Below are 55,848 nucleotides of genomic sequence, written 5' to 3' on the forward strand. Positions count from 1 at the left end.
CAGGTACCCCCAAAACGAGCACGGAGCGCCTTGAAGCCTAATGCCACAGGGCTTCCACATTTAAGGAATGAAATTCCACTTTTTAGGGGCTCCTTACATGCAGATTCCACAATTTTGATGCTTAAAAGTTGTAAAAACAGACATGCCTAGCATTTCCGATTATAACAATAATCGGAAATGCTAGGCATGTCTTTGCGCTCTGCTCCAGCAAATTGGGCGGACACGCACTGTCTCTTGGGGAAACTCCATTTATTTGAGCGGCGTTCCGCCACCCCCTAAATGTAGCCCTGCTTCTTAGCACCGTAAGACCGATGTCTTCTAAGCGTTCGGCCTGAGTATCACTTAGCACCGCACAAGTCGACAGAGTTCCGCGAGAGCGAGTTGTTTTGTGTAGCCGGCGCCTACCAGGCTGTGTGGTACATTGCCGCGCGGTCGGTGGTGCGCGTTCTCCTGGTGTACGTACCAAAGTTGGCCGGACCACCACCAGCACAGGCTGGGTTCAGCACAGGTATTAACATCTTCAACACAGTCCATCTTATTTCCTCACCTTTGCGAGGCATAGGCTCTTAGTGTCCTTATCTCTGATGCTGTAGCAGGACGAAGCATTACCTCTAACCTCGGCCAAACATAACTTCTCAGTTTCTTTGTTCTTGATGCTGTAACACTTCGAAGTGTTACCACTGGTTACCGCCAGGCAATAGCTTTCCGAGTCTTTATCCTTGATTCGGTAGCAATCGTTTGATCCCGCTAAAACCAATCCAGGGCTCATGCACATCAATAAAGCCAGAAGCTTCATACTGCTTGTTCTCTTGTGAGCGGATGGAAAATCATACACCTATCACCCTTGAATTTACTGGCCTGCTAGTTTCGAGTGTTGTTCGCTGACGCTCTTGGCTTGCTGGAAAGCTCTCGCTCCATAACCACCAAAGCACACTCCTTAACGCCTTGCGGGCAGTTGAGGGATATGACCTCCACCGCCTTCAGGCTCCATCCATCACCGGAGTGTTTGGTCAAGGTGGCTGCAAGGTCGTGGAACCGCTCTGAGAAGACCTGGTATTCCAACCCACCATTGCCTTGAGCCCCGCCAACCAGCAACGGGACGATAGCGCTGGCCTGCACCAGTATTCGAATGCCTGCCTTCATCCTGAATCACCTCTAAGACAATGCAATTGGGGAGCCCACTATTGGCTAGTTTTCGGGGATGGAGTCGTTACACTCTTCTCAAAATCTAGTTCAAGTACGTCCCGGGTGATCTACGCGCTGGGTGCTGTGTGCTTAAGGTGCCCAAGGTATGCCACGAACACGTTTGTTCCTCCCTCTCTCCCGTCCTCAGGCAAATGCTTTGGAAGATCGCGACTGCGCCCCCGTAGTGCTGCTTTCGCAGTGGTCTATTCCGTCCTTGGCGGCAGTGATCGCGATCCAGTCACTACCGACGCTGGCTCAGACAATAGATCCCAGTGCTCGACTGGAGCGCGCATTAGCGGGCCTTATTGATGCCGGCTTTGACCTGGAATCCGCTGGCCAGGGAGCTTCTTTCTCCTCGCTGGTGATCAGCCGCTTCAACCCTCAGTTGTTCAGCGCCGGGCTAAATCAGCTGCGGCCACTGTCAATCCGTCTTCTCGAACCCGAAGATCTGGATGCAGAGGATTACCTCACTGAAGACCGAAAATGGGACTTCGAATTCACCCCACGCCATGCAGAGGCCTTGAACCCATTTACCGAGGGTTTTGTTGACGCAGCTGGAAACTCCTTCAACCTCGCCCCCAACAGGCCCGGGCATTCCGTGTCTTTAAGTCAGAACTGGATGAGGACTTTCACCTCCAGGCTCTCGCCGGAACGGGAAAGACGTTCATGATCGAACGTCTCATCGACTGCCTCACCTCTTACCGCCCTCTCGTCCTGGCCATGACCAAGGTGCAACTTGATGCCCTGCAGCAGAGGATCGGTACAGGGCGGGTAACGGGTATGACTTTTTCGGAGCTTGCAGTCCGCTCGCTTCAACTGGATGTCGGGCGGCATGGTTCCAGATCTTTCCGCTTATCGATGAGACGAGCGCGTGTAGAGATGAGCCAGATTGCCAACCACCTAGAATTCAAGCCCGTTGGTAACCTCACTCCCAGTCAAGTCGCCTCAGTGGCCAACAGGACTGTCTTCCGGTACTGCACAAGCCGTGACGCCGAGATTGGAGTTCATCATCTTCCATCATTGGGCGGGTCGTACTCGGTGCCCCAGAAAGAGCTTCTGGTCCAATGCGCAAATCGACTCTGGCAAGAGACCATTTTCCCGTCGTCTTCATCACTGGAGCTACCTGTCCGTGGCTACCACCGGATCAAAGAGGTTTCGCTCAGCAGTACAGCGGCCGTCGAGCCAGGCTTCACTCACGTGATCGTCGATGAGGCCCATGACCTCCCTGCCCCAATGGCTCAATTCCTGGATCGGTGCTCTATCCCGGTGATCACCTTGGGGGATTCCTGCCAGCGCCTGGACGGGGCCGCTGTGGAGCGTGCGCCACACGTTCGCCGGCGTGAAATATTCCACTCTCTCCGTTCTGGCCGAGAGATGGAAGCTGCGGTGAACACCCTGATCGAGCAGAACCCTGTGGTCGACGTGCACCCGCTCGAGGGGAACCGCGATCAGGACACAAGGGTCGTGTTCTATAGCCGTCCCTTCATTCCCGAGCAACCCACTACTATCTTGGTGTGGTCTGAATGGGGAATGTTTGAGTGGTTCCAGCGCTTGGCCAACGCGAAGGCACAGTTCAGCCTTCTGCCAGGGTGCGAGGGAGGTTTTAGGTGGTTTGTCCTCGACTGCATAGGGCTCTACCGCGAAGGAATCAGACCGACACACGGCGCCCTGTTCAAGTACACCTCCTGGGACGCGCTGCGAAGGGATGTCTCGAAGCGGGAGAGCGCCTTTGATCGTATCGACCGGATGCTTGAAAAGGGATATTCCACAATGGACTTCGAGCGCAGCCTCATGAAGTTGGAACAGTCTGGCAAGACGCCATACAAACTGGGAACGGTCGTTGCGGCCAAGAACTCGGAGGTCAATTCTGTGATGCTGACCCCTGAGCTACTGGATAGCACCGGTTCCGATCGTCTGGATGCTGCCCGGGCTTTTGCTGCGGTCTACACAGGAGGTACCCGCGCCCGCCATCAGCTTTTTGTACCTGGGCATTTACAGGAATGGGCTTCCGATACTGCGGCCAGGGCGAAGTGCACCTAGCCCAGGAGATGGCATCCCCTCCTCCGCTTGCTGGCGGCCTGTCCGCGGGCATAGCCGGCGGCAGCGAGTACCGCTTGTGGTTAGTTTGCTCAACCGGGGGAAGGCTTGGATCTTGGGGGCGTCGAGCCTTAATCGCCGCGGCAGCTTGAAAGATGCGCATATTGTGCGAGAATTGTGCATAGTAAGTGCATTCTTAAAGGAGGCCCCCTATGGCCAGCAAAGCCGTATTAGAGCTTCGCCCCACCAACTTCGCGGGCTTGATGGACGCTCTCAAAGAGGTGAACCGTGTGATGTTCTCTCCTGAGCGCTTCCTCAAGGTTTTTTCGATGGACCAGCAGACCTTGGCGCTCCGGGCCCATGTCCATCGCAACACCGTGCGCAACGCGCCTGAATCGGAAAAGGTCCAAGCCTACATTCGTGATTCAGTGAAGGTTCTGCGTGCAGTGACCGACATGGGCACGGACGTGACGAATGCCATCTTCTGGTTTAAGAACGAGCCTCTTTCCACGTTCAACTACAAGACCGCGGAGGAAGTGGTCAGCGAAGGAAAAACCGAGCAGCTGATCGCTTTCCTTCAATCCTGGGAAGCTGGTGCGCAAGGATGAAAATCATCGGAGTGCAGGACCTCCCCTGCTACCGAATGCACACTCCCAAGTGGTCCGTTGCGCCTACATCTGGAGCTGGAGCTGCAACCCAGGGTGGCCGGGTTAACCGAAAGGGGCTAGAGGCTCTATACCTCTCGCTTGAGTCGGCAACGGCCATTGCTGAGTTTCAGCAAGGAAGCGCATTCCTTCCACCAGGTCTGCTGGTCAGCTATTCCCTCAGTCTGGACCGAGTGATCGACTTCACCGGCGGCTATGACGATACCTGGGCCCCGATCTGGCAAGACTTTTTCTGCGACTGGAGAAAGATTCGCTTCAACGACGGCGTTGAACCGCCGAGCTGGATTGTCGGGGATCTGGCTATCGAGGCTGACTGTGCTGGGATTCTGTTCGAGTCCGTTGCGAACCCTGGAGGTCGGAACCTGGTGCTTTTCACCGATCAGTTGCCGGTGCATGGGAATATTGTGGTAAACGATCCTCGCGGGGATCTCCCTACCGACCAGTCATCTTGGACGCGCCCGTAGTGCAAGCCCGGTGCCAGGCTCACGCCTGGCTACCGGGGTAGCTCCTTACACGTACTGTTTGCTTCCTTTCCGCTCGAGCGGACGCCCTTTGAACACGTGCGGGCCGTCCATCGTCAGTTCGACCTTGTCTCCCTTGCGGATCAGCCAGGGCGTGGCTTCAGAACCGGTTTTGGAGGTCACTCCGCTGGGGCTTATCCGAATTTCATCGCCGTCGATTTCGATCGTCCCCAGGACGTAGGTGTAAATCAGACTGCTGAAGAACCCGCTTTTAAATTCGAAGGCACACTCTACTACCTGGTCCCCATACTCCATCCGCATTCTCGGCTTGAGGGAGGCAACCGACACGGCGCCATTGTCGACCGCGGAATAGACACTGCAGACCAGCGCAACTTTGCCACCCATGCGATGGGAGATGGCCGGGTTGATCTCGACGGTTTCGATCCCAGGAGCGGAGGCGCTGGCACTCACCACGTCACCGGTATGGAACACAAAGGGATCAGCATCGAAGGAGCCTCGCTTGTCAGGCGCCTGGATTATGGACATTCGACCGTCTGGGCGAAGGATGCCGATGCGAAGGTCTAGGTCGTCATTGTCCCGACCGTCGCCGTTGTCCACCCAGGTGGCGCTGACCTTGATCGCCTTCGGCGCGGCCGCACCTTTCTCCAGTGAGACTTTGTGTGAGGTTCCTGGCTTGTCCAAGGTGACAACTGACTTGGTGATGTTCACCGGCTTTGCAGGGGGCGCGGCCGGGGTTGGAGCAGCTGCCGGCGCTTCGTCGACCTCTACACCGTACATGCCACAGAGCCCGGCCAAGCCAGAGGCGAAACCCTGCCAGACTGATCGCGCCTTTGCCTGGCCATTTCGAATGTAGAGTTCGAGCACGATGATCCCCGTCTCCCGGTCGAAGGCCCCGGGGGCAAGATCCAGTACCTGTTCGCCGGCGATGACTCGAGCAGTGAGGTTGGGCACTTCGGCGAAGCCTCCACCGCTGCCGTCCTGGGTCAAGGTGATGGCGATCTTCGAAATTGTGGGTGGAAGACGGCTCAAGTCAAAGCTGATGCTGTGGCTGACCGTTCCGGCCTGGTTGATGGGAGGAGAGAAAGCGGCTGCGCCGGAGGCATGCTCTGGTGCATTGAAGAAGACCATTCCGCTGTCATCGATCACTTTGCCTGTGTCAGTGACGAGGAAGGCCGTCAGGTTCACGTCGAGATTTGCGCCGGCGGAATGCGCTACCAGGACCTGGCCTTTGGGCTGGTTGATCGTTGTGTTCTCGCCGGGTTTCAGGGATTGACTCAATTTGCGTCGCCTATTCCTTGGTTGATGTGCAGGCGATCTCGCCTGGATTGCATTACTTGAGATCAGCACTCACCCGCTCAGGGCCAAATCTCATTGGTGAAGTGTAACGGGCCCAGCCAAAGGTAGGAGTCCATAAGCCACTGACTGCCGTAGCGATTTGGCTTCCTTCGTGTGCGTCGGTACACATCGATACACCTCAGTACACCTCGCAACAGTACACATCGTGGTCAGAGTATCCGCTGCCGTAGCCGTTATAGTTCATGCCTGTGGCTACCATGTTTGCAGGACAAATCTTTGTCGCAAACGGTGCACCAGTGATCCATCGGCAGTTCCTCATGCCATTGATGCCGCCAGGCTTTGTCCAGCGGTAATTGTCACAAGAAAGAGTGGCACCAGTCGAATTCCGCGCCTGCTGGCCGAGGATTCCACACGCGGTATTTTCGCCAACGATGTTGGCGGTGACCGCCCCCTGTTTCAGCACCACATTCCCATCGAATTGCGAGGCCCCACCAAACCAGGTTTCACCATACACAGCGGCGGTGCCGTAGGTTACCTGGCTACCGATAGTCGCTGTTCCGTTGATAGTTGCATAGTTGGTTACAGCGGAGTTTGAATTGACCTGCCCTGAAATCGAAGCAGATTGGGCAGTTAAAGTATTCGTGCTCACATTCCCACTGATTGATGCCGATACCGCCGAGATATTATTAACCTCGCTTATATTATTTCCGCCAAGCAAGAGATTAGTCTGCATCCTATTCAGGTCAGCATTAGCTGTTACAATCCGCGATAGTTTGGAATCAAGTGCTGGCTCTGAGCCCGGCACTCCAATTGTGGTTCTTATTCGGTTCGCAGCTGTGTCTACGATGCTTGTCCCGGGGAGCATGTTAGAAAGCACACCGTCCCAGTCTTGGGCAACCTCCTGGTCAACGCTAAATGTAAAAGCGGTGCATGAGGTGGACACCGCCTTATTGAATTTGTTGACCGAAAGGTTACCCGGAATGAGAGGGGGAACGTTGTCTTGTAGTGCTTGGATAGCCTGCAAACACGTAGCGCCACCAGGCCAGGAGCCGTTTCGCGCTCGATATGTTCTGGCCGCATCGATCACAGTCTGAGTTTCAGAGGCTGCGAGTTTTACTCTATTGTCGTTTATCTCCTCCAAGTATCTTGGAACAGACATAACAGCCAACATAGACATTATTGCAATTACAACCGAGAGTTCAAGCAATGTGAATCCAGCTTCACGGGTACGCATCGAGGAATATCCCAAAACGTGTTTTTGATTTCGGTGGGCTAAGGCCGTGCAGAGCGCGCTAGCTCATATTCAGTTTCCGAAATTCGATGTAGGGATACACGCCAAATGATGGCTCTGAAATTCCATTAAAACTAACACGATACGTGATTTATAATTCAACGCAGACTGCGGAACAGCTAGCATTTATCCTAACGCTCAGCTTTTCCTGTGATCACAGTTTGATTACATTGCAATAAAATCAAGCCATGTTGGCTTGGTATCGAGCATTGAAAAAGAAGCTCTGGGGGGGTATGACCAATTCAGCCCATCCGAGGCTTCTGGCACAGTCCAACGGTTGTTACGGTGGATGCTCAAATCCTGAAGGAGGATCAGCCTGATGTCTGTCGCACTTTCTATTCCAACCCCCCGTAAGCAGCGAATCATCGAGATAGCCTCGGAGATCGTGGATACGAAGGTTGAGCGCGGAGAACTCGACCCCAATGATGAGGGTGCAATGGACGCCGCATGCAGGGAGGCCGTCCTAGATGCAAAGACGCTCTACGATGCTGCCGTTGAATACGTCAGCTGAGGCCTCCTCGGAGACAGAGCATGTCGTTCGAGCAGCCCCTTCGCCTGTCTATAAAGGAGACCTCTTTCCCATGAGAGAACCAATCATTACCCCTGAAGACAACGCCCAATACAGGCTGCTCATGGCCGACTGTGTTCAGCTGATGCGTACGTCCAGAGGCGAGCCGGTGCCCACGTGCCACTTCACGGCGATGGAGTTCCATGAGTGCGACTCTGACCCCAGCGGCCGCACTGATGGGTATCAGTGTCGGCATTGCGGCCACACTGAGTCGAGCGCCGAAGCCTGGGCGAAAGTCGAGGCGCGCAACCAAGGGCAGACTGCCTAGGGGCCAGGCCCTATTTAGGCCTTGCCCCTCCGTCCCGCTACCATCCCACTTCGCGGTTTCCACACCAGAATTGGGTCCTGGGGCTGAGGGGTTCCCTCAGGCCCCCCCTACTCTGGCTACCTTCCACAGTTGCACCACGTCCGCAGCTCTATGACGAAGCAGCATCGCTGCGTCAGCGCACGCGGACTCCAGATTCATTGGGCCAGAAGTGATTGAGAAGGCTGCAACGATTCCAATGTTGCGCAGACGCTGATACCCAGCTCCCAACGTGCCGGCGATCGCTACAGTCGGTACCCCTGCTGCAGCTGCGATAGCAGCTACCCCAGCAGGGGTTTTCCCATATAGCGTTTGCTCGTCCAGCTTACCTTCGCCGGTGATCACCAAGTCGGCTCCTTGAACTGCCAGGCTCAGCCCAGACAGATCTGCGATCAGCTGAACGCCGGGCCTGAATTCTGCCTGGAGAAATGCCTTTGCAGCGAAGCCTATACCTCCAGCAGCGCCAGCCCCGGGGAAATCACGAACGTCTTCCTGGAGCTGCTCTGCCACGATGTCGGCATACGCGGCCAATGATTCATCCAGAGCCAGGACCTGATCAGGTGATGCACCTTTCTGTGGGCCGAAAACGTGGGAGGCCCCTTTTGGCCCGGTGAGTGGGTTGTCGACATCACAGGCAACATCAATCCGGACTTTATGTAGCCTTTCATCCAAACTACTGAGGTCGATCCGCCGAAGGGCATTGAGCGCCAGTCCACCCTCCTCGAGCTCATCGCCGGCAGAGTCCAGAAACTTGGCTCCAAGCGCTCGCAACATTCCGGTACCGCCATCATTGGTCGCGCTCCCACCGAATCCCATGATGATTCGTTGCGCGCCGGCGTTTAGAGCCTGCAGAACCAGTTGACCAGTTCCGAAGGTGGATGCGCGCGTCACGTCGCGGGCGGCGGGCGCTACCAGGTGGATGCCACTGGCAGCCGCCATTTCGATCACCGCCGTGCGGGATTCGCTCAACCACCCCCAGGTTGCCTGGACCTCTGCCCCAAGTGGTCCACGGACGCGGCTGAACCGGCGTTCCCCCCTGGTGGCAGCCAGGACCGCGTCGACGGTACCCTCCCCTCCGTCTGCCATTGGCACGCATACGATTTCAGCGTCAGGAGCCGAATCTCGTACTCCCAGGGCAATGGCTTCCGCCACGAGCTCTGCTGACAGGCTTTCTTTGAACGAATCCGGTGCGATCACAACTTTCATGCAGTACCCCTCGGGCCAAGCTGTTGTTTGAGGGGATTGTTCCTGCTTCAGGTGCGCGGCGGGTAGGTGGGAATCACAGACTTTATGACGGTCTTTTGTGCAATTTTACAAGGCCCACGAATCCCTACTCCGCAGCCAGGATCATAGCCAGATAGAGTTCAGTGATGCCCTTGGGGGACGCGAGGTCGAAACCGGTGATATCGGCGATTCTCTCCAGTCTGTAACGAAGGCTGTTCCGATGGATATTCAGTGCCTCTGCACAGGCTTGGCCATCACTTCCGTGCTCCACCCAGCACTTCAATGTCTTACGTAGCTGGCCATTACCATCCTCTTGCTGCAGGGCGAGGTAAGGCTCAGCCAGTTGCTGAAATCCATTCTCGGAACGATACCGCCACACTGCGACCGGAATTCTGTGAGCGGCCAGATCAAGCCACTGGTTATCTGGGATCTTAGCTTGGGCGTAGGCCATCAAGTCAGATAGCTGCTCAACCTCAGAGCGCAGAGATCCGGTTTCGATGTTTGGGGTGCCGATCGCCACTCTGCTGAATGAAATGCCGGCGCGAGTTACCCGCTCACGAAAATCCGGTAGAACGGTGCGAGGTGGGCACCAGACCAGGCCTGATGCATGCAACGGAACGCACCAGGCGTCGGCTACCTGGTGCTGAATCCATCTGGTGACCTGCTCAATGTCGGATGGGTTGGCCAGCTCGAGGAGGATTGCCGTCCGACGAAGATCAGGTTTCAGACCCAATCGCTGGGCCTCAACGATGGCTCGGTGAGCAGACTGGCCGGAAAGGAGGATGGCAGACAGTACATCTTCAGTCCGCTTCTGGAGCCAAATCTGGTGCTGCTGGTCGTTCCGCTGGGCCACCAACATTTCAGCGGTCATTCGTACCATCTCAGCGAACGTGCGGACCTCCTCGGGATCGCCAGATACGCCGATGACGCCGATCAGCTGGCCATCCAGGCACAGTGGAAGGTTCACCCCTTCCTGAACGCCTCTGAGAGCGCCAGCAGCAGCGCTGTCGATTTCCACAGCCCTATTATTGGCGAGGACCAGTTGAGCCCCTTCGTGGCGGGTATAGAGGCGCTCAGCCTCCCCTGTCCCAATGATCAAGCCCTGGCTGTCCATCACATTCACGTTGCGCGGAAGGATGGCCATCGCTCGGTCGGCGATTTCCTGGGCGAGGGAGTGGTCAAGATCGAACATTGCCGGAGGCCTGTGTTTTATTTCAGGCCAGTGTACCGAGGCCGGCGGTTGCCACCAGCTTTTCGGAAAATCATTGCTCGGGGCCCAGAAACCCTGAGGAAGTCGCAATAGTTCCACCGCGGCTGATGGGAGCGCACATGAAATTCCGGTCCACTCTCTTGAACCGTCTGCCCCCTCGGCCGCTCCTCTGCCCTGTTTCCCAGGATGCTTAATAAAACCGCGTCGGCCGGAGATCACCAACAGTCATCCAATGCGTTGGGGCGTAGCCTTGGGATATCGCCATTTGCCGGGCCTCGCGCGGGGTCACAGCGTTATCGAGGTCGACATGCTCGATCCCTGCTTCCACCTTGATCCTGAGGTAGAAGGCTTTACCGGGATGCCTTTTCGCTAAGTCCTTGTCCATCATGATGACCTGTTCCGGGAAGTCATCCGGAGGTGTAGCGTCTATTGCGTGCATACGGTGGCCTGATTAGAGGTGGTTGGTCAGCGCGCCAGCACCCAATGCAAACGCGGAAAGCGCTAAAGCTGCCCAGAGGAGCTTCATGAGGGCCGGGGCCAAGCTGATTGTCAGAGTTCTTTGCATCTGGGTGGCAGATTCGGCCCGGGCCTCCAACGTATCCCCGGCGGAGGGCTGGGCAGGGTTCAGGGCTGTAACCCGATCTTCGATCTGGCCATGCATACTCTGGATATCTTCAATCTGCCTACGCAAGCCTTGAGTTTCTTCTGCCTGCTTCTCCAGTAACTCGCGAATTAACGCTGCGTGTTGTTCTTCCTGCGAACTCACCGTTCCTTCCAGTTGCTCAATCTTGGATTCGAGAGATGCGACCTCTTCAGCATGCGCGGTTTGAAGTTGGGAGGCATGCAGGTGGGCGCCTTCAACAATGCGCTGTGCGGCCTCGACGGCTTTTTCCGACTGGTTTTTCTCTCGTTGCCACCTCGCCGCCAACTCCACGAAACTGGGGAAGGAGAGGAAACTGACTTTCTGTTGGTTCCACCAAGGGCGGAGGTCTTGGGCACGCCGCACCCCAATCACCTTCTGTCCAGCAGCTGGTGAGACGTAGAACCCAACCCGAGTCAGGAATGTCTCGATCCGCGCGTCGTTAGCCCGGGCATCCTCTGGCTTGACCTTGGTCTGAGCCGCGATAGGAAGATGTACCGCCTGGACCTGGTAGTTGCCACGCATCTCCGACTGCTGGATTAGTCGGATGAGTTGCGCCATGAGGTACGAGCCAATGCCGAGCCCCGGCTGTCTGATCTCAATGCCATCGGTGGGGCCAAATACGATCTGGCAGTCTTTGTGGTCGATGACACACCACACGGTGTTCTGATCGAGGTGGTACTGGCAGTCCGGATCTGAATCATCCCCTACGAATCGAAACGAAACGCGGAAGAACTCTGCCCCTCTGTGCAATGATCCTTGCTGCTTGGAGGTTACAAGCTGGATCAATGCTAAGCGCTCTGTCCCATCGCTCAGGCGAACAAGACAGGCGCGGTCCTGTCCGGTTTGAGGGGAGGCATGAAGCTGCTTGCCTACCGAGATTAGAGTGGTCCTGCTCCGAGTTTCCGTCGTCATGGCATCGATCATTTGATGAATAACAGGGACACAGCATAACAGCACCTTGACATATCCCCGCTTCAGGCAAGCTGCAGGGAATGACAGGGCTGTGCTTTGCCAGTGGCAGTTCGGTGATGATGCCGGCGGGGCGATTGTGCCGTAAGCACGTCGAGAGAAGAGAGCGCAGCCCGGTACCCCGGGCTGCTTGCAGGAGGATCAGTTGGCTTCGAATTCGTAGGACCGGCCCACGAAAAGAGAGGCGTAGAGGGGCTTTCCTTCGCTGAACTTGTAGTGCTCTTCGAACTTACCTTCTTCGACTAGCTTGCGTGCGATCGCGCATTCGCTGTCGCTGTGTTCTCTCGCCTTGGCCCCGAAGTCACTTTGCCAAGTCGATAGGCCAGCTGCTTGGCAGAACGCATCGAACTGCGATTTGCCGGCGTTTGCCTGGTAGGAATCAAAGGCGTCCTTGATCGAAGAGAAGCCCCTAAAGGTCACCGAGTAGTCTTCGACCTTGGTTTGGAGCGCAAACTTGCTGACTGCGTCCAACAGGACGGACTGACCGGTGAAAGAGCTGTAGGCCCCAATGATGAAGCTGCTCAGGGTATTCCTGAGCAAAGTCTGCACCTCATCGAGCTCAGGAAGGGAAGCAAACTCCGCCTCGCGAACGATCTGCCCTACCTCGCTGCCGTCATTGCGGTGGGTCACCACGAACCTCATGGAGCCCGCCCCATCGTCGCTACGCTGGATGTAGAAGTCGAGGTCGACCTTGGTGCCAAAGTCTCCGGTTGCACCAACGATGAAGGCACCTGTGACCGGGCTACGCACTGCCATGTTGGTGCCCCAGGAATAAGGCAACTTGACTTCGCTGCTGGCAGTCTCTGCAGGTGCCCATTCGTTGTCGGCAGCCAGGTCGCTCACCAGAACGACTTCGGCCCCTCTGCGGGAGATGAAGGGGTTTGCCATTTCCATTCCCAGCAATTGGACGTGAATCTCACCGTCCTTGCTGTCGCCGGAGTGGTTGATCTTCAGCGCATCCGCCTTTAAGTAGACGCCCGCGGCGTTGCGGCCGGTAGTGGACAGCATCTGGTACTTGGTCCACCCCATCAGGCCTTCTTCGCTCGACCGGCCAATCGCCGTTTCAAAAAGGCCGCGCAAGCCCTGAAGGAACTGCTCAGCACCGTTGGTTTGAACCGCTGCGAGGCGGATTTCTGGATTTTTAACGGTCAAGTCGCCGGAGAAGACGGAGTATGAAATCTCGCCTTCGGAAAGGACGTCCTGCAGGTAGAAGCGCTCTTTGAAGCTGTCGTAGTAGCTAAGTGCCGACTTTTTCCCTGAACTGGAGAGCATGGCAGTAACACCACCGATAGCCACCACTGCAGCTGCGATGGAAGCCATGAGAAGGTGCTTCTTCTTGATCGATTTCGTCATGGTGATCCCTTATTGGAGCTGGGCAGAAGCGTTTTTCCAGGTGTTTACGTACTGCTGTGACACGTCTGGAGTCCAGTTGAAGTCGATCCCTGAGTCAGGACCAAATTCACGTGCCAGGACTGCGCCGAACGAGACCTTGTCGGCGCAATGGTCCTGCTTACAGGCTTCAGGTGCGGCTGGCAGGTTGCCACGGAACGTGGGAAGAGCCCGTCCGTCAACCAGCGGCATGAAAGGAGTGAGGTTTGCCACTGGCACCACATACCACTCCTTCTCGAAGGTCTGGTTCGATAGCAGCCGCCCTTTGGCTGGGAAGTCGATGTCATAGCTGCCGTCTGTCTTTCCAGCGATGTGGATCATCATCAAGCCCACATTCTTGGAGGAATTCGGGTCCTGCAGCGCCAGCGGTGATCCGAAGCGGACCTGGATGCCTGCCATTTGAGCAAGCGCCTCGACCTCTCTGCCTTCGTAGTCCTTCATGCCCGCCTTCAGCTGCTCATAGCGCTCAAGCACCCGAGAGTGGAGTTCTGCCATCTGCTGCTGCACTCGCCGCTCTTCGCGCAAGCGTTGCTGTTCGCGCTGAAGGGCCCAGTTGGAGCCTTCCTGTACGTCAAAGTAGAACTGGCCGCGGCTCTCCCCGATGCGGTTGCGTATGATTTTCTGCGTGTCATCTCCCCAACCTGTTTCCGGGTAAAGAGCGGCGAGACTTTTCGCCACATAGAAGTTCTGTACAGAGACGGTTGAAGAGGAGGTGGTCCTGATCAGCTTAAATACCTCTTCGCCCGCCCTCTTGTAGTCGACCGGGTCAAGCGCGAACGACTCATCGGGTGTGATCGCAACGTAATAGGGATCGCTATTGAACGGTCCCAGTACCCGGTAGTTGCCTCGCTGGAAGGCCAGATAGACCTTCATTTGCCGGCTAGGAATCTCGCCCAGGATGAATAGCGCTTGATCGGCATCCGGGCTCAGATAGGAGAGCTCTTTGCCCTTAACGACACTCTCCAGGTCCTTGTTGAACATCAAACCGCTGGCGTGGACAAACACTCGGTTCCAGTTGTCTCCACGATAGGTGTTCGGAACCTTCCATGACAGCTTCTCGAATGAGCCCTCAGCAAATCCTGTGGAGGGACATGGCATCGCAGGCGTCGAACCGAAAGCAAGACTGCCATCGCCATCGTTGAGGACAGATTTGCTCATCACCCAATTACAACCCCCTGCGTCGGTGATTTGGGTGAGTTTGCTATGTTCAAGCACCCGTGCCCTGCCAAAGTCAGACGCCGGCGTGACTGTAATAGCCTCAGGTGCGGAGGAGCCTTGAGGGTCGGAATGAATCTGCTCGATTTGGGCTGAGGGGGCCGCGGCGATAGTGGTTTGGGGAGGCAGCTGCTGGACGGTTTGATCCTGCTGCGCAGGCGGCTGATCATGCGTCTGCTCTGTGATTGTCACGGGAGCCACAACGTTTGTTGGTGAAGCCGTCTGGTCGACCAATGCAGATGCTTCGACAGACGAGGTGCTGGGGAGAACCGCTGGCGAAGATATCTGCTTGGCGGAAGCCAGCGTGACAATGCCTAAATTGGCCGCTGTACCAGATCCGCTGGCGTATAGGTTGCCGCTTGCATCGACAGCCCTCCAGGTCACCCTCGCGGCAGGGCAATCATTGGCGAGTACAGTTGGTAGTTTGCCGACCAGGCCAGTCAGGAGCGCTTGGTTGTCCCAAACTGGCCGTCGAATGGTCAGCTCAATTTCGGGTTTGCACCAGTTTGAGGCTTCGCCTGGGACATCTACCTTGATGTGATCTTTTTTCGAGACGGCCAGCTCGTGAGCGAATGCTTGCGGCACTAGGCCACAAGCTCCAACCACTGCCAGCGCGAGCGCGCGCTTCTTCATGGTCATCCTCAGATCAGTTCCCAGGTACCGTTGGCCTGTTTGCAGAAGGTGTTTTGCTGCTGTTCCGCCTGCCCACTGGCCGATTTGAGACTCACAGTCACCGGCCGGCAGGCAGTTTCGGCCACGACTTGCTCGGTGGGCAGGGACGGGATGGAATCGAGATCGAACGCCTGGGTTTCTTTGCTGGCAGAGACATTCATTTCATCGAGGTTCACGGCAGGTGCAGCAGTCTTGGCAACCGCCTGTGCCTTCGACTCGACGTAGTCCTTGTGAACATAGCCTACCGTCACACCCTTGCGGCCCACCAAGATCCAGTCACCGGTGGAGCCTACGGCGGTAAATTCAGTGTTGGTTGGCAGTCCACCGACTTTGTCTGCCTTCAGGTTCGGAGCTGCTCGGACATTCAGGCTGGACTTGGTCACATAAGCTTCGTTGATCAGCTTCATCGAAGGGACTCCCTGGATTTTGGGCGCGCGTTTGACCTCAACTGTCTTGGTCTTGCTGTACTCCTGCCCCTGTGTGATTTGGGCAGTTGCACCGGAGTGATCTGAGGTCCAGGTGACCGGCTGGGTAGCAACGGTCGGCTGACTCAGGACCTCTTGAGTTCGCAGGGCCAGCGCCTGTTGGTCCTTCTCGTCGAGCATGTGTCCGATTCGGTTGCCAAGGTACCCGCCAATGCCTATCGCGATGATCGTTGCGGCAATTTTGCCGTTCCCTTTGCCCATGGTCGCCCCGATTGCTGCACCAGCGAGGCCGCCGAGGACGGTACCGGCCTGTTCTTTACTGATGCCCATTTCTGCACAGCCGGAGGTTGCTGAAATCGCTACTGCTAGGATCGACGCGACGAACTTCTTACGCACGGTGTTTCTCTCCCTTTCGTTAATACTCACTCTGCTTTCAGCAGAGGTTTGGTGAGGTCGTAGAGCATCGCTTCTGCCGACATTGCCCAGTGGAAAACGCCGGCCATGATGGTTGGCCCCTTCTCGATGCTCCGAAATGCGGTTCGGTACCCAGCTGACTGGATGATGGAGTTCCCATAGATCAGCGGGACGATGATGATCACGGCGACAGCCCCGAGCCGAACCAATCGTCCCCGGCCCTGAATAAAACCGCGCTGCTCCACGGCCGAGAGCACCAGTCCGACTAGATTGAGGGCGCCCATGAAGAGGCCACTGATCAATGTCCAAGGGACGAACCACATATTTTTCAGGACGTTCAAGCCCTGTTCACCGTGGATGTCGGTGTGAGCCACATCGAACGCCATATTCTTGGCTATCCCTGGCAGGTACCTGTCGAACTGCTGTCGGCTGGCCAGAACATCCATGCCATTGACGTAGAGCGGGCCCATTGCTTCCCTGGCGAAATAACGGACCTCGGCGCTGTTCAAGATGGACTGGCGAGATCGCAGGCCAGGTTTGATGGACCGGGCAAAGTCATCAAGGGTCGGGTCGTAACCGAGTTCTTCCCCTGCCTTTGGCCAGGCAATGGGTTTCCACTCATTGCCTGGAAGCCTCGCCGCGCGGAATGCCTCGAGCTTGGCGTATGTCCTGACGATATCCTCTATCTGAGGAACGACCTCATCTTGGATGCGTCCATATAGCCAATCGCCGTTTCGCCTTGTGTAGCCGGTGAAAACTGCTGCTGCGAACCCGAAGAAGTTTTGGTCGATCTTTTCTACGTAGGAGCCCTGCACGCTCATCAACACCCCAAGATTCGCAATGAATGCCTTGCCATCGCCGGTATCGCGATGCTCTTGGTAAGGGACACCTGGGATCTGGAGTGAGTCGTAGAGCAACCCTTTCTTCGTCACGTAGGCATAGAGGCTGTATACGCGCAGGCTGGCCGGAAACTTCTCGGCGATCAGGTCCGGGGCTTCACCCTGAATCCACCAGGTTGCTGGAGCTGCGACTATGGTACTGAGCGCAATGCTGAGACCGATGTATTGAGCTCCTCCCCATCGGCGGTGAGCCCAAATGCACATCCGCCAGGCGAACAGGCACACGCTGGCCGATGCCAAAATTTGACTGTAGATCTCGAGGGTTTGGAGCTGCTTGAGGGGAATGTCTGCCCCTGCCATGTTCAGCAACTCGGCGTTGAAGAGCAGGCCGCTGATCAAGCAGACGGCATTCAGCACAACGAGTGCGATGAGAAGCATCCAACGGGTCCTTGTCAGAGAACGGAACCAGCGGCCACAGAGCCTGCTATCTGAGAGGCAGCCGTTGGGATGGATGGCATTCTGCCATCCGCTTCGGAGGCAGGCTACCAATTTGACGCCAGAAAAGCGTCCCGCCAGGGTCGCTCCACCTGGATTTGAATCTAACGGGGTTGCTGCCCGGTTCAAGCCAAAGCGTGCCGCTACGAGCACGGTTGAGGGAACGCCGGAGAGCTAGGGGCTAGGTTGTTCAATCTTCGGCGTTATGGTCTTACAGGTGCAAAAGCATACGGCTGCACATTCAAGCCACTCGCGTTCCGGGGCGCGGCTCTATCCCATCCAGCCCCTGGTGTACGTTAGATTTTTCAAGGAAGCACTCAATGCAGATCAGCCAAGGGCAACGTATCCCGTTGTCTAACCTCATTCAGGGACGGACCCTTTCCGTCGCGATCCAGATCAAATCATCCCCTACTGTCGACCTTGCCTGTTTCGCACTGGATGCTTTCGGGAAGCTCTCAGACGCTCGCAACTTGATCTTCTACAACCAACGCATCTCTCCTTGCGGCAGCTTGAGACAAGTTGGTGCACAGTTCAGCCTGAAACTTTCAGGATTACCGTCATCCATAGAACGGTTGGTATTCACCGCTTCAATCGACGGTGAAGGCGCCATGGGCAATATTCGTCCCTCCACCTTTGTAATCAAGGACCGGACGGGTGAAATCGTTGCCACATGCCCCTTTGCTGGCAATATCTTCGGGGCGGAGAAATCTATCATGGTCGCGGATCTTTACCGCGACGATGGCCATTGGCATTTGGCATCGAATCTTCAAGGTTTTGACGAAGACCTCACCGCCTTGGTGAGGCATTACCGTGGGCGGTGTTGAAGAGCATCACCGGCAATTCCCCAGTGCCAGTCCAGTTCAACCACCCTTTTAACGCTGGCCAGCTAGGGGCTTGGTTGTTCAATAACCGGCGTTATCGTTCGGCATGTGCAGTAGCTCAAGGCTGCACATTTGAGCCACTCGCGCTCCCTGGGCGCGGTACTATCCCTCCCGCACCTGGTGCACGTTAGAACTCTCAAGGAAGCACTAAATGCAGATCAGCCAAGGGCAACGTATCCCGCTATCGAACCTCATTCAGGGCCAGTCTCTGTCCCTCGCGATCCTGATCAACTCCCCCCATACAGTCGACCTCGCCTGTTTCGGCCTGGATGCTGCCGGGAAGCTTTCGGACGATCGCTACATGATCTTCTTCAACCAGCCGATCTCCCCTTGCGGCAGCTTGAAGCAAGCTGGAGCAGAGTTCAGCCTGAGCCTGGCTGGACTTCCCTCCTCCATCGATCGCTTGGTGTTTACCGCGGCAATCGACGGGGCCGGTGCCATGCGCGATATCCAGTCCTCATCTTTTGTAATCAAGGACCCGGCCGGTCAAGTTGTTGCCACCTGCCCCTTCGCTGGCAACACCTTCGCCGCGGAGAAGGCCATCATGGTAGCGGACGTCTACCGCAAGGATGGCCAGTGGCGTTTGGCGTCGAATCTCCAAGGCTTCAACGAAGGGCTCAGCGCCCTGGTGAAGCATTTCGGGGGCGAGGTTGCTGATGATGCACCTCCCGCAAGTTCCCCATCGCCAGCCCCCGTTCAAGCCGCCATCTCGCTGGAAAAAAAGGTGGCGGCCGCGGCTCCGCAACTGATCAGCCTGGCCAAAAAGGCCCAGGTAAGCCTCGAGAAAGCGAAGCTGACTCATGTGAAGGCGCGTGTTGCGCTGGTTCTCGATGCGTCGGGCTCCATGAACTCCCAATATTCCAAGGGTCGTGTCCAAGAGGTGGTCAACAGACTGCTGCCCCTGGCCGTCCACTTTGATGATGATGGCTCGATTGACTGCTGGGCCTTTGCAGCAAAGCCGCAAAAGCTCTCCGAGATCACCCTGAGCAACTACCAAGACTTCATCAACACCGACAATTACGGTTGGCGTGACTGGAACGTTGGTAGCCGGATCAACGACGAGCCCAGGGTGATGGAGCAGGTGATCAGCTATTACCTCAACGACGGTGACCGGTCGCCCGTTTATGTTCTCTTCATCAGCGACGGTGGGGTACACGAGAACAGGAAGATCACCAAGCTCATGACCGAGGCTGCGAAGCTGCCCCTCTACTGGCAGTTCGTTGGCCTTGGAGGTCACGGCTATGGCATCCTGGAAAAGCTCGATGACATGAAAGGCCGAGTGGTCGACAACTGCGGATTCTTCGCGCTGGATGACCTGCATCAGGTAAGCGAGGAGCAACTCTACGACCAGCTCATGGAGGAATTCCCGAGCTGGATCAAGGAAGCCTCGGCCAAGGGAATCATTGGCTAGCTGCGCGGTTTATCTATAGGAATTCGATAGTTATCTAAAAGCACAAAACCCACTTCATTAAGTGGGTTTTGTGCTTTGTCAGCTAACAATCTGAGAAATATTACATTATGTACTGGTCGGAATTAACTAATGTTCGCTTGCTTCTTCTATTATATGCGGGTTAAATGCAGGCGGTACGACGAAGCCTGAGTTAATCGAATATGAAGAACAACCCGACAAAATTTGAACTGACATTATCTTTTCTGATATTCACGCCGCTTGTAGGGTTTGTGCTGTTTGTAGTTATTTCGCTGTTTTTCCCGGACATCCTCATGAACTTGAGATTGTTAGGTGTGATTAACTGAATTCCAGTCAATAGGCGTAATCTCTCGGAATCGTGAAGCTCTGTCGAGGTTCACTACTGCACCAAAGGCGTTCAACGTCGCGCCTGGATCTATTGCATCCAGCCGGTCAAAGTCTAACGTATCCCATTGATCACGAGAGATCAGCGCTGAAATTACGTACTGATCCTCGACACGCCCCGTTGCCGAATTTGTACGCTGAATGTACCCGGAAGCTAGGCATTGCTGGATGCCTGGGAGCAAGGCAAAAACCTCCCCAACCACACGGAAAACGGTGCCGTAACAGAGGGTGACGAAGTCCTTTCGTGTCTGAGCTTCAGACCTGGTTTTGAAGCTGAGCTTGCCATTGCCTTTGGCTTCAGCGGTTCGGTTCGGAACATCACCTTCATCGGGCAGGTCGATGTCCAGGGCTATTCCAGTTACGTCATGGGAGAACTCGTACTCAAGGAGTGTTTCTTTCGGCCAAGCGATGCCGGAAAGCACATAGTCCAGCGCGCGCTCCATCTGAGCACTGTATCCCTTTGCAGCCAGCCGGATGGCCTTTTCGATTTCGGCACGTGCCTTCTCGTGGGCGTCGCGGGCGGAATTCCACTCAGCAAGATCCTGCTGGTACTGGGCTTCAAGTACCTGGGCCTCCCTTTCCATCTTGGCACTTCGCAAGAGCATCTTGTCGATGAGCCCGGGCGCGTCAATGGATGGTCGGCGCGGTTCTTCAAGGTTGAACGCGGGTGGAAGCGCCGGCAGAGAACCTGGCCTGGGAGTCATCATGTGCACCGAAAGGCACTCTTCGAGCCCTTCGTTGATCTTAGCTGCAGCTTTCTCGAGAAGCGCCTGGATCTCCTCACGCTTCTCCACCTTCACGCGCTTAACGATCTCTGGCGGGAGCAGGTTGTCTTCCAGATCTGTGATGATCAACGTGCCGTCATTGTCGACTTTGACCTTTATGGGCCCGGAATAGGCCGCTGTCTCTCCAGATGGACCAGGTGCGCGCCTCTGGCCAGATCGATCCAGCCGTTCACGATAGGAAAGGCCGGTCCCTGGCAGGCCCGCGTTAATGTAGGTGCCACGTTTGCCCATGGTTAGGCTCAATCCGCGTGGACCAACAGAGGTACTGATTCCCGAACCGCTGATGTTGAGCCGAACGCCGGGAACGATCGTAATTCGTTTGCTGAAGCGGAACCCCATATCTTCCTCCGAGATTCACTGGGGACGGCGGCCTGCCCACTTGCAGGCCGATGTCGATAGCCAAGCTATGTGCTTCCGGCGAGATAGTTATCAATGTGTAAAAACAGCAGATTCAGGCACAGCCGACCTCAAGAAGTCGGCGGTGATGTCGTGAGTGTCTATGGCACTCACAAGCGTCGTATGGTCGTTGACGGCCATGTTCCAGATCATTCCGGCGCCCGTGCTAGCGGTTGCACCGCTTGCAGCAGCGCGGTTTGCCAGCGTCCCATTAGTCGGTGACAAGTCGGGGCATCCAGGGTGCCTCTGGCCAACTGTTCTACGGCTTCGCTCAGCGCCTGGCGGTACACCTGGACGGCGGCCTCCAAGCTCCCTGCCTCCATCAGTTTGCGGCGTTCATTCCGCGGGTCCTGGCTCTGCTCCTGCAGACACGGAGAATTGGGCCGGGGCATCCAATGGGTGATGGTCTTGGGAGGCATGCAGTTTGAATCACCGCGGTCCAATTGCCAGGTGCCGTCATCGCGCATGTGGCCCAGGTAGAGGCTGGACAGGTCGCTCTCGTCGCAGACCAGCACCGACTGCGACAGTAAGCCGACGTCGTCTTCGTGCGTGCAATCTGGCAGGTAGTCGCTGCAGGCGATCCAGCGTGCGCCGGTGATCTGCGAATGCAACATGGCTGCGCTCAGACGGTCGCGCTCGGCGGTCAGCCGGGCGACAGTTTCAGTCAGGGCGGCGATCTGCTCTGGGTAGCTGGGGTTCGGTGGGGTCACGAGTGAAGCTCCATTTCGGGGCAAAGGGAAGCCAAGATGGATATCCGGCATGTGTCCAGAGTAACGATGAACAGCGAATGCATTAGTCGATGCCCCATTAAGGTTCAGCTAGCGCTCTGGCTAGCGGCGGTCAATTCAGCGAAGTCTGTACCTGTCCATTTGTACCTAACGACGCTTTCGAGGCTCGGGCAGCACATTGGATCGTCATCGCCGTGGGTCAGGACCTTCAAGCCGAAAATGTTCTGGCCCAGGACCTGGATGTCTGTTGCGCCACCTACGATAAGCTTCTGCTTGAGGGCCCAGCCGTCCGGCTCCTTGTACAGGGCAGCCAGGGCTTGGTACGAGCCGTTTCCACCGCCCTGCCCTTCGATGGTGAACAGGACAACAGCATCCTCTGCTCCGTCGCCATTGAGATCCACTTGAACAACCTTGCGACCTTCTTGGTACTCGCTTCCGCCGTCTTCCGAAACTTCGGCAGCGACAAGACTGTCAATGGCTGCGGACAAGGTCAGTGCATGTCCGCCGGCGGGAAGGCGTTGCGATTGAAGCTGAGATTGCGGTGACACTTCACTTATCGGTCTATCGGAGTGCTGGGCGGAGCCAAGGGTAGCTGGTGCCTCTTGCTGTTGAGGGAGCTTTTTCTCATCGCTGTATTTCGCACCTGCTTCAGCATTAGGTTTGAGCCCCGCTGCCTTCAGCTTGCTGACAAACACTGCCTTGGCACGATCCTGGAACGGCTTCAGGTCACTCGGCAAAAGCTCCATGACCCCTTTCTCATCGAAAGGCTGGGCGTCACCCAGGAACCATCGGGAGAAGAATCCAGGGCGTCTTGATTCGAGGATATCGATAACCTGATCCTTCACTTCTTCCTCGGACTCCTTCCAGAGATCCCACCCTTGGTCTCCGAACATCGCAATGATGCCCTTCTTGTCTTCCGGCCCAGAAAGGGGTACTGACTCAAGCACCTTGATATTGAAGTCGATGGTCTTGCTCACGCAGGTATTCGTGAAGCTACCGAAGCATTCCTCGCGCAATTCCCGCTGCGCCATACCCAGCTTGAAATCTGTGACAGCATCACAGCCCACCAACCCCAGCACGCCACCTACAGCTAAAACCAACCTGAGTTTCATCTCGCGATTTTCCTTGTCCAGACACACAGCTTGTACGGCGCAGCAACCGGAGAGTTGCCGGTCGTGACATTCGTTCCCTTCCTACAGATGTGAAAAAGCCCCGGCCATGCCGGGGCTTTTTCCTGCCTTTCTGCTTAGCCGATACTCACGCCGTGAGCTTCAGCCAGAGGCTTCAGGCCGCCGGCGAAACCTTGGCCGATCGCCTTGAACTTGAATTCGTCGTTGTGACGGTACAGCTCGCCGAAGATCATGGCGGTCTCGGTGGAGGCGTCTTCGGACAGGTCGTAGCGAGCGATTTCCTTGCCGTCGGCCTTGTTCAGGACGCGGATGTAGGCGTTGCCCACCTGACCGAAGGACTGCTTGCGAGCTTCGGCGTCATGGATGGTGACGGCGAAGACCAGCTTCTTCACGTCGGCGCCCAGGCCGGTCAGCTTGACGTTCACTTGCTCGTCGTCGCCATCGCCCTGGCCGGAACGGTTGTCGCCCAGGTGCTCGACGGAACCATCGGTGGACTTCTTGTTGTTGTAGAAGATGAAGCTGGAGTCGTTCAGGACTTTGCCGTTTTCACCGGTGATGAAGATCGAGGCGTCCAGGTCGAACTCGGTGCCATCGGTAACGCGCGGGTCCCAGCCCAGGCCTACTACGACTTCGCTCAGGCCAGGTGCTTCTTTAGACAGGCTGACGTTGCCGCCCTTCGAGAGAGATACTGCCATGGTGTGATTCCTTGATTCAGTTGGGGTGAGGGATCAGTTGACGGTCAGACCGTAACCATTGGCCAGGGCCTTCAGGCCACCAGCGTAGCCTTGGCCGACGGCGCGGAACTTCCATTCGCTGTTGTGACGGTACAGCTCAGCGAAGATCATCGCGGTTTCGGTCGAAGCGTCTTCGGCCAGATCGTAGCGAACGATCTCGGAGCCGTTGGCCTCGTTGACGATGCGGATGAAGGAGTTGCTGACCTGGCCGAAGTTCTGGCGACGGTTTTCAGCGTCGTGGATGGTCACGGTGAAGGCGATCTTGTCGACGTCGGCCGGCACACGGCTAAGGTCGACCTTGATCGCTTCGTCGTCACCGTCGCCGGCGCCGTCGCGGTTGTCACCGGTGTGCTCAACGGAACCGTCCGGGCTCTTCAGCTGGTTGTAGAAGATGAAGTCGGCATCGCCGCGGACTTTGCCGGTGGCGTTCAGCAGGAAAGCGCTGGCGTCGAGGTCGAACTGGGTGCCATCGGTGGAGCGCGGGTCCCAGCCCAGACCGACCAGGATCTTGGTCAGGCCAGGTGCTTCTTTGGACAGGGAGAGGTTGCCACCTTTTTGAAGAGACAGTGCCATGTATACAGCTCCTTGTGGTTGCTACTGATTACTGGTTTTCGGCTTGCGCTTCTTCCTTTTCGGGGAAGATCACGCTTGCCAGGATGCCGACTGCCAGAACTGCCAGGACGATAAGCAGGCTGGTGTTCGGATCGATGCTGATGCCGTGGTGGAACAGGTGGTCGGTGGCGTTCAGGCCGAGCTTGGCGGCGATGAAGAACAGCAGCACGACGACCGCTTTCTCGAGGTGCACCAGGTAACGCTTCAGTGCTTCGAGGACGAAGTAGAGGGTACGCAGGCCCAGGATTGCGAACAACATTGCCGAGTAGACGATCAGGGGCTCACGGCTCACCGCGATTACCGCCGGTACCGAGTCGAAGGCGAACAGTACGTCAGACACCTCGACTACGACCAGGCAGAGGAACAGCGGGGTGGCGAACAGACCGCCCTTCGCCGCCAGGCTCATGCCTTTGTTCTCGGTCTTCTGGACTTCGACTTCGAGCTTTTTACGGCTCACGAAGAAGTTGTGGCCGTACAGCTTCGGCCATACAGGGAAGAGCTTTTTGGCGAATCGGTAGGCGAGATGTTGGGAGTAATCCTCCTCAGCATCATCGTCGTCACCACCTTTGAGCATCATCACCGCCGTCCAAGCCACGATCAGCGCGAAGACGATCTCAACCCAGGGACCAAAGGCCAGCAGGCCGGTACCGATCGCTACGAACACGCCACGGAAAACGATTGCACCGATGATGCCCCAGTACAAAACGCGGTGGCGCAGACCATCCGGCACCTTGAACCAGGCGAAGATGGCCATGAAGACGAACAGGTTGTCGACCGACAGCACTTTCTCAAGGGCGTAACCGGTAACGAACAGGCTGGCGACTTCAGCGCCGTGTTGCACGTAGAGGAAACCTGCGAACGCCAGGGAAATCGCCACCCAGAACACGGACCAGATAGAGGCGCGCGCCAGAGTGATCGGCTTGTCATCGCGGTGGGTGACCATGTCCAGCAGCAGGGCGGCAAGCGCCAGGCCGACAAATACCGCCATGGTCAGCGGTGGGAAGCCAATGTGAGTCGTTTCCACGTTTCAGTTCCTTACAGTTCGAAGTCTGCCGGGTTAAGGCCCAGCTCCAGGCAGATCAGGCGGCAGGCCGCTTTCTCTTTGTCGTCGAAGTCACCGTCGGAAGCGCCGATGGCGCAGGCCACACGCACCAGCAGGCGAGCTTCGCCGTCCTTGCCTTTGACCTTGCTGATCGCCTTCAGGGCTTCGGCTTGGCCAATCTGGAAGTCGAACTCGAACTTGCCGCAGGCATCGCTGAAGACCTTGATCACGTCGTTCAGGTTGAAGACCTTCAGTTCCGGGGAGTTGTTGATGAAGCCGGTCATCTTCATCTTCTCTTCGGATTTGATCTCACCATCCGCCGCGGAGATCAGCGCGCACGCATTGGCTACTGCCTCCATGAAGGTCCGATTTTTGAACTTGGCGACTTCGGTAGTCAGTGTTTCGCGAGCTTTCGTCGCGTTAGTTTTCAGCCATTCGAGCATGTGTTCCCCCTCAATGAGCGGGGCACTAGGGCCCCGCCGGATAAGTTTTACTTGGAGCCCGCTTTCCAGCGCATCCCCCAGCCGTAGGCTCGATCCATCTCTTCGTGCCCGGGATGGAAGTCGACTCGGCGAGAGACCTTAACGGCCCCATTCACGTTTTCAAGAAGAGCAATCGCACACATGCCGTGGCGACCTCCCTCCTCGTTCATGCGTACCTCGATCTCCGGTTGCCCGGGAACGAAAATGGTCACCACCCCGTCGGTTGCTTTCCAATTGGGAGCGCCGTCGTAGATGAAGGCGAACACCAGAATCCGTTTAACCTCGCTCCAGTGTTGCCCGTTGATGTGAAGCCATTCACCACCAGCGACAGAGCCAGTACGGTCATCCCCCATCAGTTGGATGTACGGCTCTTCGCGCAGATCACCGAACCGCTGACCGAGCGCCTGTACAGCACCTTTGTAGCCGTCCTGCATTTCGAACAGGCAACCCAGGTCCAGGTCGATGGCATTGCGTTTTCCAAGAAGGCCGCCAAGCAGGCCAGTGCCGCCCTGGTTCCAGTTCAGGTTGACCTTAATCTCACCGAAGCCAGCAGACGTTTTTTCCAGGCTGATGCTCGAGCGAGACTTGTCGAGGGTCACCTTGCTGAGGCTGATCGTCGATTTCGGCGCGGCTGGCGGTACCGGCGCGGGAGCGGGTGCCGGCTGCGCCGTGTTCTGGGCCGGATTCCCCGACGGCGCTGCAATATCGACACCGAAATGCTTAGCCAGCGGCTCTAGGCCACCCGCGAAGCCCTGTGCGACACAGCGGAACTTCCACGCTCCCTGGCGCAGGTAGAACTCGCCAAGAATGAGCGCCGTTTCGTTCATCCCGCGTGTTGGGATCTGAGCTTCAATCCCTCCAGTAAGGGCCAACGCCAGCGTCGAAACGCGATCGAAGGTTGCCTTGTTCTCGTATATGGTCGCGGTGAGCGCAACTTTCTCCACGGCAGGATCAACACGACTGAGATCGACTGCGAATTCAGCACGACCGGCCGAACTGGCCGTCAGCTGGACTGCGCCGCTCAGAATGCTGGTTTGGCCGTAGAAGCACATGTCACCATCGCCGCGGACTTTCCCCGTGTTGGTCAGGGCGAACGCAGAGATATCAAGGTCTGCGCCTGGGATCGGCGTATAGCTGATGTCCACGCGCAGTTGGCCGGTGGCAACCGGCGCATTACCGCCAGGTACCAGTGTTGTCATGCGCGTACCGCCTGAATGGCCAGGTTGACGAGGTCATCCGCGGTGCGGCCGTTGGTGGATTGGCCGATCGCCTTGAAGTCCCAGTCGTTACCCTTGCGGCTGAGGCTGGCCATCACTACACCGGTGTGCTGGCCTTTCTCCGCGAGATTGAAGCGCGCCAGCTCTTGGTTCTTGGACGAGTTCACGATGCGGCAGTATGCATTTTCTACCTGGTCGAATTTCTGCCCCGTGAACGAGTTGACAGTAAATACCAGGTGGTGGACGGTGGCCGGCAGGCGCTGCAGGTCGACGTTGATGGTTTCATCGTCGCCCTCACCTTCCCCGGTGCGGTTGTCCCCGGAGTGCTTGATGGAGCCGTCCTTCGAACTGAGCTGACGGAACCAAACCAGGTCCACCGGCTTCATGTTCCCGTCCAGCAGAATGCAGGAGGCGTCGAGGTCGATCGAGTCGCTGCCGCCCCCGAGGAGCTTGGAGAGGAAACCACCGGACTTCACCGGGTCCCAACCCAGTCCCAGGCTGACCGAGGTCAGTCCGCTGCCGGCAGTTTTCTCCAGCGAGATGCTCTGATTTTTGCTCAGGGTGAGTGCCATGTTTACGCTCCTTGTTGATCTTCAGAGTTCGAGTGGGAGGCACGCGGAGGAACACTCCCCGGGCTCCCTGCTTTGCTAAACCGCGGGCGGGAACGCCGCCATACGGGGTGAAAATGACGCCAATGCGCATCTTGCGCAGCAGCCAGTAATTCATGATCGCCGCGAGTATCGCCCCAGGCCCTCAACCGGTATTGGGTCAGCGGACCATAGATGGCTTCCAGTCGGAGTACCTTGTTCTCGCAGCGACAATTGTTTCCGCTGATCTTGCCGGTCAGCCGGCCATCGACCACTTCCAATTCTGTCCCGATGAGCTTGATACCGAGCCGGTCGGCGAATGGACGCAAAACCAGGGCCGGAGAGGCTGAGCAAAGTGTCACCTCTGCTCCGGACGCCATTTCGGCCGCGACGGATCGTAACCCTGATGGGCGCATGAGCTTAGGCCAAACCGACTGGCAGAAATCTTCTGCTTTCTGGCCCACCCATTTGGCTTCCACGCCGGCGAGAAATGTGCTCACCAGCTGGGCCTTAAGCTCATCCCGCGACATGCCCCTGCCGAGATACCTCAGGCTGGGCAGCACCAGCCTGAGGATACGAAGGGTGAACTCACGAGTGCCGAAGGCAAACCGAAGGAACGGCACGAAACTGTCGTGCCGGGTGAGGGTTCCATCGAAGTCAAACACCGAGAGCACCTTCGCTCCTTTCGGCCCTGCCTCCAGCATTTCGATGCTCATCAGTTAGCCTCGGCCAGGCGGACACTGAGTTCGCCATTACCCATTTCGGCGGGCTTCACTCCGTGCCACTTGGCGCGCTCGAGGATGTTTACTGCCCACTTGTAATGAGTAGCCGGCTCGCACATTGCGTCGTTGTGCTTGAAGACGGCGGGGGCCACATCGTTGACGATCAGCTTGGCGCAGTTGAGGTCCTCCAGGCTCACGCGGAGCGTGTCCTGAATGATGCTGATCTGGCTTGGATGAATTGCCGTCTTGCCTACCAGGCCATGCGCGATATCGAGCTTCAACTCCTCCCGAAGAAGATGGGGGGTGGCCAGCTGTTCGAATACAGGGGCCGTCAGGGCAAAGCCCTGTGCTCCCATTACGCCGGCGAGCATGGGAATCACGTAGCTCATCGGTGTGTTGTAGAGCGTGGTGGCAGGGTTCCGGCGCAGGCCGAGGCAGCCCATTAGGTCGTTCCCGCCAATCCGGAGGGCGATGATGCGTTGGTTCAGGTTGGCTTTCAGAGCCTGACCGAGCTCCACCATGGCACCCGGATCGTAAACATCGCTCGTTTCCAGAGTTGGCATGAGATAGAGATTAGGGTTGCTGACCGCGGCCTCCCAGAAAGCAAGAGACTTCAGCGTTAGCTTGGGAACGACGAACCCGTTGACGTGCTTCATCAGCGGCCATTCGTTCAGCACTGCTGCCATCTCTGCATCGCGAGGACGGACGAATAGCAACGGCCCCTGTTCCGGGCGGCCGCCACGGGCGTCGATGCCCATGAGGAGCGCCTGCAGATTTGCGAGCGCACTTTCGACGTCGATCGCCGCCACTGCGTCTTCCAGGCATACCACCAGTGAGCGAAGCTCAGGAATCTTCATCCCGAACACGACATCCAGGATGTCATCGCGAGTTGCCGGCATGTACAGAGTCGCCCCGAGAGCGAATGGAGAAATCGCCTTCATCAGTTCGTACTCCGGATGATGGTTACCGCACGGTACGGCCCCAGTGCCTCGCCGGCCTCCTCCACCGTTACCCCAGCGCGCTCAGTGAGATGCAGCAGGAGTTGCACGTCGCCGTCGTTACGATCCCGGACCAGCACGTGATCGGGCACTCGGCGCAGGACTGCTCGGGTTGCCTCGGCAATACCCGGTTTTACGCGGTTCAGGTTGCTGATGCCGAAGCGGGTAGCGAGGGAGGTGACCACGTTTTCAGCTGCGGCCTGGAGCTTCAGGCGCTGCTCGTGCGTCCAGGGCGATGCAGTTTGAACACTGTTCAGCGCTTGGCGCTCAGCCTCGATCTTGTCGATGAACTCACGTGTAACGTCGTGTTCATGCAGGTGGTCGTAAACCACGCAACCATGAAGCCCTCCTTGAGTCGGCCAGATGGATCGAGATACCAAGCCTGAAACGGTTGCGCCCAGGATTCCGGACGGGATTACCCAGTCCTCTGCGGAGGCAGCGAGCCATGCGCGGCCGCAGGGGTCGGCAAGTACAACGAGACGTGGTTCTTCCGGGAAACGCTTGTCGGCTCCCAGCGTCCGCTTGAGCTCGCCAGAAATTGCTCCCTTGCCGGTCCAGCCATCCACGAAGACGATGTTCTCCGCACCGTGCAACTGGATGATCGCTTGGAGGGCCACCGTATCGATCCCGCGATCACGGATAATGCTTACGCCATAATGGTGGGCGTCACGGCCCATCTCGACCAGTGCCCGACGGAGCAGGACGCCAAGTGGAAGACCGGCGCGCACGAAGGAAACCAGGGCGATGCTGGAGCCGGTGTAGGCGGCATTCAACGCCAAAGCCAGAGATTGAACATCTTCAGCCATGCGCGCCCCGTTCTGCACAAGCGCACGGGCGTACAGGGACTTGTGCACGTCGGTAGGCGCGTGTTCTTGGCTGATCATCTCCGAATAGTGCTTCTGATTGCTTTGAATCAGGCGCTCCTTCTCCTCGACATCGGTGACATTCATTTCCACCGACTGCAGAAGGAAATGGACGTCTTCCGGCGCGTAGCTACCGCTGCCGACGGTGTTCAGGGTTGCGAGGAGATTACTCATTGATCATCTCCTCCACGGCCTTGGCCAATTGGCTGCGAGCGGGTGTAGCCCACATGTGGCAAAGGTCCATGAATCCCAGGTCAGTGATGCTGTCGCCGAAGCCGAGGACCGGGCGTTCGCCGTTGATTTTGGCGTCACGGCGCAGCCATTCTTGAACGGCCAGGCGCTTAGCCAGCCCCTTGGGCAGGAAAGCGAGGTTGTTGCCGTTGGCATGGATGTGCATGCCTTCCAGCATGCCTCGAGCCTGAACCTCGTTCAGGACCTTGGAGAGGACAGCGTCATCGGATTCATTGTGTTTGGTCACCACGTAGTGGCGCAGGCCCTCTTCTTCCACAACCCAACCGCGGAGCGAATAACCCATGTCCTTCCCGATCTGCAGGGTTGCTTCGCTCAACGCCGGCAGTCGATCCTGGAAGGTCCAAAGGGACTCGGCCATCTGTCCATGCCAGTCCTGATCCAGTGTGCCATCAGGCCGGAGCATTACACCCCCATGCGAGCAGATAGCCCCCTCGGTGAAGGGGAGCTTAACGCGGCTGTAAGCCTCTACGCTGCGCGCGGTGACAGGCACTACATCGGCCGAAGCCAGCAGCCAGTTGACGAAGGAGTGCTGGACCGGATTCATGTACCCATTGGGTTGGCCGTGTACATCCAGCGTCGCGGTAGTGCGCGGCGTACCTTCGACCATCTTGCGAGCGGTCTGGAACAAGGTGTCGTCGAGGTCGACGAATACCAGGGGACGATTACTGCTCATCGAAAATCACCTCCGCACTCAGGGCCGTAACCAGCTCTGCAGGGACTGCCTGCGCGGGGGTTTCGGTGCAGATCAGAACTCGGTCAAACTGCCCCGGCTTCACGTTGTAGAGGAAGTTCGGGATGCCAAGACCGTAGTTGTCAGAGAACGACAGGGCATGCTGAATGGAGTGGCCCAAGGCGATTGGAGAGCGACTGGTGGAACTGAAGTGAACATCAGCGCCTGCACGCTCCAGCCGCTCGGCCAGCAGGAAGGGACGCCAGACGAACTCACTGGTACCCAACACGATGATCTTTTCGCCGGGTTGGACCTGGATCTCGGGAGCAAGCGTGTCTTCCACATGACGGACGCCCAGGCGGCCCCAGTCTTTATCTGCCGAAAGTGGCCACTCCCCGATGGATACGGCCCCTACGTCTGGCATTTCGGGCAGCGGCGCTGCCTGGTCTTCATGGAACTGATAGGAGCCCTGCATCAGCGACACCGCTGTCGCCTGCTCGCCGATGGCATGGCGCACAGCGCCAGCAGACCAGTCCGTGAGGACGCACGTGACGACACGCTCGATCTTGCTCAGGCCTGCATCTACCAGGGCGCGATGCAAGTTGACGAAGGTCTTCCCGGTGGAAGCCTCATCGTCCACCAGTACCAGCGATCGAGCCTGGAGCATCATTTCCCGGATTTCTGGGTCGACGGGCATGTGGATCAGGTGGGCGCTGGCGTGACTGTGTTCTTCCTCGAAACGAGCGAAGAGCTCGGTGCCGAGGGGATGGCGAGTGCTGATGAGGTACATGCTGTCAGGGCGAGTTGCGCTGAAGGCGCGGTGCACCCCGGCACCGAGGCCTACGGCAGTTTCGGCCATGCCAATGACCAGCACTGGTCCAGGGAGATCAGGCGGGATTTCAGCAGCCAGGCTCTCGAAGCTGGCAGCCATGACCGATGGGCGCACTGGTATATGGCGGCCCAGCACTTTGGAAACGAATAGGAATGCCCGCTTGGGATTCCGGCGCTCTGCAAAACCGAACAGGTTAGCGGGAGGGAGGACGGCGTCGTCGACTTTGACCTCAAGAAGCCCCCGCTTGAGTTGGGCGCGTAGGGACGTTGGTACTACGTTGTTTTCCATGATTGCTTCCTTGATTGGCGCGAGGGGTGACCCTAACGCCTTGTCCCTTGCTTTCAACCCGAATAGGGCTTACGGATTCCGCGCCTCGATTTTCCAAAGCGATTGTTGGGCTTCACGGGCCATCTGGGATGTCGTGAAGGTCATTCCTGTCGGGGCACGATTGGGCTCTACACCACAGGCGTCGAGAAACGCCAGGGCAAGTCCAGCCTTGACTGCGAAGTTCATGTTCTGCGCATCAGGAACAGTGGAGGTCACCATCCCCACAACCGATCCAGAACCATCGAACAGAGGGCTTCCGCTTGATCCCGGCTGAATCGGAGCAGTGAACTGGAGCAGGCTGGCGTCATTGTGTAGGCCAAAGAGTGCAGATACGCCCCCCTGAGTAACGTGTATTCCTCCACCGGCCAGCCCAGCGAGTGGGTACCCGAGGGCAACTACTGTTTCCCCCAGGTCACAGCCAATACCATCGCGGAAAGCCACTGGTTTGAAGGCAGGTGCACCTTGCACCCGGAGGAGCGCCAGATCATTCCGCTGGTCAACAACTACGGCCTCGGCACGATGCCGACCCTCGAACGAAGCAATGTGGATCTCTTGCATGCCCTCGATCACATGCGCACACGTGAGAATATGAGTGGATGTCACAGCAAAGCCGGTACCGGTCGCGCCGGCTGCCGATCGGTTCTGATCTGAGGAACCGAAGCGGCGATGAGGATGGGCATCGTCGATATTCAGCCCGATCCGACGTCCAAGCGCTGAGAGACCGTATGCCGACCCTTCAGCGAGAGCGCGGAATTTCCACTGTTGATTGCGGCAGTAGAACTCGCCGACGATGATGGCTGATTCGCCATTGTCGGATAGGTCCAAGCTGACTTCGATCTGAGAGTCGACTTGCAGGCGAAGGGACCGGAGTTCGCTGACTGGTCCCATTGCCGAGAAGGTGTAAACCACCAGGAGCAGACGGTCGGCGCCGGTCGGCAGTTGGGCGAGATTCAAGCTGCAGCTGACTTTCTCCTGCGCGCCACTCCACTGCATCCAGGGCTGGGTGACCTGGAACAGTGCTGCCTCCCCTTGGGGGTGACGTTTATCGTCTAGTGGAAGCAGAGCAACAGCTGCGTATTCCCCGAATGCCGAGGAATTTCCGCACTCCAGCGTCCAGGAGCATTGCGCAGCTCCCAAAGCGGTGTTTGCGCCAGGCGCCAGCACCATCATCCCTGCTTCGCTCCTTGAGTCCCGTACCTTATAAAAAGCGGCAAAATAGTATCAAACTTGAGGCTTGATTACATATCAGGTCGCCACTGGCACCGCAACGGTAATGGCTTTCACCCTGATATTTGGTATCCACTGACTCACCGGCTCGGGCAGTCCGAGCCTTCTGGTGGCGAAGATACCTGGCAGGTTGATTCCCGTATGCCGGGTGTAACCGATGCCGCCCGAGTACCGCGGATTGATCTCGAGGAGATGCGGGACACCATCTGCATCATCCCGCGTCTGGACGTTGACCAGTCCATCGCACTGAAAGTGAGCAGCGGCTTTCAGTGCGAGTTCAACCGCTGGCGAATCGTTCTCGAATGTCTGGTGAAGGCCCTGCTTCCGGCGTCCAACGTATGCCACCGGACGGCCGGACTCGCAAACCATGTCGATCGAGCACTCGCTCCCCGCCATGTACGGCATCACCAGCATGGCGGGACGCTCCCCGCCGGCGCGATAGGCTTGCAGGTAAGTTTCGAACTGGACTTCCCGAGAGTCGGGGTTGGCGAAGCAACGGAACGGGTCCGCTTCAGACTTGAATCGCCAGAATCCTTGGCCGTAAATGCCCACAGCCGGCTTCACACAAACGTCTCCGTGAGCGCGAAGGGTTTCGTAGGCGTCGATGAGTTCCTCGGCGTTGGTTGCCGTAATCGCGGGGACACAGGCAAGTCCAGCGCGCTCTGCTTCAGCAGTGAACTTGCTTTTGTCGTCTACCAGCTCGAACGTGCTCATGGTCGAACCACCGGTAACCAGCACCAGCCCTGCAGCCTCGAATCGGCGACGCTGGGCCTCGAAAACACTCCCCACTCGGCCGGCCAGGATAACTTTGATCTTATGGGTCAAGGCTGTCTCGATTACCCAGTCGATTCGTTCTTGGTTGTCCTTCGGCTCAATGAAGCTCACGTCGGCGTGACCGGTGATTTCAGGCCTTTCTTGGCGATGGGAGGCAAAAATCTTTACCTCCGGTGGTAGGGCCTCACGCGCTCCTAGAAGAATGTCGCGCTGGCTGGATTGTCCCTCAAGAAACCAGATCAAGATGTGTGTCCTCATGGAGGCCGCGCCCGTGCAGAACGAGCGGTCAGCTGTGTTTATGGTGGAAGGGACGATAACGGGGGCTCGGCGCGTATCAACCGGGCGGGGGCATTCTACTGGAGGGTATCGGCAAGAGCTGGCCAAAAGACAAGTCACTTTGCCACTAGATATGGCAAACGCTGGCTACACTCTGGGCAAGTCCACCGTAAAGGTCGCTCTGAAATGGATGCAGAACGGATGACTCAGGTCGTGGCGGTCCTCGAGAAACAGGAATCTCGGTACCGGTGTTCAGCTATACGATGGAAGATCGGATACAGACTGCTGCTGATCCTTTCAGCAGTCCTATCCGCATCCGCTGCCATCGTTGCAAAGCTGTCATTCGTCCCTGAGGGGCTAGGATCTGACTTATCAGCCATTCTTGCGGGTGGAGCAGCCATAATGACTACGGTCATGGCTGCCCTGGATTTTGAGACCAATTTCCGCTTGAACAGGCGCTCTCGGCATCAGATGCAGATATTGGTAATCGAAGCGATGAAGGAAGGGGCTGATCCTGAAGCCCTCCTCTCCTCCGCCCAGAAAGTCATTGATGAACGTACCAAGGAGTTGGACAAGCTGGACTAGCTACTCACCTGGCCCACGGAAAAGGCCCAGCGGCGCTTAAAGTCCTCCAGCTTCCGCAGGTTTTCCTCTTCACTCCACTGCGTCGACCAGACGATCTCCTTACCCAATTCTTCGCGCTCCGGCTGAGGGTAGATCGTGTGCCCGTCACTCTGCCGCTCATAGCGCCAGCCATCTGGAATGTAGCTGTAGTGATCCCGATAGTCCGCAGGTTTCGTCCTGTTGTGCTCCTTGTTCTCATTCGACTCGTGCACAGGTATCAGGAAAACGGTAGTGACCAGCTGGATATCCAGGGTGCTTTGCTGATCAACGCTGAAGTGATCTGCAAGGTTCAGAGCGCCAAGCTCTTGCGGATTGAGAGAGGTGAGGTACCCGTAGTAGTCGTTGTGACACGGCCCCTTAGTGAGGATCTTGCCTCCGTGAACGTACAGGAGCTGCGTCTCAGACTCCTGGAGCCAGATAACCTCCCGCTGAAATTCAACTCTCTGACGCTCGCCGCCAATGTTGACGTGGTCAACAAAGGTCTCGGTTGTTCTCTTGGCAATTGGGGAACAAGTGCGGATCGGGCTCATAGACACCTCTTCGAAAGGTTTTGCGCCAGCTTACCGGGAGGTCTGGACTGTTCCAGTCGAAGAGGGCGTGAGAGTTTCGGTTGATGGCCTGATTTTGCTCTAGCTATTTGAGCCGGTCGAAGAAATTTCCACCTCTGCGGGTATAACCGCCGAGGTTGGTGAAACGATGCGCTGCAGATCCGGCCTGCCGTCGGCAATCCTGCGGATTACCGTCATAGCCGACGGTTAAAACTTCGTCGCCAGCGGCACTGGACAGGACTACCGTGGCAGCAAGAGGCTCACGCTCAATTTCGTTTCCTTCAATATGCTGGGCCAACGCGCGGAACCAATCCGCCAATTTCTTTCGCTCTGCCTGGTTCTGCTGCACCTTGTTGTTGTGCAGCCTGGGCATGGAAGGGAAAGGAATGATGTCGGTCATGGTGTCTCCTTCTCGGCCACCAGGTGTGCAGGCGCGCGGCCGTATTAATTCGCGGTTCCGGTTCTCTATTTGACTAGCAGGTGGCCTGGGCTGGGTAGTGCTCCTCGCAGTCCACACCGAAAAGCTCGAAGGCGTGCTCAAGCTCCCCATCGACAAGGGCTGGAATTGTCGAGTCACCGCGGAAGATGGCCGCTGCTAAACGATGGTTCCCGTCGGTCACCATCCAATTCGGCCCCCAATAACCTAGAGAAGGACAGCCGACATCGATCAGGATCGGGTCTTTGGCGGGGTTCTCCACGAGAAAAGCGATGCGCCCTGCATGATCATCAGAGTCTGGAGTGCCTACAAGTCGGCGCTCGATCAAGGCTTGTCGAACGTCCTTTTGACGAACAGTTACACCCCATGGAGCATCGGACTTGAACGGATTGCAGTGACGTTTCACTGCGACAACGGGAAGATTCGAAGGCATTACTTGGCCCATATGAGGGTTGAGAGGCAGGCCTCGTTTACCGCTTCCGGCGAGGCCCGCTGGGTCATAGGCCAAGATTCTAACGACTGGTGCCCCAACTGAAAGTCAGATCAGTCCATCCTTTTTCCATTGGGTGAGCAGGCCTCTGGACACCTCGAAATGCATCCCATCTTCTGTAGGGAATGCAGCTCCCCAATACCAGCCGGCCGCGTTGAAGTAGTTGGCCAGGATCAGGAGCCCACGCTGAACCTTGTTGTCTCCCTGCTTCTCCGTATCCCCTTCGATGAACATGTCCAGGGCTGTTCCCCACGAGTGGTTCGAGATCCCCGGACCAATTTTTCCCTTGATCCTGGTGTAGCGAGAACAAAGCATGCCGTTGTTCCTGAGTAAGGGATATAGGTCTGGCACCTCCCGCTCCACCCGCTCGAAGATGGACTTCAACGAATCCAAGGCCGGCAGAAGCCCTGTTGCCCTAAACGGCCCAACCTTCCGTGAGGCAACCCTCTTCTGGAATTCTGGGTCATTCGGGCTCATGCATTTCCCCTTGGAGTCATACTTCCCATCGAGGACGGGATGTCCGAAGTATTTGAGCATGTCCGAGTTTTTCGCGGAGACCAGCCCAATGTTGTAGGTGCCAGGCTTGGGGAGATCGATAAGGTCGGAGTATTTCATCGGCGTTCATCCTCTGTGGTCTGGTTGGCAAGCCGCTGATGCAAATAGCCTTAAAACTGCGCGCAGCGGACTGCCGAGACCACCTGACGGAAGCTCGCCAGCTGCTCAAGGGGAACTTACCCCTTTGAGTTGAAACATAGCTTTCGCTTAGCGTTTGTCGACTATGACGTTGCTCAAAGCAGGTGACACCCCAACTGCGGATTCTGGGGCGCTGGAGTCGACAGAGGGGACCAGCCAGTAGCAACGAGTCCGTGCCCTGGTGATACCTGTGTGCACCAAACGTTGATTCTCTTGATCCAGTAGCGTGTCGTAGTGGTTCGTTCCGCTTTCGGCCCACCTCCCCGCCAGGTTGAATAGTTGATTGCGAAAGTCGGATCGAGGTCGAGTGGTGAAGTTACCCGCGAGGATGACCGTTTCTGCCACCGCAGGCCGAGCACGTTGGAAAGGTCGGATCTTGATCTTGCCCTTATCTCTTGCTCCATCGATCTGGCCCACCAGGTAGGCCACTGCGGTTTCTGCCATCTGGTACGACGCAATTGAGTCCACCAAGACCAACACATCACCTCCTCCTTCTACGGCCTCCTGCAGTAGCCGGCTGAGGACATGAGAGTCGAAGCTATGAATTTCCACAGGTGGCTGTTTGGTTGGAGCGATTAGGGCAGTTGACTGCCTACCGACGTCCACCTGATTCCGCACCACGCTAAACGCTGCATCGATGAGGTGCTGGTGCCCTCTGAAGCAATCCTGGAGGATTACGCGCGTAGGGTTTGAAACCCTGAATTCAGTGTCGAAATGGCGAAGCCCTTGGCTTGAGCTCCCCTGGGTTGCGAATGAAGCCTGAACGGGATCGCCGGCGAGAGTGAATGTTGAGGGCAGAAGATCGGAATCTCGGCGCGAGATCGCTCGACGTTTGAACTCCGAAAGGATGCCCCGTAGGAAGTCTGCAGTGGGGGCGCTCGTATCCTGTGCATCGTCAAGCAGGAGATGTCTGAATCGGTTCAACGCGGCCGCAGGAAGCCGCTTCAAGTTCGCCCCGTGCCGCTCAGAGAAAAGGTCCAGGAGACGATTGATTGTCATTAGGGGCGGGTCGTTCGCGAGCAGGTCGCCTTCAAAACCCAACCAGAAGTGCCCAAGACCTTCGAAGAACAGCGCATCCGGATCGTTCTGAAGGAAGTTGAGTTTGCCTACTGCCTGGGGGACACCCATCCCGAGGTTCTCCACCAGCGTTGCTACTTGGTAGAACGCTTCCACCAGTGGAACATGTGCTGGTTCGCCGCGGAGTCTGTATCCGAAGTCGGGAGCAGTAGTGGACAAGGCTTTTAGCGTCGCAACCATCTGCTTGGCGTCCTGATAGCTGTCAAGATGGATCACGGGCTTGTCGAGGTAGGCCTGGAGTAGGGTTTTCTTGATCTCACACTCCTTGTATACCTCGAGCTTGATTCCCGGCCCACGGGTCAGATAACGGTCCTCGGTGCGATCGAAACCAAGCAGAACAAAAGCATCTAGCCGCGGGACGAAGCCATGAAGACTGAATTCGCAGCCGCGTACCACCACCTTGTGACGGCCGGGCTTTATCCCGTCCAAGGGCCAAGCACCAGCTCCCTTCCATAACGACTCGACTTTCTCGCAAAGGTCTTGATCGTGCTGGCTCAACTTCCACCCTATCGCTGCACGCTTAACCACGTCGGGGTGATCAACTTCCAACGGCTCCAAGAGCATGGACTGGCGAAACAACCCCACAACCAGTTCGGCATATCGGGGATTACTGCGATAGAGCTTGCTATGCGTGGTCCGAAGGAGAGAGGTCTGGGCCGATGACAGCCTGGTGTCGAATGGCCTGATTTCGAAGACATCGGAATTTACCCTCACTTCAAATGGCCGTACGTTCTCCCAACCTACAAGGGAGTTCACAAGTTCCAGGGCTGCAGCTGCTGGAGTAGTGATGCATCCCTGAATATCTGCTTCCGAGCATTCGATGCTCCATCGCCGAAATAGCCAATGGAGTCGTTTAGCGAATTCCTCTTTCACCTCTTTGCAATCCACAACAACCCTGATCGAGGAAAGTGGCTGCATCAGGTACTTGTGCAGATAGAGCGCCCGCATCGCCAAGGTGAACGATTTCCCGGTACCGCCCTGGCCGGACACCAACAGAGCTCGTGAACTGGTAGCGATGGCTTTCCACTGCCCGGGTGTCGGCTGCAGATCCGCCGGCAGGAGGGATGCAGCATCTCGCTGCATTGTCTCCAAAAGGCCTGTGGAAACGACCAGCCTGTCGTCATCTATGAGTACCTGGTCAATTCGCGGAGCAGTAATGGAACGCTCTCTTAGGTCGCGAATCTCAAGCGGTCCGGTGGTAGTGCTCTCCGCTTGGGATTGGCTTTGGGATTTGGCTTTCTGTTCACTGCCATACGCTTCACCTGCTCGATAGCCCTCATCCCAAGAGGAGTCGTGCCGAGCGTTGAGCAGGTCCATGCCAAGAGCCAGTACCCCACCCAGTGTCTTTTTCCATCCGGGCAATGCGTCGACCGGTGTGAGATCGTCTGTGTTGTGTGAATACTGGGACGGCAAGGGATCATCCTCGAAGCTGTAGTGCTAATCGCTTTATAGGCGGGTCGAGAAAATGGTGCCGTTCCTACTTGATGGACTCCACTCAAACCGACCTGGTGAAATCCTGAATGTGAGGCCGGAATTACAGAGGACCGACTTGGCTAACGCTTCCCATTGAAGGGCTCTATCGTGTGTGTCTGATTGAGCCAACGGAGACGGACATGTTGTCCACCCCCTCGTCCCTGAACAGCCATGCTCGACTCTTTGTGTCGAAGTCGCAGTCTCGAAGCTTCAAGGCTAAGTCCTATATCCTCCAACCCGGCCACCCCGAAGCGGGTTCTCACCTTTTGGTCAAAGGCAGTGCGCAATTGGTGATCGAGAACGATGGTCGCGAGATGATTTTGGGACTACTCAAACCAGGCGACTACTTTGGTGACCTGCCTTTCCCGGTTGTGGTTGATGGCCATCTAGTGAGCGTACAGGCCCGCTCACAATGCCAAGTCGCCTTCATGTCCGGTGCTGATTTCCAGCAGATGGTCCTCACTACACCTGAGATGCTGATGGACGTTTGTAGTCAGCTGAATGAGAGGCTGAGCGCGGCAACTCGAAAAGTGGGGGATCTTGCTTTCCTCGATATAACCGGCCGCATCGTGAGCGTGATCCAAGACCTGGTGCATGCGAGCTTTGCAGTAAAGGCCAGCGAGGGGACTGTCATTCCAATCACCCGACAGGATCTCGGTCGGTTGGCGAGCTGCTCTCGTGAAACGGCGGGGCGAGTGCTGAAGCTGCTCGAGGAACAGGGCCTGATCATCTGCTCAGGCCGCAATATCACTGTGCTGAATGCATAAGCCCACACCTGTGGATCAGGGCAGGATTACCTTCGATGCGCCGCTCAGGTGATACGGCCCGATTGGATGGCGGAGAAGAGATCATTGCGATATTGGTCCGTCTCGATCACTTCATCTTGGCCAGTCCGGCGCAATTCCCACTGGCCCCGCTCCTGAACCCAGTTAAGGGTAAACCGGTGCTGATCGTTGAAGCGAACCTGAATGCTTCCATCAGGTTGCTCGTGGTCACTCCAAGGGGCAAGCATGGGCATGTTTTGGCTCCTGTTCGCTCCGGAAAAAAGGGCAGCTTCCGCTGCCCAAGTCATTTTGATGTCCCTGGCTACCATCCCTTGGATTCGCTTGTGGCACCATGCCCACTCGCGAACTTCAGGGCATCAGCATCAGCGGCAGTTCCCAGCCAACCGGTAACCTGCGGCTTCTGCTTCCTGGGGACCGCTGAACTCGACTCGGTTTTTAGGCGACACTTTGTCGTAGCTTGGGCAGCCAGGCAGGTGGAAGATGTGGGAATTTGCATTCCCTCGGACAGCGCCGGCACCAGCGCTGACGTTGGAGGCGATAGTTGCAGATCCCTTCTGAGATTGGGCTGCGAATATCTGCTTCGTTGCATCCCCCGCTACTCGGTTCCTAGCAGCATCCGGTCGCACCATCACAACTCCCTGGGGAAGCTTCGCGTTGCCGAGTGTGACGAACACAGGTGCGTGATCGCTCACGTGCTTTCGGCTTTTCTCATTGCTCCAACCGATCATTCGGGGGTAGTCCATAATCCCTGCAGCTGTCAGCTTCAGGTGGAGCTTCCTGGAAATCCAAATATTGTCGTACAAGCTGGAGTAGAGTCCATCGCGCGCGGAAAGCGTCGTTGCCCCCTTTGTGATTAGGGGGGCTGCGTGCTGCGATAGTCCGGAGAATGCTTCATCTTTGGGAGGCGTATTGAAATCACCTACCAGCATCAGTGGTGTGTCTGGATAGATGCTTTCCAGCCAGGTCCAGTAGCTCTCGAGTTCACGAATCTCCGGCTCACGGTCTTGTGGGCCTTTCCCGTAGAGCACATGGATGCTGGCTACGGCAAAAATGGCCCCGTCTCTTTTCGACTTGAATCGGGCAGAAAATGGCTCCCGAATGAATCGATCTTTGCGATCCATGTAGACCACCGCTCCGTCTTCATAGGCCACCGCACTGTCTCGCATCAGGAAACCGTACAGCTCTTTGTAAGAGCGAGAGCCAACCGCATGGCTGGCCAGTGACGACCACTGCTCCCCAGTTCGTTTCTCGAGTTCGGCCTCCAATCTCGAAAGCCCCTCCTCGTTCATGACCTCTTGGACGGCGACCAGGTCTGCCTTTCCTGCTACCTCGGCGAGAGCCGGGAAGCTCTTTTCTCCACCTTGTCCCAACCTCATGGTGTTCCAGGACATGAGGGTCAGATCAGCTGCCGAGGACAGCGAACTGGCCAGAACCGCGGCGGCCACAAGCGCGCCTCTGAAAAATCCTTTCAACCGTTTACTCCTTCTGTAGGGACGTCAACGTACACGGAGGTCAAGGAGTGCCCCCTGAGTCGCGCCATGGTTTGTTTGCTGATCGAGATGGGAGTCATACTCCCCGAGTTTCTTGATGAGCGCCTGTCCGGCCTTGCTCACGACAACGCTTAACCTTTCGCACGGCAGTTCCGTGCGTACTCCGCTCAACCGTGAAAGGAGTGTCTGGGCAGTACGCTTTCCATTTGCGGCATGAAGTAACTCGTGAGCGCGAAGCGCGATGTAGAACCTGTTCCACTCTCGAGTTACGCCCGGCGAACGCGGAACATCGTCCCGTAATGCGGGTAGGGAAATCGTGATATTGACGGTGACACGGGGGTTGGAGATCGCGCACCCACCGCTGGCGAGCGGGACGTAGTCATAGCTAGAATCCAAGTTCCAAACCGTAGCCCCAGCGAAGAAAGTGTCACCATTCCTGGTCGGGGCGTTCTCACTGATGGACGCCTGGATTTCCTGGACACTCCTCCCCGTCACCCAGTAGTGCTCGACTTTAAAGTTGACCACGGGTTCGCCGGTGGGGTCAGCCAGTACGGTTGCAGGGGCTAGGCCCACCGCCATTACCAGAAGCATGGCTGAGGGCGCCCTGCGGAAGCTATCAAACTCCGCCATAGGTGAGGGTGACACCCACCTTCTTGGCCTGGTTCTCGATGTCCCGGAGTTCCTGTTTTAGCTTGTGGCGGTTTCCCAGCTTCTGCCCTTGCATGAAGGTCGCCAGGTTGAACGCGAAATTGAGTGCTTCCTTGTGACCGATCTGCCATGCCTGACGGAGGTATTCGAGAGAGGGCTGTAGCCTTTCTGCCTTCAATTCCCGTTCGGCCAGATACACATTTGCGTCCGGATCGCCAAGCTGTGCAGCTTGAGCAAGCAAGGCCCAGGGGTCGATCTCTTGGATGTTCATCTGCTGGACGAACACGGCAAGGTCCGACATTGCCAGCGGATAACCGGCTTCGGCGGCCGCGCCAAAGCAACGCAAGGCCGTAGCTTGTTCCCCGGAGGACACCGCACCGTGAGCAAGAGCATATGCACTCAAGGGATGCGCGGTATCGATACGTCGATACAGCTGAAGAGCTTTTTCTCGGCTCTCCTCATGCCCCGTTGCTTCGTATCCTCGTGCCAACGCAATCCCTGCATCCAAAGCACCCTGGTCGAAGGCGTGCTCAAGAGCAGATATGGCAGATTTACGCTTTTCAGTTTCTTTCGGGAGCGCCTGGCCGAATGAGAGCTTCACCCCTGCCGCCCAGATGAGAAGTTCTTCTCCTCCAGAAGGCATGGCTTTTCGCTTTTCGTTCCAGAGGTGGCCGAGAATAGCCAGACGATTGGATTCGTCATCATGCGCCAGCAGATGACCAGTTGTTGGCTCAACCGCCATATTGCCGAGGAGCCCTATGGGGATGATCCGGTTAAAGGCCACACCGTTGATTCGCTGGCCGAGCGCCCATGAACTGGCAATACCGCCCTCAAGACGAAGTAGCGACAGAGCTGCCTTGACCAGGGCAACCTCGTTGTCAGCGCGCCGCACCTCGGAATCAGTCAGGTGACAGAGAACTGCTCCCCACCCTCCTTCCAGCCCCACGTTTCGGCTTGAAATGCCAAAGCGGTTGATCGCTTTGCTCCCTCTCCTCAGACCCTCCCCGAGCGGGACGAGACGGAGGCCTGAGCTGCTCAAGATAATGTTCTGCCCATGAAGGTCAGTCTCATTGAACACGCAGGCAGCGACGGGCACTGCTTTCTTCTGAAGATGCACTGCGATTTGGAGATAGTTCTGCTCATCGGGAGAATCGACTTCTGCGGCGGGGTGTACCCAGATCGCCAGATCAATCTCCGGTCGATCCGCAGCAAGGATTTCCTCATTGAGCATTACGCCGCAGTGCGGGAGCCGCAGGGCCTGAGCCACGGGATACATACTGGTAATGGCTTGCTCAGCCTGGGTTAGGAAGATTTCGACCTCTCCGGGGCGCCCGAGCATCTCGCCGGCAAGGCTCGCCCAGACCGAATGGTCCAGTCGAATCATGGGGTCACGTCCAACGAGAAGAACACGCAAAGGCGTTTTCTCATCCGCAAGCCCGGTCTTCAGAATAACTTCCGCCACCAGAGCGGCAGGAGCTACGAGAGAGGCGGTATCTCCGACAGTAAGCTTCACCGTGGAAACCACGTTTTCAGCCTTAGTGCGGGCGGTTATCTCTCGTATCCATGCTTGGGTGAGGTCGCCCAGGTTCTTACTGGACTGCAACGCTTTTTGAAGAACCACCGAGGAGAGCTCCATTCATCGAATGGAGAGCATGGTAACGACTTCGGTGAAGGTTCCAACTGAAAGGACCGTGCGGAGATCCCCCCGGGGGACAGCGATGCCTAATCCTTACTCGGCCAGGGCTCGAACGTCGAAGTTGTTCGCCGCGTAAGTCATGTTGCAAGACCAGACCTTCTTGGCCTCGTGATAGAAATAAGCCGTATCCCCTTTGATGACCATTCTGGCCTCTGGCCAGATGATGGAATGCCCGTTCGAAGCTGTAGCCAAAAGGCTCGACTCGCAACACCGCGCCAAGTACACCCCGTCTTTCAAGGTCTTGAACGTATTCCTCTTTGCCATTCCCTGTCTCCGTGGCGTGCCGATTGATCAACTATCCCTCGTTATGAAGCGGGCCAGCAGCCCCAGGATTCCTGTCTTTCGGCTCGACAGCTACGTTGATCGCAAACACTTCCACACGATGCGGGCCAAAGTGGCGGTGGATGATTGTTTCCCTTTGGAACCCTTTCCAAGGCAGTGTCAGCCGGTTTTCGGTATCACCCCGTTTAGGATATCCCCGCGCCAGCTCGATACAGTCGTAGGAGCGCCCTACCAGCCGCTTTTCCCAGTATGGGGTGACCAGTCTGTATTCCTTGGGCTTGCGGCCAGTCTTGATTTCATCGAAATACTCCCCTTTCAGGTGGAGGATCAGCTTTCGCATGGACGTATTCCTAGCTCTAGTGCCTGCTGGATGATGGATTTCTTCATTCCCCTCAAAATAACGCTTGGTCCTCCATTTCCCACCTGGTTCCCGCAAGCTTTAACACTACGGAGATAGCCACGATGCCTTCACTTCCCTTTCTCGGCCGTTAAAGTGTCGATATCAAACTAAACGGTGTATGCGAATGAGCTTCCCCCGGACCATCGAAGAAGAATGCAGGGAGCTGATACCAACCCTGGACAAGTCACTCAAGGAACTGGCCTTCTTGCTGGAGAAATCGAAAGCACATATCCGGATCGACGCCCTTTTCCAGGTGCCTCTCAGGAAGTCTCCTACGGTTGACAAGAATGCTGGGATCGAAATCGCCACGCCAGATGGCGAGACGGGCATTTCCCTTGCCATTGAAACCCTGACAACCATTTGGCTGGGTGAGGGGCAAAGTGCCAAGGAAACTCTTCGCTCTCCTGGTGCCATAGGTCTGCCCGCATTGGCTTTGGATCGAATCCGCGAAACCAATAGGCTTCGAATGCATCTGTTCGACCTGATCGAAAAGGCCAAGCCTGCTGAGCGGAAGCGGATCTGGAAAGCGAAAGATCACTACGGCATATCCAGCCTGCAGGCTATGCGGGTAACCCCGATTCTGCATGACCCCCAGCTGATTCGCTTCTACTGGGATACGGGCTCGATAACGAAGCGATGGTTGGTGCGAGACCTGATCAAGGTCTGTGAAGACGAGCTTCATGCCACCTTTGGCCACCGGCCATCTCGCGACGAGGTAGTTCAAGGCTCGGTGGAAAGCAGCGTGCTGCTTTCGCTTGAACAGCTTGAGGAATTGCCTCTTGATGAACAGGTAGCGGTTCATCGACTAGGTACTCCCCATATACGGGCAAGGGTGACCGATGGAGACATTGAGCCGTACATCTGCTCTGCACCGGTGCCGTTCGTTTATGACGTTTCCTGTGCCCGGCCGCTCATAAAGCCTTTAAAGAACTACTGCCCAATGGAAGAAAAAAAGAAGCGCTCGATCCGAGCGCTTTTGGAACCAGAGCCTCGCGTACCGGGAATGAACGTTCACCAGTACGACGTGAAGCACAGGGCTTTTGGGGCGTTTGAATCACGTAGCCGTGGGCGCAACAAGCGAGCAGCGCAAGAATGATAGGGAACACGAATTTGAGCCGTGCAGTAGACACCAAGAGCCGAGAAACCCTCCTGCGGCTTGCCAGCCTCACCAGAGATCTCTCATCCAATGATGATCGCTGCCGAGGGAATGCGTACCGCGACTTGCTGGAGCTTGCCGAGGAGGGAAGCAGCGATGCGATGTTCCAGGTTGCCCGGTGCTTGAATCAAGGGATTGGCGTGGAAGTCGATCAGGTCAAGAGCGATCACTGGCTCAGATTGGCGTGTGTGACCAATCCCCCCTCGAAGGTCGCCCTCTACTCATTCGGCATGCAGAACCTTCTTCGTAAACGACCCGATGCGGACCCCATGCTCGGTCTCAATCTCATCGAACGTGCTGCCACTGCGGGATACGTGACGGCGATCCTCGAGCTGGTAAAGCTCCTGGAGAACGGTACAGCTGACATCGTTCCTGATCTCCGCAGGGCATACCGCCTGCTAGCAGGCGCGATTACTGACCATTCCGATATGAAGCTGCACGAAGCCTATCTCAGCTTTGTCGAGCGCAACCAACCACTCTCTACGCTTTTGGACTCCTGATTCATGTACCAAATTCAGTGCAAACGCCTTGTCGACCAACTGGCCTTCGGCCTGTCGTTGTCCCAGGCTGAAGCCATAGTTGCCCGGGCCTATGGACGCGAGAGTTACAGCAGCACCTCTGACACCTTCGGTCCAGAAATCCCTGGGCTCCAGGCGATTCGCACTCCCGCGGAGATTCTTCAGCTTGAACGACCTCAACAAATGGTCGAGTTCATGCGCATGGTCTTGAACCTCACCCTGCCTGGCCCTGAGCCCGTTCACCAGCAGATCCCGCCGAAGAACTTGGTGGCAACCATGTACAACTTTGGCAACTTCGACGCCCTGGTGACGTATGTGAAGAACGATCCGATCGATCCAAACGATGACAAGCCCGAAACTCTTCTGAAGTTCAAGAACCGTTACGGCTACATGGCGAACTCTCAGGTGATCATGGGTCGGGGATATCGTGGGCATACCTTGGTAGCCCAACCCGATGCCAAGTTGGCCAGCCGCTACATCGATCAAGAGGCGATCCTGAACAAGCTGAATGGGCTGCAGGTGATCATCGTTCGAGATCGGGTGGACGGTGACAGCTACATCAATCACTACAGCCGCAACCATCTGGTGATGCGACACGCTGCATCTGAAGACCTGAGTTCGCTGATACTCGGCTCTCGTGCAAAGGATGCCTGTCTCACTGTCTCGATCGTTCCTGCAGAACGGTATTCGCTTGAAGCGATCATTGCGCCTCATGTCGCAGCGTTGACGAAGAATTCACCGGCCGGCCGCTCTATTATCCTGGACGGCTTGAATATCGATGAGGATTCAGCGAGCTTCCAGGCAGGCCTGCGTTTAGCAAGCAGCCAGGGCATCAACGTTGTGCTCATGGCCCCGGTCCTCAAGGCATCGCAGTGGGACCATTTCGAAACCCGACTGATCTTCGGGTTCGATCTGCAAATGGCTCAGACTGCGAATGCTGAGATGAACCGGGCTATCGTCCAGGCGGCGCCTTACGTAGGGCTCAAAGGGGACAGAATGCAGTTCCTCTACTACTCGGCTGCATCCGGGGCGCGCTATGGGGCTATCCCGCTGATTCCCGAAGAGGAGAAGCGGGCCCCGCTTCTCAAGCGAATCTTCGGCAGTCCAGCCCGAGCTTAGCCCCTAACGCCCTCCCTGAGGGCGTTTTCAGTTTCGCATGCGAAACTCGGCTCATGGAACTTTTTCAGGCCACGACGGTCGTAGGTCATGCCCGGGCATAGTGAATCGCCTACGAAATGGTGTGTTTAGTCGGTTGCGTCCGATGCCATCTGTTGATCTCGAATGCTCAGTCTGAGACAGAACCTCAATTTCTGCTAAATTGATTCTGAAATGAAGGCTATTGGCCTTCTCACAGGCTTCCGCTTCGGTGAAAATGTGGGCGCAGGGGCAATTGTGTCGCTTAACGCCACGCCTTGTCCCTTCTGCCATGGCAGAGGTACTGAATTTTGCTTTTTGGGGAAACGCATTAGGTCCCTATCCTAAGACACCCCCCCCCTCAACATCGTCTGTGGTGCGCGCGTTTCCCCGACTTATAAATGCCCGACTCCATGAGTCGGGCATTTTATTCTTCTAGGCCACTGGTCGGTACCGATCCTGCAGCTGCAGCAGGAAACCTTTTTCGCGACGGTCCGCCTCGGGCTCACTTAGAGCTACCCCAACTCGGAACTGGTGGGTGATCGGGTCCTTAGAGCAGTTGGCAACGGTGCCTTCGAAATCCATCACCCCGCCATCCTTTTCGGTCAGGCGCAACAGCACCTGATCACCGATCCCGATTTTCTTGTCCGTCAGAACCAGCGCGCCGGCGTAGGAGATGTCGCGCACCCGGCAATCTCCCCACCCCGCAAGGAAACCGAGCACCCCCCTGGTCTTGATCTGTTGCTTTTGCAGCGAGTTCTCTGGAATCGCGTACCGCGTATAACGACGATTGGCTGCCGTCATTCAAACGTCCTCATTTCGTACTTCTTGGGTGCATCAGCGACCGAAAATCCCGAGGGCAATTTGGCTGGTAGCTGTACAGGAACTCCATAGTATCAATGGCTTCCAACGTTTCGAGCCAAAAGCTATGCCCGCGATTTCCTCTTTCCTCACTTGGCCCAGGACCTGGTCTACCCGCTCTCACATCATCCCTTGGCAGCTCCATGCCCCACTATTCCTGGTCGTGTTTGCTTTTGTTTCGGCGCTGAACTCGATTCCCAGTGATGGGAGCTGGCGTGATCTGACGCTGAATCAGGTGCTGGAAGACTTTGGGGTTTTCATCTTCTTCACGGCGTTGTGGTGTGGGATCTACTGTCATTTCCGCAGGACTGTCGACTTGACTTGGCTGCTGATCATTTTCGTGCTTGCGATCTGCCAAGAGGAGTTCAACCTTTGGAACAAGCTGTGGCAACAGATCTGCCTTCTATTTGGGCATGAGATTTCTTCCAGCGAGCGCCAGCGCGGAGACGTGTTCATGATGGCTCTCGTGTTCGGATCATTGTTGGTCAGGTTTGTATTAGGGGGATTCAAGTCCTTCTTTCGTATCCACATCACCTTTTTCATCTGCGTTTTCGTCACCTTTCAGGGGTGGATTCATTTCATCTTCCCCTACTACATCCAGCAGCACTTGCTGAACGAACGGTTGACTTACCAGAAGGAACTCACCGCTACCTACGAAGGCCGTTTCCGCTTTCAGTGCGATCATCTCCCCATCACCTGTTTCGAGTGGGTGGGTGATGCGGTTCCGGTCACCTCGATCGCCAAACACGTTTCGACTGAGTCCATCACCCAAGTGCTGCAGTCGGTGGGCAATGCAACAACGAGTCTGACCGGCTGGCTGAGTGTGGTTGACCGAGGTGACGTAGAGGTTTTCCGAGGAGTTGATGCCAACCAGAAAGTGCTGGTTACGCTGTACAAGAATCACGAGCTGTACCGCGTTGTCGTCGACGACGAATACCCAACAGAGGCCCACAATGTGATCAGCTCAGCCTTACTCTCTTTCGCCACGCCTTTTGCGCTGGTCTGGTTTTTCGGCGGACTGTGGGTGGTTTTCATGCACCAGGCCCGGGTGTACCGGATAAAGTACGGCAAGCAATTCAGAGCAATGGAGAATCACCAGTGAAGCTGTTGGAGTCCTGGAAAAAGGCTGCGATCGAAGCGGCGCTCGACCGGCACAAGAAAACCCTCACCACTGTGCTCGAACTGGATGATCGAGCTCTACTCGATAGCTATGACCTGGTGTTGGGGATGCTGGCGGGGCCCAAAAGCATCCAGGTCAGGCGGAACCCGCGGGTACTGGATGTGCTGCGCATCCGTGGAAGCCAACGCTCGTTTGAAAAAGCCGTCTACCACGCGCGCAAGGCGCTGACCTACCAACAATAATTTTCACGAAACCCTGAAATAGGGGCAGTCAGTTTCCACTATTAGGGAAACTGACTGCCTCGAGGGGCTCGTTGAATGCTTGTGGAAGCAAAAACCCATGTTGCTTGGGACCTGGCCTCGCCCCGAGCGAAGCGAAGCCAATTTCGCGCCGACAGCTTCTACGTCGTTATCGACGGCTTGCACATCCAGACCGTTCGACAAGCTGCAACTCTGATCAAGAATGCCCTCCTCTCCATTGAGGGCGTACAGGTCAGGGGACCCCTGGCGCTGAAAACTGAGCGCCGGCGCTATGTCTTCCTTCGAGAAATGGTGAGTAAGGGCCAGAAGGGGCTCCGCATTCCTGAAGCGAAGCGACTCAGAAATGTCCTTCTGGTGATGAACCCCACGTCCATCGCTGTAGCGTCTCTGATCGCCTTACCCGTTCCATCAGGGGTGAACCTGCGGATAGAGACGTACCAAGCGCAATACGAACTGAAGGACCCTGCCAAATGCCAAACAGCACAGCCAAGCGACAAGTGACTGTGTCGGTACTCTCCACGCCAGAACCCAGCTGGTTCAAGAGTTCCTCGCTGACCGCGGGTAGCTGGGCTAGCTGGTTAATGATGGCGCACCAATACGGCCGAGTGGTCGACCACCCAGCCGGCATTGAAATCGACGCAAATCACGGTGACTTCTACATCCTCCTCAACGGGACGATGGTTGTTTCGACCGTCCCGCCGGACCCGAACTTGAAACCGCTATTCATTGACACACTGCGGCGCGGCGACATCATCGTTCCTTCCCGACATACCGACCTGAAATTCACCTATGTGGTCCGAGGGAGCGCTTCGCTCCTGAAAGTATCGAAGGACAAGTTCAACGCCTTCATGAACGACATGAAGAACAGTGAGGTCGTGCTGATGGCGGCCGAGCTGAACCTTCTGACCAAGCACGCAACCGCTGCATCGACGGTGCAAATGAAGGACCAGGACAAGATCTGGCGTGTAGTCGTGAATCTGGCTTCCCACCCCGATGTCGCGCACCGGCCGGGTGGTGTAGAGGTGAAGGCCACGAGGGAAGAAATCCGCCGCCTCGCGGGCGTGGAACGCCGCTCAGCTTCTCGTGCCTTCCACCTGTTCCAGGAAAAGGGACTGGTTGTCTTCAGCGGCTACAAACGTTTCTTCTTTGCACATGGCAAGGAGGGCCTCAATGCCGACTGAAGCCAATATTGCGGTAAGCAAAATCGCTGCATACGCTGAGTCACCGGACGATTACATCAGGGCTGGCGGTAAAGCCTACAACGCAAAAGCTACCCGCTACGGTAATCGCGCTCATGAGACTATCGGCAAGGCACCGAGCAAACTCGCCTTCCTCATAGGTGCCGGCCTGCTCATCGCTGCTCTGATCTACTTCGAGGTTCTACCTCAATGAACCTGATCGTAGTCATTGCTGTACTGTTAGCCGCATTTTTCCTCTACCTCGCCGTCAAGGGAAAATCCAAGGACGATATTTTCCGGGCTTTCGGTCTTGATCCGGCAGCTTACGAGTTAATCAGCTCCGATCTTGGGAAAGGGCATGCAAGGAAGAGAATTCGCTGGCGTGGTGTCGGTGGGGAGCCTGACGCAATCTTCCGCCATAAGCGTAGCGGTAGGATCATCGTCGGCGAGTTCAAGAGTCGGCGATGGGCCAGGCGTGTCCGGCCGAGGGAGTATTTTCAGATCGTGCTCTACATCGGTATCGCCCGGGCCGAATTCACCTCCAACAATGTGCTTGGAATCCTCGCTTTCAACGACAAGATTCTGGAGATCGAGCACCACCCCGAGTTGTTCTCCAACCTGATTCAACTCCGAGTTGAGGTTCTTGCCTCGATGAAAAAGAAGAAGGCGCTTAATTCGCGCCCTCTCCTTTCCAGATTCCGGTTCTCGCTACCATTCAAACTGGAGCGCTTCTGACCTCAGGTCTCAGGCCACCTCAACCAGGCGGTCTACTGCCGGCAGGAAGAGCGCCAGCTTCACTGGCAGGGTGACACCGGCATCCTGGACCGCCTGCTTGTATTCCCGCATTTTGGGCGCATAGCGATTCACTTCCCGGCTGAGGAACTGCTCAACAGGCATTCCTTCCGGGCAGTCCGGTGTTTTCCAGTCAATGATCCAGTACACCCCATCATCAACGAAGGGACGGTCCAGGTATCGATGCACCCACCGGGAGTTTCGGTAGGAGCTGACCTGGACTTCTTGGCCACCACTCTCCCGCTTTTTGAGAATCCACCGACCATGGGTGCTGCTGATAGTCCGCTCCACCAGGTGGTGGATTCGCGCAACACCAGCAGGGACTTCAGCGGCGGGATAACCTTCACGACGCAGAAGTGCGGCGATCGCCTGTTTCTTGGTTTGCAACCGCTCGATGCTCCAGGCCTCGATCCCTTCTTTGGAAATCAACTCGACGACTCGGTGATAAACAACCCCGATAGTCTTCGCTCGGTAGTCATTACCCTCCTCTTCCCTCAACTCGTCTGCCAGTTCGTTCTCGGTCGGGATCTGATCGTTACTCGCCGCAGGGATGAAGATGCCGCGCGGTAGTTCGACGGTGAACGATGCGCTCAGTCGCGCCTTCGAGGGAACCTCTACTGACACGTCAGCGGTAATGGGTACACCCGGTTCAGCCTCGTAGAAGTCCTCCTCAAGCTCAGGCCAGAGGCAGCTCAGCAGCGAACCGGAAGCTACTCGGATCGGCTTGTCCTCGTCGAATTTGTCGACAGCCGCCAGCAGGTAGCAATCGCATTTGGCGCGGGTAGTACCCACGTACGCCAGGCGCGACACCTCATCCAAGATGTCCTTCTTGACTTGTCGACCGATGAACTTGAAAAGCCGGCTCTCTGGAGAGGATTCGTCTTGGTCACCAACATTCGGGGCCAGGGCAAAGGTGCCGGCCAGGTTGCGCCAGTAGAACAGCGGTGTGTCGTCGGTTGCACCGGTTCGATTAAGGCCTGGCAGGATGACGCTATCGTATTCGAGGCCCTTGGCGTTGTGGATTGTCATGACCTGGACAACCCCTGCTTTGGGTGATGCATAGAGGTTATCCAGGGCACGGAAGAACGCTTGCGGGTCCTGCAGGGCCCCGTTGCTCGTGTGCTGAGCGAGCACGCGGAAGACGGTCTCCACATCAGCCATTTCGACGGAATCAACGGTAGCAGGGCCGCCCAGGGCAACCCAGGCGGCTTTAGCGGCCCAAACCAACTCAGTGCCGCGCGCGGAGCGTTCGATACGCTCCATTACCTTGTTCAGGCGTTCAACACGCACTTGGCCATCTGGGCTCAGAGTGGCAATCAGCTGATCATCATTCAGGGCACCACGGATCACCTTGCCGCCCTGAGCAATGATCCGGCAATCGTCCCATGATAGGCCTACGAACGCCGAACGGAGCATTGCCAACCACGAGGTACGATCAGCTGCGTGCCAGAGGGCGCGGATCAACGCGATTACTTCAGACACTGGGGCGGATTCGGCAATTGGATCGATATTCTGGCCAGCTGTAGGAATTCCCGCTTCCTTCAGGGCTGGCAGGATGTGCTTCAGGTGAGACCGCCCACGTACCAGGATAGCAATGGTCTGCTCCGGGTTCTTGGCCAGGGCCTCCTTGATGATATTCACCACCTCCTGAGCTTCACCAATGGGGCCAGTGGTGATGGGCCGAATATGCACGCCCCCGTCCACGGTTCGAAACGGAATCGACGGCACGAAAGGAAAGTCCGACTTGGCGAACACTTTTCCGTAGGCTCGGTTATTCCACTCCACCACACCCGGCGCAGAGCGGAAATTGACAGTGAGGCGGTGAATCTCCAGAGACTTCGGACCGAACACCTTGCTCATCACCATGTTGATGAACAGCTCCACGGTTGCTGCTCGGAACAGGTAGATGGATTGGAAACCATCACCACAGAAAAATACCGATCGCGAGTCATCGTCTTCCCAGTGTGCGACCAGGCGCTGCAGGAGCTCGAACTGAGAGGGCGAAGTATCCTGAAACTCGTCCACCATCAGGTGGTTGATACGGTCCTCGTCCAACAGAGCGTCGCCGACTTCGTCACCGAGGCCCAAGGACTGGATTGCGCGCTGAGCTACTTCCTGGAAGTCGATCGTGGCGGTGCCATCGAAGGTGAGGGTTAGGTTCGCGAGCAGGTAGCGCAGAATCACTGTGAAGTGCTGGCACATCGCGGCGCTGCCCTGAGGGTACTGCAGGTCTGGAAGAGTCTTGAGCGTGACCAAGGCTTCGCTGTAGAGCTCCACCTTTGGATCGTCCTTCAGCCCCTTGAGCAGGGCGTTCATGTCCTTGGTGAGCGGCTCGCCTGCGGGGAAGCCATTCTTCACGTTTACGGACTTGCGAAGAGTGTTTTCGCTTGTAAGAGCAAACCCGGCAAAGCCGCGCAGATAGTCCAGGGAGGTCTGGTTGATGGCCAAAGCGGGACGCTGGGCTGCCCACCCGAAGCCATCGTATACCCCGGAAGCGTGCTGCAGGATGTCCATCGCCTGGGTCAACGGAGAACCGCCCAGTACCGTGATTGCCTCGGCGGCATGCTTGGCAACCATTTCAGCGATCGCCAGCTCCATGCCTGGGAGGTCCAGGGTCATGATCTCGCCGGCCCACTGATCGCGCTTGGAGAGCAGCGCCGAGAACATCGGCACCAGCAGTTCGAAACGGTTGCGGGCGAAGGTGAGCACTGCTTCCAGCGCGTCACGGAGCTCTTCAGGGATATCATCCGAGTTCACGCTGCCAAGGGTGTCAAGAATCGCGCTGCGGTAGATCAACGCAGGGTCCTCGACGGTTTTACCGCCACCCAGTCCACTCATGATCGGTGTTTTGCCGGCCAGGTAGGCGCAGAAGGCATCGAACGTCATGATGCGCAGGCGAGACGGGTTCAAGATCAGGTTCCAACCCAGCAGCCGATCACGTTCGAGAACCAGGCGGCCGAGCTGATACAGCGGCTTCTCGTGAGCTTGGACCGGTTCCACTCCTGTGGCAGCCAGGGCCAGGGCACTGGTCACGCGCTCCAGAATCTCGCCGGCGGCCTTGGTAGTGAACGTAATAGCCAGAATCTCTTCCGGGCGCTCTACTACCGTGAGGCAGGCCAGCATGCGGAAGAGAAGCTGAGTGGTTTTTCCTGATCCTGCGGGGGCGAGGAGTGCCAGCGAGCGACGGGGGTCAATGGAGTCCGCCCGGGCTTGGCCGTCATGAGGATTAGCAGCTGCTATGGCTGCAAAGATCGGCTCAAGGTGAGGGATGGCAGGTAGGGATTGGAAAGCGGTCATCAGTGCGGCTCCGTTCGATTGATGGAACCAGATTAACGGCCGCTTTGTGTGCCACCACCCCTTACGGCTGAAGCCAGAAAGCCACCTCAGGATACTGCGGTAGCGCTCTATACGGAGTCTTTCGCCGTACACAGAAGCCACCATGGGAAAGGCCGTTGATGCCTATGTAGGAGTTGGCCTGTAACAGAATCCTGATGTTTCGACCTGAACCGTCGTACT

Annotated in this window: 57 protein-coding genes; 18 read left to right on the top strand and 39 right to left on the bottom strand. The window is 56.8% G+C overall.

Going from position 1 to position 55,848, the window contains the following annotated elements:
* Positions 1-861: 861 nt before the first annotated feature.
* On the bottom strand, positions 862-1,143 hold the full coding sequence (locus tag RN02_RS32400) for a hypothetical protein (RefSeq protein WP_010792481.1): 282 nt from the start codon (positions 1,141-1,143) through the stop codon (positions 862-864).
* A gap of 148 nt (positions 1,144-1,291) precedes the next feature.
* Between RN02_RS32400 and RN02_RS34300 the strand changes: the two genes are divergently transcribed.
* The 4 genes from RN02_RS34300 to RN02_RS17095 all read left to right on the top strand — a co-directional run bounded on the left by RN02_RS34300 (position 1,292) and on the right by RN02_RS17095 (position 4,351).
* Positions 1,292-1,855, top strand: a complete 564-nt coding sequence (locus RN02_RS34300) for a hypothetical protein (RefSeq protein WP_236695198.1) — start codon at positions 1,292-1,294, stop codon at positions 1,853-1,855.
* The gene (locus RN02_RS17085; RefSeq protein WP_236695199.1) at positions 1,852-3,225 is read left to right on the top strand and encodes a helicase; all 1,374 of its coding nucleotides are present in this window, start codon (positions 1,852-1,854) and stop codon (positions 3,223-3,225) included. The genes RN02_RS34300 and RN02_RS17085 overlap by 4 nt, the downstream gene beginning before the upstream one ends.
* A 209-nt stretch (positions 3,226-3,434) precedes the next feature.
* The gene (locus tag RN02_RS17090) at positions 3,435-3,830 is read left to right on the top strand and encodes a hypothetical protein (RefSeq protein ID WP_010792483.1); all 396 of its coding nucleotides are present in this window, start codon (positions 3,435-3,437) and stop codon (positions 3,828-3,830) included.
* Positions 3,827-4,351, top strand: a complete 525-nt coding sequence (locus RN02_RS17095; RefSeq protein WP_021018402.1) for an RES family NAD+ phosphorylase — start codon at positions 3,827-3,829, stop codon at positions 4,349-4,351. Before RN02_RS17090 ends, RN02_RS17095 begins: the two co-directional genes overlap by 4 nt.
* A gap of 45 nt (positions 4,352-4,396) precedes the next feature.
* Here RN02_RS17095 and RN02_RS17100 read toward each other — a convergent pair whose 3' ends face one another.
* Both RN02_RS17100 and RN02_RS32405 read right to left on the bottom strand, forming a co-directional pair.
* The gene (locus tag RN02_RS17100; RefSeq protein ID WP_010792484.1) at positions 4,397-5,647 is read right to left on the bottom strand and encodes a TerD family protein; all 1,251 of its coding nucleotides are present in this window, start codon (positions 5,645-5,647) and stop codon (positions 4,397-4,399) included.
* 196 nt (positions 5,648-5,843) lie between these two features.
* Complete coding sequence (locus RN02_RS32405; protein ID WP_082033825.1) at positions 5,844-6,899, bottom strand: prepilin-type N-terminal cleavage/methylation domain-containing protein; 1,056 nt, start codon at positions 6,897-6,899, stop codon at positions 5,844-5,846.
* A 376-nt stretch (positions 6,900-7,275) separates the two neighbouring features.
* Between RN02_RS32405 and RN02_RS17105 the strand changes: the two genes are divergently transcribed.
* Positions 7,276-7,467, top strand: a complete 192-nt coding sequence (locus RN02_RS17105; RefSeq protein WP_010792486.1) for a hypothetical protein — start codon at positions 7,276-7,278, stop codon at positions 7,465-7,467.
* Between the two features lie 421 nt (positions 7,468-7,888).
* Here RN02_RS17105 and RN02_RS17115 read toward each other — a convergent pair whose 3' ends face one another.
* The 8 genes from RN02_RS17115 to RN02_RS17150 all read right to left on the bottom strand — a co-directional run bounded on the left by RN02_RS17115 (position 7,889) and on the right by RN02_RS17150 (position 17,266).
* Positions 7,889-9,034, bottom strand: a complete 1,146-nt coding sequence (locus RN02_RS17115) for a glycerate kinase (RefSeq protein WP_021018404.1) — start codon at positions 9,032-9,034, stop codon at positions 7,889-7,891.
* 124 nt (positions 9,035-9,158) lie between these two features.
* Complete coding sequence (locus tag RN02_RS17120) at positions 9,159-10,244, bottom strand: sugar diacid recognition domain-containing protein (protein WP_010792489.1); 1,086 nt, start codon at positions 10,242-10,244, stop codon at positions 9,159-9,161.
* Between the two features lie 208 nt (positions 10,245-10,452).
* Entirely contained in the window at positions 10,453-10,650 is a 198-nt protein-coding gene (locus tag RN02_RS17125; protein ID WP_010792490.1) for a hypothetical protein, read from the bottom strand.
* A gap of 63 nt (positions 10,651-10,713) precedes the next feature.
* Positions 10,714-11,691: a hypothetical protein gene (locus RN02_RS17130; RefSeq protein ID WP_172405643.1), complete on the bottom strand. Its 978-nt coding sequence runs from the start codon at positions 11,689-11,691 to the stop codon at positions 10,714-10,716.
* Between the two features lie 324 nt (positions 11,692-12,015).
* Positions 12,016-13,227, bottom strand: a complete 1,212-nt coding sequence (locus RN02_RS17135) for a hypothetical protein (protein ID WP_010792492.1) — start codon at positions 13,225-13,227, stop codon at positions 12,016-12,018.
* A gap of 9 nt (positions 13,228-13,236) precedes the next feature.
* Entirely contained in the window at positions 13,237-15,111 is a 1,875-nt protein-coding gene (locus tag RN02_RS17140) for a hypothetical protein (protein ID WP_042931624.1), read from the bottom strand.
* Positions 15,112-15,119: 8 nt separating this feature from the next.
* Positions 15,120-15,971 carry an SH3 domain-containing protein gene (locus tag RN02_RS17145; protein WP_010792494.1) on the bottom strand — a complete coding sequence of 284 codons (852 nt, stop codon included), beginning with the start codon at positions 15,969-15,971 and terminating at the stop codon, positions 15,120-15,122.
* Positions 15,972-15,997: 26 nt separating this feature from the next.
* Positions 15,998-17,266: a hypothetical protein gene (locus RN02_RS17150; protein WP_010792495.1), complete on the bottom strand. Its 1,269-nt coding sequence runs from the start codon at positions 17,264-17,266 to the stop codon at positions 15,998-16,000.
* Positions 17,267-17,643: 377 nt separating this feature from the next.
* On the opposite strand from RN02_RS17150, the gene RN02_RS17155 reads away from it, so the two are divergent.
* Both RN02_RS17155 and RN02_RS17160 read left to right on the top strand, forming a co-directional pair.
* Positions 17,644-18,147, top strand: coding sequence for a TerD family protein (locus RN02_RS17155; protein WP_010792496.1), 504 nt, complete (start codon positions 17,644-17,646; stop codon positions 18,145-18,147).
* A 208-nt stretch (positions 18,148-18,355) separates the two neighbouring features.
* The gene (locus RN02_RS17160; protein ID WP_010792497.1) at positions 18,356-19,615 is read left to right on the top strand and encodes a VWA domain-containing protein; all 1,260 of its coding nucleotides are present in this window, start codon (positions 18,356-18,358) and stop codon (positions 19,613-19,615) included.
* 326 nt (positions 19,616-19,941) lie between these two features.
* On the opposite strand, the gene RN02_RS17165 is transcribed toward RN02_RS17160, so the two are convergent.
* The 16 genes from RN02_RS17165 to RN02_RS17240 form a co-directional block, all read right to left on the bottom strand.
* Positions 19,942-21,141 carry a DUF4236 domain-containing protein gene (locus RN02_RS17165; protein ID WP_010792498.1) on the bottom strand — a complete coding sequence of 400 codons (1,200 nt, stop codon included), beginning with the start codon at positions 21,139-21,141 and terminating at the stop codon, positions 19,942-19,944.
* Positions 21,142-21,347: 206 nt separating this feature from the next.
* Entirely contained in the window at positions 21,348-21,908 is a 561-nt protein-coding gene (locus RN02_RS17170) for a DUF551 domain-containing protein (protein WP_010792499.1), read from the bottom strand.
* Between the two features lie 104 nt (positions 21,909-22,012).
* A complete protein-coding gene (locus RN02_RS17175) occupies positions 22,013-23,038 on the bottom strand; it encodes a hypothetical protein (RefSeq protein ID WP_043315462.1) in 1,026 nt (341 codons plus the stop codon).
* A 134-nt stretch (positions 23,039-23,172) separates the two neighbouring features.
* Positions 23,173-23,751 (bottom strand): TerD family protein, encoded by a 579-nt coding sequence (locus RN02_RS17180; protein ID WP_010792501.1) that lies wholly within the window; start codon positions 23,749-23,751, stop codon positions 23,173-23,175.
* Positions 23,752-23,784: 33 nt separating this feature from the next.
* Entirely contained in the window at positions 23,785-24,363 is a 579-nt protein-coding gene (locus RN02_RS17185; RefSeq protein WP_010792502.1) for a TerD family protein, read from the bottom strand.
* 28 nt (positions 24,364-24,391) lie between these two features.
* The gene (locus RN02_RS17190) at positions 24,392-25,426 is read right to left on the bottom strand and encodes a TerC/Alx family metal homeostasis membrane protein (RefSeq protein ID WP_010792503.1); all 1,035 of its coding nucleotides are present in this window, start codon (positions 25,424-25,426) and stop codon (positions 24,392-24,394) included.
* Between the two features lie 11 nt (positions 25,427-25,437).
* Positions 25,438-25,887 (bottom strand): tellurite resistance TerB family protein, encoded by a 450-nt coding sequence (locus RN02_RS17195; protein ID WP_010792504.1) that lies wholly within the window; start codon positions 25,885-25,887, stop codon positions 25,438-25,440.
* A gap of 47 nt (positions 25,888-25,934) precedes the next feature.
* Entirely contained in the window at positions 25,935-27,125 is a 1,191-nt protein-coding gene (locus RN02_RS17200) for a TerD family protein (protein ID WP_010792505.1), read from the bottom strand.
* Positions 27,122-27,715, bottom strand: coding sequence for a TerD family protein (locus RN02_RS17205; RefSeq protein WP_010792506.1), 594 nt, complete (start codon positions 27,713-27,715; stop codon positions 27,122-27,124). The genes RN02_RS17200 and RN02_RS17205 overlap by 4 nt, the downstream gene beginning before the upstream one ends.
* A 2-nt stretch (positions 27,716-27,717) precedes the next feature.
* Positions 27,718-28,446 carry an HAD family hydrolase gene (locus RN02_RS17210; RefSeq protein ID WP_010792507.1) on the bottom strand — a complete coding sequence of 243 codons (729 nt, stop codon included), beginning with the start codon at positions 28,444-28,446 and terminating at the stop codon, positions 27,718-27,720.
* Positions 28,446-29,393 carry an HpcH/HpaI aldolase/citrate lyase family protein gene (locus RN02_RS17215; RefSeq protein ID WP_010792508.1) on the bottom strand — a complete coding sequence of 316 codons (948 nt, stop codon included), beginning with the start codon at positions 29,391-29,393 and terminating at the stop codon, positions 28,446-28,448. Before RN02_RS17215 ends, RN02_RS17210 begins: the two co-directional genes overlap by 1 nt.
* A complete protein-coding gene (locus RN02_RS17220) occupies positions 29,393-30,487 on the bottom strand; it encodes a cysteine protease StiP family protein (protein ID WP_010792509.1) in 1,095 nt (364 codons plus the stop codon). Before RN02_RS17220 ends, RN02_RS17215 begins: the two co-directional genes overlap by 1 nt.
* Positions 30,480-31,238, bottom strand: a complete 759-nt coding sequence (locus RN02_RS17225) for a hypothetical protein (protein WP_010792510.1) — start codon at positions 31,236-31,238, stop codon at positions 30,480-30,482. The genes RN02_RS17220 and RN02_RS17225 overlap by 8 nt, the downstream gene beginning before the upstream one ends.
* Positions 31,228-32,355 carry a phosphoribosyltransferase domain-containing protein gene (locus RN02_RS17230; RefSeq protein WP_010792511.1) on the bottom strand — a complete coding sequence of 376 codons (1,128 nt, stop codon included), beginning with the start codon at positions 32,353-32,355 and terminating at the stop codon, positions 31,228-31,230. The genes RN02_RS17225 and RN02_RS17230 overlap by 11 nt, the downstream gene beginning before the upstream one ends.
* Positions 32,356-32,424: 69 nt before the next feature.
* On the bottom strand, positions 32,425-33,564 hold the full coding sequence (locus RN02_RS17235) for a trypsin-like peptidase domain-containing protein (RefSeq protein ID WP_010792512.1): 1,140 nt from the start codon (positions 33,562-33,564) through the stop codon (positions 32,425-32,427).
* 75 nt (positions 33,565-33,639) lie between these two features.
* Positions 33,640-34,638, bottom strand: coding sequence for an ATP-grasp domain-containing protein (locus RN02_RS17240; RefSeq protein ID WP_021018409.1), 999 nt, complete (start codon positions 34,636-34,638; stop codon positions 33,640-33,642).
* A 234-nt stretch (positions 34,639-34,872) separates the two neighbouring features.
* On the opposite strand from RN02_RS17240, the gene RN02_RS17245 reads away from it, so the two are divergent.
* Positions 34,873-35,256, top strand: a complete 384-nt coding sequence (locus tag RN02_RS17245; protein WP_038405143.1) for a DUF4231 domain-containing protein — start codon at positions 34,873-34,875, stop codon at positions 35,254-35,256.
* Here the strand turns inward: RN02_RS17245 and RN02_RS17250 are convergent.
* The 5 genes from RN02_RS17250 to RN02_RS17275 form a co-directional block, all read right to left on the bottom strand.
* Complete coding sequence (locus RN02_RS17250) at positions 35,253-35,825, bottom strand: hypothetical protein (RefSeq protein WP_010792515.1); 573 nt, start codon at positions 35,823-35,825, stop codon at positions 35,253-35,255. The genes RN02_RS17245 and RN02_RS17250 overlap by 4 nt on opposite strands.
* A 103-nt stretch (positions 35,826-35,928) precedes the next feature.
* Complete coding sequence (locus RN02_RS17255) at positions 35,929-36,243, bottom strand: hypothetical protein (RefSeq protein ID WP_010792516.1); 315 nt, start codon at positions 36,241-36,243, stop codon at positions 35,929-35,931.
* A gap of 73 nt (positions 36,244-36,316) precedes the next feature.
* The gene (locus RN02_RS17260) at positions 36,317-36,607 is read right to left on the bottom strand and encodes a ParB/RepB/Spo0J family partition protein (RefSeq protein ID WP_177331064.1); all 291 of its coding nucleotides are present in this window, start codon (positions 36,605-36,607) and stop codon (positions 36,317-36,319) included.
* A 210-nt stretch (positions 36,608-36,817) separates the two neighbouring features.
* A complete protein-coding gene (locus RN02_RS17270) occupies positions 36,818-37,384 on the bottom strand; it encodes a M15 family metallopeptidase (protein WP_010792517.1) in 567 nt (188 codons plus the stop codon).
* Positions 37,385-37,531: 147 nt separating this feature from the next.
* On the bottom strand, positions 37,532-39,856 hold the full coding sequence (locus tag RN02_RS17275; protein WP_042931616.1) for a hypothetical protein: 2,325 nt from the start codon (positions 39,854-39,856) through the stop codon (positions 37,532-37,534).
* Between the two features lie 296 nt (positions 39,857-40,152).
* Here RN02_RS17275 and RN02_RS17280 point away from each other — a divergent pair, with 296 nt between their 5' ends.
* A complete protein-coding gene (locus RN02_RS17280) occupies positions 40,153-40,779 on the top strand; it encodes a cyclic nucleotide-binding domain-containing protein (RefSeq protein WP_010792519.1) in 627 nt (208 codons plus the stop codon).
* A 44-nt stretch (positions 40,780-40,823) separates the two neighbouring features.
* Here RN02_RS17280 and RN02_RS17285 read toward each other — a convergent pair whose 3' ends face one another.
* From RN02_RS17285 to RN02_RS32410, 5 genes are all read right to left on the bottom strand, one after another.
* Positions 40,824-41,030: a hypothetical protein gene (locus RN02_RS17285; RefSeq protein ID WP_010792520.1), complete on the bottom strand. Its 207-nt coding sequence runs from the start codon at positions 41,028-41,030 to the stop codon at positions 40,824-40,826.
* A 129-nt stretch (positions 41,031-41,159) separates the two neighbouring features.
* Positions 41,160-42,269, bottom strand: coding sequence for an endonuclease/exonuclease/phosphatase family protein (locus tag RN02_RS17290; RefSeq protein WP_021018413.1), 1,110 nt, complete (start codon positions 42,267-42,269; stop codon positions 41,160-41,162).
* Positions 42,270-42,293: 24 nt separating this feature from the next.
* The gene (locus RN02_RS34725) at positions 42,294-42,917 is read right to left on the bottom strand and encodes a DUF922 domain-containing protein (RefSeq protein ID WP_038405147.1); all 624 of its coding nucleotides are present in this window, start codon (positions 42,915-42,917) and stop codon (positions 42,294-42,296) included.
* Entirely contained in the window at positions 42,904-44,556 is a 1,653-nt protein-coding gene (locus RN02_RS17300) for a sel1 repeat family protein (RefSeq protein WP_021018414.1), read from the bottom strand. The genes RN02_RS34725 and RN02_RS17300 overlap by 14 nt, the downstream gene beginning before the upstream one ends.
* A 370-nt stretch (positions 44,557-44,926) precedes the next feature.
* Complete coding sequence (locus RN02_RS32410; RefSeq protein ID WP_010792527.1) at positions 44,927-45,253, bottom strand: hypothetical protein; 327 nt, start codon at positions 45,251-45,253, stop codon at positions 44,927-44,929.
* Between the two features lie 184 nt (positions 45,254-45,437).
* Here RN02_RS32410 and RN02_RS32415 point away from each other — a divergent pair, with 184 nt between their 5' ends.
* Genes RN02_RS32415 through RN02_RS17320 form a run of 3 tightly spaced genes read left to right on the top strand, consistent with a single transcriptional unit; the run spans position 45,438 to position 48,106 of the window.
* Positions 45,438-46,409, top strand: coding sequence for a DNA replication terminus site-binding protein (locus tag RN02_RS32415; protein ID WP_019486680.1), 972 nt, complete (start codon positions 45,438-45,440; stop codon positions 46,407-46,409).
* 14 nt (positions 46,410-46,423) lie between these two features.
* On the top strand, positions 46,424-46,969 hold the full coding sequence (locus RN02_RS17315) for a tetratricopeptide repeat protein (RefSeq protein ID WP_170831727.1): 546 nt from the start codon (positions 46,424-46,426) through the stop codon (positions 46,967-46,969).
* A gap of 3 nt (positions 46,970-46,972) precedes the next feature.
* A complete protein-coding gene (locus tag RN02_RS17320) occupies positions 46,973-48,106 on the top strand; it encodes a hypothetical protein (RefSeq protein WP_010792530.1) in 1,134 nt (377 codons plus the stop codon).
* Between the two features lie 450 nt (positions 48,107-48,556).
* On the opposite strand, the gene RN02_RS17325 is transcribed toward RN02_RS17320, so the two are convergent.
* Entirely contained in the window at positions 48,557-48,925 is a 369-nt protein-coding gene (locus tag RN02_RS17325; protein WP_010792531.1) for a PilZ domain-containing protein, read from the bottom strand.
* 124 nt (positions 48,926-49,049) lie between these two features.
* Here RN02_RS17325 and RN02_RS17330 point away from each other — a divergent pair, with 124 nt between their 5' ends.
* From RN02_RS17330 to RN02_RS17355, 6 genes are all read left to right on the top strand, one after another.
* Positions 49,050-50,084, top strand: a complete 1,035-nt coding sequence (locus RN02_RS17330; RefSeq protein ID WP_010792532.1) for a hypothetical protein — start codon at positions 49,050-49,052, stop codon at positions 50,082-50,084.
* Positions 50,081-50,344: a hypothetical protein gene (locus tag RN02_RS17335; RefSeq protein ID WP_010792533.1), complete on the top strand. Its 264-nt coding sequence runs from the start codon at positions 50,081-50,083 to the stop codon at positions 50,342-50,344. Before RN02_RS17330 ends, RN02_RS17335 begins: the two co-directional genes overlap by 4 nt.
* Positions 50,345-50,419: 75 nt before the next feature.
* Entirely contained in the window at positions 50,420-50,863 is a 444-nt protein-coding gene (locus RN02_RS17340; RefSeq protein WP_010792534.1) for a hypothetical protein, read from the top strand.
* On the top strand, positions 50,833-51,543 hold the full coding sequence (locus tag RN02_RS17345; protein ID WP_010792535.1) for a Crp/Fnr family transcriptional regulator: 711 nt from the start codon (positions 50,833-50,835) through the stop codon (positions 51,541-51,543). Before RN02_RS17340 ends, RN02_RS17345 begins: the two co-directional genes overlap by 31 nt.
* The gene (locus RN02_RS17350) at positions 51,533-51,754 is read left to right on the top strand and encodes a hypothetical protein (protein WP_010792536.1); all 222 of its coding nucleotides are present in this window, start codon (positions 51,533-51,535) and stop codon (positions 51,752-51,754) included. Before RN02_RS17345 ends, RN02_RS17350 begins: the two co-directional genes overlap by 11 nt.
* The gene (locus RN02_RS17355; protein ID WP_010792537.1) at positions 51,751-52,275 is read left to right on the top strand and encodes a hypothetical protein; all 525 of its coding nucleotides are present in this window, start codon (positions 51,751-51,753) and stop codon (positions 52,273-52,275) included. Before RN02_RS17350 ends, RN02_RS17355 begins: the two co-directional genes overlap by 4 nt.
* A 9-nt stretch (positions 52,276-52,284) precedes the next feature.
* Here RN02_RS17355 and RN02_RS17360 read toward each other — a convergent pair whose 3' ends face one another.
* Positions 52,285-55,629, bottom strand: coding sequence for a UvrD-helicase domain-containing protein (locus tag RN02_RS17360; RefSeq protein WP_071537076.1), 3,345 nt, complete (start codon positions 55,627-55,629; stop codon positions 52,285-52,287).
* Between the last annotated feature and the right edge of the window lie 219 nt (positions 55,630-55,848).

The organism is Pseudomonas sp. PI1 (assembly GCF_000812405.1).
Classification (GTDB): Bacteria; Pseudomonadota; Gammaproteobacteria; order Pseudomonadales; family Pseudomonadaceae; genus Pseudomonas; species Pseudomonas citronellolis.

What these genes read in the sequence shown, in the direction of transcription:
- RN02_RS17330 (WP_010792532.1), top strand. Translation starts at nt 49,050, where the DNA reads ATGCCCGCGATTTCCTCTTTCCTCACTTGGCCCAGGACCTGGTCTACC.
- RN02_RS17355 (WP_010792537.1), top strand. Translation starts at nt 51,751, where the DNA reads ATGAACCTGATCGTAGTCATTGCTGTACTGTTAGCCGCATTTTTCCTC.
- RN02_RS17140 (WP_042931624.1), bottom strand. Translation starts at nt 15,111, where the DNA reads ATGAAGAAGCGCGCGCTCGCGCTGGCAGTGGTTGGAGCTTGTGGCCTA.
- RN02_RS17090 (WP_010792483.1), top strand. Translation starts at nt 3,435, where the DNA reads ATGGCCAGCAAAGCCGTATTAGAGCTTCGCCCCACCAACTTCGCGGGC.
- RN02_RS17150 (WP_010792495.1), bottom strand. Translation starts at nt 17,266, where the DNA reads ATGCTTCTCATCGCACTCGTTGTGCTGAATGCCGTCTGCTTGATCAGC.
- RN02_RS17340 (WP_010792534.1), top strand. Translation starts at nt 50,420, where the DNA reads ATGCTTGTGGAAGCAAAAACCCATGTTGCTTGGGACCTGGCCTCGCCC.
- RN02_RS17200 (WP_010792505.1), bottom strand. Translation starts at nt 27,125, where the DNA reads ATGACAACACTGGTACCTGGCGGTAATGCGCCGGTTGCCACCGGCCAA.
- RN02_RS17235 (WP_010792512.1), bottom strand. Translation starts at nt 33,564, where the DNA reads ATGATGGTGCTGGCGCCTGGCGCAAACACCGCTTTGGGAGCTGCGCAA.
- RN02_RS17275 (WP_042931616.1), bottom strand. Translation starts at nt 39,856, where the DNA reads ATGGACCTGCTCAACGCTCGGCACGACTCCTCTTGGGATGAGGGCTAT.
- RN02_RS34725 (WP_038405147.1), bottom strand. Translation starts at nt 42,917, where the DNA reads ATGGCGGAGTTTGATAGCTTCCGCAGGGCGCCCTCAGCCATGCTTCTG.
- RN02_RS17105 (WP_010792486.1), top strand. Translation starts at nt 7,276, where the DNA reads ATGTCTGTCGCACTTTCTATTCCAACCCCCCGTAAGCAGCGAATCATC.
- RN02_RS17345 (WP_010792535.1), top strand. Translation starts at nt 50,833, where the DNA reads ATGCCAAACAGCACAGCCAAGCGACAAGTGACTGTGTCGGTACTCTCC.
- RN02_RS17350 (WP_010792536.1), top strand. Translation starts at nt 51,533, where the DNA reads ATGCCGACTGAAGCCAATATTGCGGTAAGCAAAATCGCTGCATACGCT.
- RN02_RS17215 (WP_010792508.1), bottom strand. Translation starts at nt 29,393, where the DNA reads ATGAAGGCGATTTCTCCATTCGCTCTCGGGGCGACTCTGTACATGCCG.
- RN02_RS17225 (WP_010792510.1), bottom strand. Translation starts at nt 31,238, where the DNA reads ATGAGCAGTAATCGTCCCCTGGTATTCGTCGACCTCGACGACACCTTG.
- RN02_RS32415 (WP_019486680.1), top strand. Translation starts at nt 45,438, where the DNA reads ATGAGCTTCCCCCGGACCATCGAAGAAGAATGCAGGGAGCTGATACCA.
- RN02_RS17255 (WP_010792516.1), bottom strand. Translation starts at nt 36,243, where the DNA reads ATGACCGACATCATTCCTTTCCCTTCCATGCCCAGGCTGCACAACAAC.
- RN02_RS17165 (WP_010792498.1), bottom strand. Translation starts at nt 21,141, where the DNA reads ATGGGGTTCCGCTTCAGCAAACGAATTACGATCGTTCCCGGCGTTCGG.
- RN02_RS17195 (WP_010792504.1), bottom strand. Translation starts at nt 25,887, where the DNA reads ATGCTCGAATGGCTGAAAACTAACGCGACGAAAGCTCGCGAAACACTG.
- RN02_RS17085 (WP_236695199.1), top strand. Translation starts at nt 1,852, where the DNA reads ATGATCGAACGTCTCATCGACTGCCTCACCTCTTACCGCCCTCTCGTC.
- RN02_RS17270 (WP_010792517.1), bottom strand. Translation starts at nt 37,384, where the DNA reads ATGAAATACTCCGACCTTATCGATCTCCCCAAGCCTGGCACCTACAAC.
- RN02_RS17320 (WP_010792530.1), top strand. Translation starts at nt 46,973, where the DNA reads ATGTACCAAATTCAGTGCAAACGCCTTGTCGACCAACTGGCCTTCGGC.
- RN02_RS17115 (WP_021018404.1), bottom strand. Translation starts at nt 9,034, where the DNA reads ATGAAAGTTGTGATCGCACCGGATTCGTTCAAAGAAAGCCTGTCAGCA.
- RN02_RS17285 (WP_010792520.1), bottom strand. Translation starts at nt 41,030, where the DNA reads ATGCCCATGCTTGCCCCTTGGAGTGACCACGAGCAACCTGATGGAAGC.
- RN02_RS17095 (WP_021018402.1), top strand. Translation starts at nt 3,827, where the DNA reads ATGAAAATCATCGGAGTGCAGGACCTCCCCTGCTACCGAATGCACACT.
- RN02_RS17360 (WP_071537076.1), bottom strand. Translation starts at nt 55,629, where the DNA reads ATGACCGCTTTCCAATCCCTACCTGCCATCCCTCACCTTGAGCCGATC.
- RN02_RS17205 (WP_010792506.1), bottom strand. Translation starts at nt 27,715, where the DNA reads ATGGCACTCACCCTGAGCAAAAATCAGAGCATCTCGCTGGAGAAAACT.
- RN02_RS32405 (WP_082033825.1), bottom strand. Translation starts at nt 6,899, where the DNA reads ATGCGTACCCGTGAAGCTGGATTCACATTGCTTGAACTCTCGGTTGTA.
- RN02_RS17180 (WP_010792501.1), bottom strand. Translation starts at nt 23,751, where the DNA reads ATGGCAGTATCTCTCTCGAAGGGCGGCAACGTCAGCCTGTCTAAAGAA.
- RN02_RS17245 (WP_038405143.1), top strand. Translation starts at nt 34,873, where the DNA reads ATGACTCAGGTCGTGGCGGTCCTCGAGAAACAGGAATCTCGGTACCGG.
- RN02_RS34300 (WP_236695198.1), top strand. Translation starts at nt 1,292, where the DNA reads ATGCCACGAACACGTTTGTTCCTCCCTCTCTCCCGTCCTCAGGCAAAT.
- RN02_RS32410 (WP_010792527.1), bottom strand. Translation starts at nt 45,253, where the DNA reads ATGCGAAAGCTGATCCTCCACCTGAAAGGGGAGTATTTCGATGAAATC.
- RN02_RS17125 (WP_010792490.1), bottom strand. Translation starts at nt 10,650, where the DNA reads ATGATGGACAAGGACTTAGCGAAAAGGCATCCCGGTAAAGCCTTCTAC.
- RN02_RS17325 (WP_010792531.1), bottom strand. Translation starts at nt 48,925, where the DNA reads ATGACGGCAGCCAATCGTCGTTATACGCGGTACGCGATTCCAGAGAAC.
- RN02_RS17250 (WP_010792515.1), bottom strand. Translation starts at nt 35,825, where the DNA reads ATGAGCCCGATCCGCACTTGTTCCCCAATTGCCAAGAGAACAACCGAG.
- RN02_RS17220 (WP_010792509.1), bottom strand. Translation starts at nt 30,487, where the DNA reads ATGAGTAATCTCCTCGCAACCCTGAACACCGTCGGCAGCGGTAGCTAC.
- RN02_RS17280 (WP_010792519.1), top strand. Translation starts at nt 40,153, where the DNA reads ATGTTGTCCACCCCCTCGTCCCTGAACAGCCATGCTCGACTCTTTGTG.
- RN02_RS17160 (WP_010792497.1), top strand. Translation starts at nt 18,356, where the DNA reads ATGCAGATCAGCCAAGGGCAACGTATCCCGCTATCGAACCTCATTCAG.
- RN02_RS17135 (WP_010792492.1), bottom strand. Translation starts at nt 13,227, where the DNA reads ATGACGAAATCGATCAAGAAGAAGCACCTTCTCATGGCTTCCATCGCA.
- RN02_RS17230 (WP_010792511.1), bottom strand. Translation starts at nt 32,355, where the DNA reads ATGGAAAACAACGTAGTACCAACGTCCCTACGCGCCCAACTCAAGCGG.
- RN02_RS17120 (WP_010792489.1), bottom strand. Translation starts at nt 10,244, where the DNA reads ATGTTCGATCTTGACCACTCCCTCGCCCAGGAAATCGCCGACCGAGCG.
- RN02_RS17175 (WP_043315462.1), bottom strand. Translation starts at nt 23,038, where the DNA reads ATGAAACTCAGGTTGGTTTTAGCTGTAGGTGGCGTGCTGGGGTTGGTG.
- RN02_RS32400 (WP_010792481.1), bottom strand. Translation starts at nt 1,143, where the DNA reads ATGAAGGCAGGCATTCGAATACTGGTGCAGGCCAGCGCTATCGTCCCG.
- RN02_RS17155 (WP_010792496.1), top strand. Translation starts at nt 17,644, where the DNA reads ATGCAGATCAGCCAAGGGCAACGTATCCCGTTGTCTAACCTCATTCAG.
- RN02_RS17210 (WP_010792507.1), bottom strand. Translation starts at nt 28,446, where the DNA reads ATGAGCATCGAAATGCTGGAGGCAGGGCCGAAAGGAGCGAAGGTGCTC.
- RN02_RS17185 (WP_010792502.1), bottom strand. Translation starts at nt 24,363, where the DNA reads ATGGCACTGTCTCTTCAAAAAGGTGGCAACCTCTCCCTGTCCAAAGAA.